Origin of the sequence: Clostridium sp. C105KSO13 (genome assembly GCF_001517425.1) — a bacterium.
GTDB lineage: Bacteria > Bacillota > Clostridia > Lachnospirales > Lachnospiraceae > Muricomes.
This window is the reverse complement of record NZ_FBWL01000163.1, coordinates 1-57,671: the sequence shown is the minus strand read 5'-3', so window position 1 is coordinate 57,671 and position 57,671 is coordinate 1. Positions and strand designations below refer to the sequence as shown.

Genomic DNA, 57,671 nt, shown 5'->3' with positions numbered 1-57,671 from the left:
AATTTTTGCAACAAGCAGCATTCCGGTAATCCCCAGTGCTGTTGCGAATCCCTGCTTTTTCAGATAGTAATAAGAATCATGGAATTTTACCCGTCCATTATAGGAGCTGGTACTGTACAAGAGAACCAGCCCTATACTTACCAGAAGTAACACAACGATCAGCAGTGTGTAATCATACCGCCTCTTTTTAGCCGGACGCTCCAATATAAATTCACTCCTTATACTTAACGTTTTACAGCCAGGCAGCTCGATTCCACCCCAAGGGTACCGTCCTAGCTTAACTGTAACACCAAATCTTTGAATTTATCTCCGCGTTCTTCATAGTTCCGGAACATTCCCCAGCTTGCACAGGCAGGGGACAAGAGTACAGCGTCACCCGGCACTGCATATTTCACACAGGTTTCTACCGCCTCTTCAAATGTATCTACAAGAACAGTATCTGTAAAGCCCAGCTTTCTGGCTGTTTCGTCAATCTTTTCCCTTGTGGCGCCCAAAAGCACCAGTTTTTTTACTTTACCGTCAAATGCCCGAATCCATTCTTCGTAAGAAGACTCCTTGTCATATCCGCCTCCGATGAGCAGAGTGGGACGGTTCATTGCCTGAATTCCCCTGATAGCCGCATCCGGGTTGGTACCCTTGGAGTCATTATAATATGCCACTCCGTTTTTCTCGGCTACAAACTCAATCCGGTGCTTTACGCCCTGAAATTCTTTCAATGTCTTTGTTATAATTTCCATGGGAACCTGATAAGCTGCCGCCATCACAGCTGCCGCCATTACATTCTCATGGTTATGTGTTCCAAGGATTTTCAGTTCGTCTACATGGCAGACTACTTCCGGCACACCTGTAATATTGCAGATAATATTGCCGTCATCCAGATAAATTCCCTTTTCTATTTTACGCCGGCTGCTAAAATATAGAACCTGGGCACCGACTTTTTCTCCAAATTTTCTTGTCACCTCGTCCTCGTAGTTCAAAACACAGACATCTTCGGCGGTCTGATTTCTGGCTATATTCTGTTTTGCCGCTATATAGGCTTCCATAGTATGATGCCGGTTCAAATGGTCCGGAGTGATATTCAAAATAGCGCTCACCCTGGGCCGGAAGGTATGTATGCTTTCCAACTGGAAACTGCTCATTTCCGCAACAATCACTGAATTTTCTTTTGTCTTGGGAACAACATCGGTGTACGGGTTTCCAATATTCCCCACCACAAAGACACTGTCTTTATAGTTCTTCATAATCTCGCCCAGCAGTGTCGTAGTTGTTGTCTTTCCATTGGTACCGGTAATTGCAAGTATGTCACCTTTTCCCTGAACATAGGCAAGTTCCGTCTCCCCCCAGATGGGTACGCCTTTATCCCTTATCAGGTTTACAGCAGGAATATCCAATGGTACACCGGGGCTCATGATTGTCAGATCCAGGCTGTCCACTATTTCTGCCGGCAGATTACCCAATATCACCTGTAAACTTCCTTTTCTTCCCTCCAGGATTTCATCCTTTATCTTCTGTGTATCCAGCGAAGTATTCCCGTCATATAGAATTACCTCCGCTCCCTGGTGAAGCAGCAGACGGCCGGCGGACACCCCGCTGATACCGGAGCCGAACACCAGTACCTTTTTTTCTCTTAAATCCATTCTTTTACACCCCCATCAGCGCAATCAGGCAGAGAATCGCTGTTGTAACGGAAAACACCGCAACAACCTTCGTCTCAGACCACCCGCTTAATTCAAAATGATGATGAATGGGTGCCATTTTAAAGAAACGCTTCCCGCCTGTCTTCTTAAAATAAGTAACCTGTATGATAACGGAAGCAACTTCCACCAGATAAATCATACCTACAATAATGATAAACAGCGGCATCTGCAGCATATACGCCGTTCCGGCTACAAAACCTCCCAGAGCCAGTGATCCTGTGTCTCCCATGAAAACACTGGCCGGATACACATTAAATAAAAGGAATCCAAGCAGGGCACCAACGACCGCACAGGTGATTGGCTCTATCCCACTTCTGGTCCCTATGGCAACCACTGTAAAAAATGTCGCCACCAATACCGTCACACTGGAAGCCAGGCCATCCAGACCATCGGTAAAATTAGTACCGTTTACAGTCCCGATGACAGCAACAAATAAAAGCGGAACTGCCAGCCAGCCGATATCCCAGTATTTCCCGCCGGAAAAAGGGACTAAAAGAGTCAGCGGAATGCGTGATACTTGTATAATATAATAGGCGAAAACAGCCGTCACAACAAGCTGCAGTGCCATCTTCTGCTTCGGATAAAGACCGTCCGAGCGCTTCATCACAACCTTCAGATAATCATCCAGAAACCCAATCAGTCCAAAGCCGATTGTAAGGAATAAAACGGGAATGATATTCGGATAGCTTTTTACATAAAGCAGAGAGGTGATTACCACACTTCCCAGGATGATTACACCTCCCATTGTAGGCGTTCCTGTCTTTTTCAAATGGGACTGCACCCCATCTGTCCTCTCCGTCTGTCCCATCTTCAACTTTCTGAGAAACGGTATTACGACCGGTCCCATCAATAAGCTCAACGCAAATGAAATCAGCACCGGAATCACTACATGATAACTCATACATACACCTCTTCATCTCTTTTGTTAAACGAACACATATCAGCCGTACCTTTATTTTCCGGCGGACACTTCATTTAGTATATCATATCTTCATACACATTTGTAGTTCTGATTTTAACAAAATCTCACTCCTGTTGTGCTTCCTGCTGCTCATCATCATTCACAATCTCTGCCTTTTCTATTCCAAGATAGGGGAGTACATTATCAAAAATATTTCTCATCACAGGCGCAGCTATTGTTCCTCCGTAATACACCCCCTTGGGATTATGTATCGCAATCATTCCCAGCACCTGCGGGTTCTCTGCCGGCGCAAAGCCAATAAAGGAGGAAATATACTTATTTGCACTTCTGGGCAGTGTCTGTGAGGTAGCCGTCTTTCCTCCGATTGAATACCCTTCGATATAAGCATTTTTTCCAGTTCCCTCCGATATAACACCTTCCAGAAGCATCCGCATAGTGGCAGAAGTTTCTTCGGACACAATTCCATCTCTTTCTTTATATTTCAGTTCTTCCACTACATTTCCTTCTCTATCCAGAACCTCCATTCCCAGATGAGGTGTCACCCGTTTTCCTCCATTTATCAGGGAGCTGACCGTTGTGGCCATCTGGATCGGGGTAATCTGGAAAGACTGACCAAAGGACATCGTTGCCAGTTCTACCAGACCGATATCCTCTTTCTTGTGCATAATTGTTCCTGCTTCACCAGGTAAATCTACATTTGTCAGGCCAAAAAGCCCGAACTGATCAAAGTAGTCATAAAACCTGTCGGCTCCAAGCCGAAGTCCAATATCAATAAAAACAGGGTTGCAGGAATTCTGTATCCCCTGGACAAAGGTTTCAGAGCCATGCCCCCCCACCTTATGACACCTTATCTTCCGGTCCTCTACAATCCGGTATCCGGGACAGGAAAATGTGTCATCTAATTTTACGACTCCCTCCTCCAGGGAAGCGGAGGTAGTAATAATCTTAAAGGTGGAACCGGGCTCATAGGTGTCATTTATACAGCCGTTCCGCCACATCTGGTTTAACTGATCCTGCAGCTGTTCATCAGTCAATGTATCTCCATCCACCCCTGTATTTAGTATATACGGCTCGTTCAAATTAAATTCCGGCACATTGACCATTGCCAGAATTTCTCCGTTCTGCGGATTCATCAGCAGTATGGATACACTGTCCGCCTGCTTTTCCTCCATAGACTTCAGTGCCGCCTGCTCACAGAAAGACTGAATATTATAATCCAGACTGATTTTAAGTGTCTGTCCAGCCACAGGCTCAATTCTATCCTCTGCTTTTGCCTCCAGTTCCACTCCTCTTGCATCGGTAGTCGTCAAAATCTTCCCGTTAATTCCTTTTAAATAATCCTCATACTTAACCTCAAGGCCGATAATCCCCTGATTATCGCCTCCCGTAAATCCCAGTACTTTGGATGCCAGCTCATTGTGCGGATAATAACGTTTAAAATCTTCATCCACTTTTACACCTGCCAGGTTGTAATTGCGGATTCTGTCCCCGGTTTCCTTTTCCACATTTGTTTTTATTCTTTCTATAGAAGAAACCTTCTCCACACGTTTCCTGACTGCTGCTTCATTCATGTCCAGTTCTTTTACCAAAGTTTGGATAATAAGCTCCGGATCTTCAATCTGGTTGTGTATGACGGAAATGGTGCAGACTGTCTTGTTAGTAGCAAGCACGGTATTATTTCTATCAACAATTTCGCCCCTTGCCGCCTTAATATCCCGTTCCCGCTCATGAAGCGACTCTGCTTGTTTCTGATAATACTCTGCGTCAAATATCATGAGATATGCCAGACGCCCGATCAGTGCCAGAAGAATGGCAAAAGCACACGTAAAGACAATGAGTACTTTTCTCTTGTTATATGTTTTGTTCTTCATAAATAAAAACCTTACAAAAGATATTTTTATAACATATTACATCTTAAGTAAGGTTATGCGTATTCTCTATTCAGTCGGCTGTCCTTCAGCCCAGTCAGCTAAGTCCGGTTTGTAATTATCATCCATGTAAGAACCATCCTGATTTGTATAGGTATCCTCATACTCGGAATCAAAAGCTTCATAATCTGTTCCCTGAGAAGCCGTATCTGCCGCATCCTGAGCAGCGTTACTGTTCTCTGTAGTCGTAATATTCAAATATGGGAAAATCTGGGACATGATTTTTTGAGATAATCCCAGTACATAAGCACTGTTATCCTGCCTCTCAACATTAGGCTCGTCTACTACCACATAAACTACCACCTCCGGATTTTCCTGAGGAGCATATCCGATAAAGGACAGCAGGTATTTGCCCTGATCTCGTGGAAGCTTTTCGGCAGTTCCCGTTTTTGCTCCGATATCATAGCCGGGTACCTGCGCACTTTTCCCGGTTCCGGATGTCATGACCGCTTTCATGTATTGTTTCACCATTGTGGATGTCTCGGCCGATACTGTCTTTCTTAAAAGCACCGGATTCTTTGTCTCTACAACACTTCCGCTTGCGTCCTGAATCTGCTTTACTGTATGGGGTTCGTAATAGCTGCCCCCGTTTATCAAAGAAGAAAAAGCCGCAGCCATCTGTGTCATTGTCACATTGAAGCCTTGCCCGAAAGAATTGATTGCCAAATCAGTAATTCCCATATTTTCACTTGTGTATATGAGAGACGATGTGGCAGCTTCACCGGGCAAGTCAATCCCAGTATATTCTCCAAACCCAAAAACATGCTGATATTTTACAAAATCCTCTACTCCGATACTTTTGGCCATCTGCATGAGGGCTACGTTGCAGGAGTTTGCTACCGACTGCTCGATGGTTTCTACTCCGTGCCCTGTCTTGAGATGACAAGAAATGTCCCAGTCCCCCACATGAAGAAAACCATTGCAGACATATTCTTCGTTACCGGTCAGTGCTCCGGACTCCAGGCCTGCTGCAACCGTAAACGGCTTTATCGTCGAGCCGGGTTCATAGGCATCGCTGACAGCAAAATTCCGCCATAAGTTGTTCATTACATCCAGCTTTTCCTCATCAGACATAGCTGCTAACTGCTCCTTGGTATAGATGCCGGACAAATCCCTTGGATTATTCAGATTGAAGTTCGGGTAAGAGGCTTCCGTCAGGATTTCTCCTGTGTTGGGATTCATAATGATGACGGCCGTATTTTTGCTTCCCGGCTCCCCCTCTCTCACCTCCCCGGTATGTTCCTCGTTAAATTCTCTGATACACTGCTCCACAATACTCTGCAAAGTCACGTCAATGGTGGATACCACAGTATTCCCGTTCTTTGCCGGCTTTACCGTGCGCTTTGCCAGAGAAGCATCATCTAAATAGCCATATTCGCGCCCATCTGTTCCCGTTAATATGTCATTGTAGGCACTTTCAATACCAATTGCGCCCTGATTTTCTGAGGATACAAAACCTATGACATCACTTGCAAGTGTATCGTATGGATAGTGCCTTTTATAATCATCCTCCAGCCATATTCCTTTTACATTCGGATGGTTTTCTGTGTCCTCTTCTATCGCCTTGAATTTCCGTGCTTTATCATAGGCAACTCCTTTTGCCAGTATCTGATACCGGCTGTCAGGGGCTTCTTTGATTACCTTTCTTACGTCTTCTTCTTTTATCCCGAGGATATCAACCAACGCTTTTATCGTCGGCTCTTCATAGTCCTCATTGGATTTCAGAGCAACTACATCCAGTATGACATTGTATACTCTTTCGCTTGCGGCGATCTTTGTACCGGTGCGGTCCACAATGTCTCCACGTTTATATGGAATCACGCGGCTGTCATACTCCTGCTGGTCAAGAACAATCTTTGTATACCTGCTGCCCTTCGATGCGTTAATATAAGTAATTCTCCCAATAAGAACAATAAAAGCCAGTATAATTGCCATAAACAGCATTACCAGCTTTTGTTGCATCTTCTTAGAAAACCGTTTTGTTAAAAATTTAAATCTGTTCTTTTTATTCCGCTTTGCCATGTTTTATATCCTTAATCTCCTATATTCTGAGACTTGGCAAGAACACCATCAGAAGGTATATCGCTGTACTGTCTGACATAATCACTGGTGGGGCTGTTATACTCTATGACAATCCCCTGCGCAGCGTATACCATTCCCAGCTCATTCATTGCTTTACTGCGTATTTCCTCCATATTCACAGAATCTGCCACAGCACTATATGCCGTGTCATTTTGCTCTGTTAATTCCGTCAACTCTTCCTGCAGTGCAGAAACATTTTCAGATCTATCTGTCATATCTGACTGTATCTTCAGGTATGACACACATATCATAACTGCGCAGACTGCGGCAATCATCTGGAATATCACATATGCCCGGCTCATGCTCAGTGCACGTCTGCGGTTCTTGCGGACCTGACTGCTTGTCCTGACAGGCCGCTTCGGCTGTTTCGGCGGTCGTCCCACTGGCACAGCTTCCGGCTGGCGTACTGTATTGCCATAAATATATTCCTGTCTTTGACTGCTATTCGTATTTCTCACTTGTCTGGTTGTTGACATCCTTCTTCTTGCCGCCATATTGTCTGCCCCTTTCTTAATACTGGTTCCGTCAGGCTCTCCCCTTCCTGCCGGATATATTTGATATACTCCTTTTTTCCCTAATCCCGTTCAAATACTCTCAGCTTCGCACTTTTTGAACGGCTGTTTTCTATCAGTTCCTCTTCACCAGGTAAAATTGGTTTCTTTGTAATCACCCTTCCCTTTGATACTTTCCCGCATACACATACAGGAAAATCCGGCGGGCAGGTACACGGATCTTCATTTTTTCTGAACGTACTTTTTACAATTCTGTCCTCCAGTGAATGGAAGGTGATGATACAAATCCTTCCTCCCGGATTCAGTAAATCGATCATGTCATCCAGTGTGTCCCTCAGCACATCCAGCTCATGATTCAGCTCTATGCGAATCGCCTGGTATGTCTTCTTGGACGGGTGTCCTGAAGTTCTCCTAAACTTCATCGGAACAGCCTGTCTTATGATTTCATTTAGCTGTCCTGTTGTTTCAATGGGGCTTTTTTCGCGTGCCCTTACGATATATTTGGCAATGTTTTTTGCAAATCTGTCTTCCCCATAATCCCGAATCACGCGATAAAGGTCTGATTCGCTGTAGTCGTTTATAATGTCTCTCGCCGTCATCTGCTGTCTTTGATCCATTCTCATGTCCAAAGGAGCATCGGTTCGATAGGAAAAGCCTCTCTCTGCTGTGTCCAGCTGATACGAAGATACCCCCAGATCCAGTACAATTCCATCCACCTTCTCCATGCCTAATTCCCGGAGCCTCGGCTTTATATCACAATAATTGCTCCTGATTATTGTAACTTTCTCCCCAAAGCCGAGTAATCGGACGCCAGCCGCTTCAATAGCTGCCCCATCCTGGTCTATTCCTATAAAACTCCCCTTGCTGCTTAAACGCCTGCACACCTCAAAGGCATGTCCGCCTCCGCCGAGTGTAGCGTCGACATAAATCCCATCCGGCTTCACAGCCAGAAAGTCTACTGTCTCATTCAGTAAAACTGATGTGTGCTTGAATGCCATAAATGCCTCCATGTGTTATGAGTCGTCATTATGGTCAGATGCGGATACCGATTGATTCCATACGTTCGGCAATCGCATCGAGATTCTCTTCGCTGACCTGACTTCTTTCTTCCCAAAGTGCTTTATCCCAGATTTCAACGCGGTCCTGTACTCCTACAAGAACAACATCCTTCTCCAGTCCGGCTGCTTTTCTTAGTGTGGGGGGGACCAAAACTCTCCCCTGCTTATCAAAGCTGCCTTCCGATGCGCTTCCAAAGAAATAACGTTTGAATATTCTGGCATCTTTATTCATCCGTGGCAGTGTTTCCAGTTCAGCGACGAAATTGTTCCATTCATCCATAGAGTACACAAAAAGACAGCCTTCCAAGCCGTTACAGATTACGAAACTTTCTCCCAAATCATCTCGCAACCGGGCTGGAATGATTAATCGGCCTTTTCCATCAATTGTGTGATTAAACTCCCCTAACAGCATCCGGAACCCCTTCTTCTAAGTGAGCCTCCACATTGCTCCCACTTTACACCACTGGCTACCACTTCCTACCACTTGACACCATTGTAAACCACACTCACCCCATTTTCAAGTGTTTTTTTTAATTTTTACCACAAAAGGGCATTCGCTTTACTGGTATTTACGCAAAAAAAATAGTGCAGTCTTGAAAAGACTACACAGTTCTTACCCTTTTATCTATTCTATCCTTTACTCAGCTGACTCATATAATCATTCACTGCATCGTAGTTGACTTCTGCAACCGGCCGGTCCTCCTTTGCTTCCTGCTTCTGATGTGCAGAAAAGCCAAGCCATCCCACCACTGCAAATGCTGCCAGTACCAGGGCGGCCCTTTCCAGAGCATTCTTAATCCGCTGTTTTTTCATAATTTTCTTCCGATTGGCTTTTTCTTTTTTATAACGGTCTACTTTTTCCTGACTCATACTCTGCTCTCCCTTTGTGTCAAACTATACCTAATGGTAACACACATCGTTCTATATCACAACTATGATTCCACCGTCATTTGCATACATGGAACTGATGCCCGCTGTATCCACAATGAAACTGGATTTTACTTTTACTTTCCGAACAATTGACTCCTGCACTGCCAGTGCCCTCTCTTTGCAATTGCAGTGTGCGATTGCCAGTATTTTATCCTCTGGATTTTTCAGATCATCCAGAATTTGTCCTGTCATCTTCACCAGTGCTTTCTTCATGCCTCTTGCCTGACCCAGCTGGCAGATAACGCCTTCCGGCTTCGCTCCCATCACGGGCTTAATGTTCAGGGCACTGGCCACAATTGCTTTAATCCCGGTGAGTCTTCCGTTCTTACGAAGCGTATCCAATGTCTCCAGTACAAAGTAAGTGTTCTGGACCTCTATATATTCTTCCACTGCCGCAATAATCTCCGCGAAGGTCATACCTGCCTCTTCGCATTCTTGAATCTTTAATGCAATCACTGTCTCTCCAACAGATGCAGAACGTGAATTGAATACATAAATATCCTTTTCTCCATATTCTTCTTCATACAGCTTCTTTCCCAGTTCGGCACTGTTATATGAACCACTTAACTCGGAAGATAATGTAACTGCATAAACCCGTTCTGCTTCGCAGTGGTATCTTTCCATATATTCCTGGGGTGACGGACATGAGGACTTAGGGCTCGTCTGGCTTGCCGCCACACGTTTCAAAAAGTCAGCCTGATCAAATGACATATCATCCACAATCCGGACACCATCTATCTCCATCGTCAGGGGCGCTGTTTCAAATATATTGCTCTCCTTCATCTCATCAGTTAATTCACCGCAGCTGTCAACAATTACTTTATAACTCATGTTATATCCTCCCGCACCATACATCATGCATTTCGCTCCTATAATACATAGTTTCGAATACTACATATAATATAGCACACTTTATATTGTATGAAAAGATGTTTTTTCACTTAATGATCATCCAGCTGGATTTTTCGCGATATCCCCAGAGCAATTCCCATTTCTGTCATAAGAAACAAGATAGATGTCCCTCCGTAACTGATAAAAGGAAGCGTAACTCCTGTTGTGGGAATCAGGTTTGTCACAACTGCTATGTTCAAAATTACCTGAAGCGCAATATGTGCAAATATGCCGGAGGCTACAAGGGAGCCGAACATATCCGGTGCATTCCTGGCAATAAACATCAGACGATATAGAAGTAGTCCAAACAGCACCAGAATCATAATTGCACCAAACACACCAAGTTCCTCACAGACAATAGAAAGAATCATGTCATTTTGCACTTCCGGAATTACACCCAGCTTCTGTGTACTGTTGCCCAGCCCTTTTCCGAAAAAGCCGCCGGAGCCTATGGCATATAGTCCCTGCATCACCTGGAACCCGCCGGCGTCCGCATGATTTTCCGGGTCGAGCCAGGTAATCACCCGGCGAAGGCGAAAGTTATCACTTGTTGTAATGGTAGAAGCAAACAAAGAAACACCAACCACCACCACTGCCGTTCCCCCCACCAGAATAGCAATAAAAGGTTTGGTTTTCGGATGGACGATAAATAACAGCACACAGGTGATTGCCATAACAATAATAGCCGTACTTAGATTATCGGTCAGGAAAAGGACTCCTGCAGCAGCCGCCGCACCGAACACCAGAACTCTGATGAGGCTGTCCCGTGTATGAATCTTCTTTCCAAGCCTGCACAGTTCATACGAAATAAACAGGATAACGGCTATTTTTGTAATCTCTGAAGGCTGTAGTGTCATATTCCCTGGGAGCTGTATCCATCTTCTCGCACCGTTTATCTCCGTTCCAAGGGGCGTCTGCACAAGGGCCATCATAATCATGGAAAATATGTAAAATTCAAATGAAAACGCTCCAAGAATATGATAATCAATTTTCGACACAATAAGCATGAACCCAAAACTTGCAATACTGAAAATCGCCTGTCGGGAAAAATAATGCATGTCATCTCCGTCGAAATCTATTTGGGCACTATATGCACTTGTGCTGTACAAAATAACGAGTCCAAAGCACATCAAAAAGATAATAACCAGCAGCAGATCGTAATCGAAATATTTAGTTTTTTCCGACCACTGCTGCCGGTTTTTTCTTTTTGTTCCAACAGAAGACCTCGACTTACTGCCTCCCATACCCTCTCCCCTTTTCTTGAAATTATCGTAACTATCTTTCATTCATTGTCGGATGTATCGGCTTTCCATGTTCAAAAAAACGGTCGTACCATACAAGGAAAATATACACCGTCCAGATTTTACGGCTGTTATCCGTCTTTTCGTTGGTATTTTTACCCTTTTTATGGTCATCCAGCATTTTGACAAGCAGATCTGTGTTGAAGAACTTTCTCGCCGCTTCGGAGGTAAACATTTCTTTAACGATATTGTAATACTTGTCTTCCTTTAACCATACCCGAGTCGGTATCGGAAACCCCAGCTTCTTCTTCTCAGCCGTCTTACTTTGGATAACCTTCTCCGCAGCGCCGCGAAGTGCCACCTTTGTCTTCGGTGCGCGGACTTTATAATCCAGGGGAAGCGTCTGGGCCAGCTCCAGTACCTTCTTATCCAGGAAAGGTACTCTGACCTCCAGTGAATTTGCCATCCCCATCTTGTCCCCTTTCATCAGGATATCATGGACAAGCCAGAGATGTAAATCCACATACTGCATCTTTGTGACCGGGTCCTTGCCTTTTACCCTGTCATAGAGCGGACGGGTCACTTTCTGAATTCCCGGTTCAGAACCCTTTTTCAATAGTTTGTTTGCTTCTCGCTCTGTGAAAATATTCGTTGCATTGGCAAAATATCGCTGCTCCAATGTCTTCCCGTGACGCATAAGGAAGCCTCTTCCCTTCATCCCACGGGGAAGACAGTATTCTGCAAACTTTCCCAAAAACCGCCTAAAAAACATTGGCAGTTTATTAAAGCCGGTATGCTCCAAAGGCTCGCAATAAATATTGTAACCACCAAACAGTTCATCCGATCCCTCTCCCGAGAGAACGACTTTCACCTTTTTAGAGGCCTCCTTGCTCAAAAAGTAAAGAGCGATAGCTGCCGGGTCGGCAACAGGCTCGTCCATATAATACTGAATGTCGGATAACTTATCCCAGTACTCCTCAGGGGTAATAACCTTCGCATCATTCTGCATGTTGATGCTGGCGGCAAATTCTTTTGCATCCTGAATCTCACTGTATTTTCCTTCGTCAAATCCAACCGTGAAAGTTCTGTCCACCTGACCTAAGTAAGTCAGATAACTGGAATCCACGCCGCTTGACAGATAAGATGCAACTTCCACATCACTGATTTTATGTTTTTCTACAGATTCCTCCATAGTTTTTTGCACATCTTCTACAATTTCTTCAAAAGATTTCTCGCTGTCCCCGGTAAAATTTGGCTCAAAATAACGGGTTATTTTCATTTCTTCATTTTCATAGACAAAGAAATGTCCCGGCTGCAGGCAGAATACTCCTTTAAAAAACGTCTCATTTGTAGGGACAAATTGAAAGGAAAGGTAGTTTCCAAGAGCAGATTCATTGAAAACCTTATCAAACTTAGGGTGCTCCATAAAAGACTTAATCTCCGAGCCAAACATTAAAGTGCCGTTCATTTGCGCATAGTAAAAAGGCTTTATTCCAAAAATGTCTCTTGCACCAAAAAGCCTCTTTTCCTCACGATCCCAGATTACAAAAGCATACATACCCCGCAGCCTGTCCACAAGTGTCTCGCCCCACTCTTCATAGCCGTGGAGAAGCGTCTCGGAATCCGTGTTTGATGTAAATATATGGCCTGCTTCCACCAGTTCTTCCCTCAGTTCCTGATAATTGTAAATCTCACCATTAAAAACAAGAACCTTACTTCGATCCTCATTATAAAGAGGCTGATCTCCTTCTTCCGAAAGATCAATAATGCTCAGACGCCTGAACCCTAAAGCTGCGTCCTCATCCACGAATCTGCCTTCACTGTCAGGTCCACGGTGTATAATGGTATTCATCATATCCGTCAATACCTGCTCTCTATCTTCAACATCTCCCACAAAACCTGCAAATCCACACATAAAATGTCTTCTCCTTTAAATCATGCATACTAAACTTGTTCCCTATTATATCTTTTTTCATATATAAAGACAAGATTTACTTTTAATAAATGCGTGGCAATCCTCCCCCATACAGGATATCTATAATCCTCCTGCCATGCAGTGCCGTTGTCATATAAACTCCGTTCCCTTCCGCGATATCACCGATAATCCGGGCATTTTTTCCATTTTTACGCTTCCTGCTTTTTTCTGCTGTTTCGCACGATGCAGGAGAGCACGAAGTTTATGATGAAGTATACTAGTGCGACAAATCCGAAGATGATGAAAACACGCATGGACTGATTGACTGTGCTGTCTATCTGTGCAGACATAATCCATTTGCTGTTGTTGAAGAATTCTTCGATTGCTACCTGGGCCAAAAATGAGGTATCTTTGATTACGGTGATGACCTGCGACAGCATGGCCGGCACAATTGCCTTATAGCACTGCGGCAGTATGATAAACACCATGGTCTGGAAGAAATTAAACCCCTGGGAATATGCAGCCTCAAACTGTCCTGCGTGAACAGAGTTTAAACCGCCTCGGACAATCTCTGCCATCACCGCACTGGTGAACAGCGTAAATGCCAGGATTCCGGAATACATCGGCGCATCAAAAGGCTCCGGCATTCTTACCATAAAACGGATTGCCAATACCCAGAGAAGGTTTGGTGTGTTCCGGAAAATCTCTATATATACCACGCTGAACCCTTTGAGAAACCTGTTCCCGTATGTGCGGAACAGTGCAAGAATTGTACCAAAAATGATGCTCAGTATGACGGAAATCAAAGCTACATAAAGTGTCACTCCAAGCCCCCGGAACATATAGAATATATTGCTTCGGGTAAATACAGACTCAAACGCGTTCATGAATTCATTCATTTAGCTGCCCCCTTTCCTATACCGTAGGCCGAAAGCAAGGCCGTGTAGTCTTTAGGTTTCGGTGTCGCTCCAAACTTCTGCTCCAGATAACCTGATAACCTGGAAAGTGGAAAGCAGATGATAAAGTATAAGATACCAACTACCACGTAAGCCGGTCCGTAAGCCAATGTGCTTGATGCAAATGAATCCGCCTGATACATAAGATCGCCTCCCGCAATGATTGCCAAAATAGATGTGTTTTTAATCAGGTTTGCAGCCACATTCGTGAGCGGCGGAAGCATCACTTTTAATGCCTGGGGCAATATAATATACAACATAGTCTGAACATAGCTAAACCCCTGGGAGTCGGCCGCGTCACGCTGCCCTTTAGGTGTTGCCTCGATGCCTGTTCTCACGACCTCAGCCATATACGCTCCGTGGTAAATGCCCACTCCTATGATACCAATGGTTTTTACCGGAATAAAAACACCTACATAGGGAAGCGCATTATAAAGGAAGAAAACCTGTACCAGCAGCGGTGTATTCTGAAAGAACTCCACATAGACTCTTGCAATTCCTCTCAATACCTTTCTATGGCTGGTGGATATTACTCCGAAGATTGCTCCCAATACTAAAGACAGCAGAAGTCCAAGCAGAACGATATATAAGGTTGTCCCAAATCCCTGAATGAAGAGATCTATATTTCGAAATAACTTTTCCCATTTTTGTGCTGAAAATGCGCTCATTGAGTCAATCCCCACCTCTCCATTATTTTCTCAAGCTCTCCGTCTTTCTTCATCTCAGATATAGCTTCATCGGCCTTTGCAGCCAGTTTTGTATTTCTCTTTGCAATTGTAATGCCATATTCCTGCGGTGCGAACTCATCCGGCAGCAGCATCATCGAATTATTTAAGTACCCGCTCAGTATGGAACCATCCACTGAGAAACAATCCACACGCCCCGAATCCAGAGCCGCCTTAATCTCCGGATAGCTGGAATATTCGCTGAATTTCAGTGAAATACCGGCCTCATCTGCAGCTTCCTGCAAAGACTGCTCTGTCGTTGCAGATTGAGACACACCTATTGTCTTCCCGTCCATACTCTTGAAATCAGTAAAACCAGCTGATTTTTTAACCATCAGCTTTACATGGTCTGTATAATATGGCTGTGTAAAGTTATAAGTTTCTTTTCTCTCGTCTGTAATGGTAAAGGTAGCGGCTACCATATCCAGCTCTCCAGTCTCCAGCAGAGGACCTCTGGTCTTCGCAGTCACCGCCTCAAATTCTATCTTTACATTATCTCCATAAATTCTTTTACAAACCTCTCTCGCGACATCGATTTCAAAACCTTCAAATTCCCGTGTGTCGACATTCATCAGCCCGAAATTCGGAACATCATTCTTGCAGCCGACTTTCACCACGTCCTTGTTAAGTACAGTTTCTTCATCCGGTGCTCCGCACCCTGTCAGCGTAACGGCAGCAAGCAAGCCTGCTGCTAAGAGAGAGGATACTATGCGTTTATATCTCATATCTCGTCTGCTCCTCCTCATCATAACGTTTTCCTTTAAATGCTTATCGGATAATCTTGCTTAGGAATGCCTTGGTTCTTTCATTTTCAGGATTCTCAAAGAAATGTTCCGGGGTTCCCTCCTCCAGGATCTGCCCCCCATCCACGAAAAGAACTCTGTCAGCCGCTTGTTTTGCAAACCCCATCTCGTGGGTTACAATAACCATTGTAAAATTCTTTTCATGGGACAGATTGATAATAACATCCAAAACTTCCTGCACCATCTCTGGATCAAGTGCAGAGGTCGGCTCATCAAACAAAATCACCCGGTTCTTCATAGTAAGGGCACGGGCAATTGCTATTCTCTGCTGCTGACCGCCGGAAAGATTCTGAGGGTAGGCTCCGGCCTTATCCTCCAGCCCTACTTTTTCCAGATAATGCAGAGCCGTCTCCATTGCTTCACTTTTATTCACCTTTTTAAGCTTTGTTGGCCCTAAAATCAGATTGTCCAGAACTGTCATATGTGGATACAGATTGAATTGCTGAAACACCATGGCACTGTGAATTCTATTGACAAATGCCCGGTTCTTTCTCGTCAGCTCATGAGTGTGAATATAAACTTTTCCGGAAGTAGGTTCCTCCAGACCGTTCATCAGGCGCACCAGCGTACTTTTACCTGAACCGGAAGGCCCGATGATCACCACCTTCTCCCCTTCCTTAACATGAAGGTTGATTCCCTTTAATACTTCATTGCTGCCAAAACTCTTGTGTACATCTTCTAATCTAATCAAATTTCTTCCTCCTCCCTTTGTGTTACAAAAATCATCAAATTTTCTTTCAATTAATAAAGACTCTTAATAAAGACTCTTTCTCAATAAGACAAAAGCGCCACCTCGTGATAAATAGACTCGGTAAGCGCTATTATTATCTGTAATTCATCAAAATTTAAGACTATTTTACAAAAAATTGTGTGGTTTGTCAACGAAAAAACTTTAGTTAAGCCATCTTCTTTAACTCTTCGACATCCTTTTGCAGGGCTTTTAATTCGCCGGCTGAGATTCTGATAGTTTAAGGTTCGATTTCTTTTTATGCATAGATGCCTCTTCCACTTTTCTATGCAAACCTGCCTGACCTGAGACCTTGCAAAATATTTTATTTTGAAGTGAAAAGATACACAAACTTGTATTTGGATATTGATGAATGCAGTAAGATATTTAATAAGAATGAATAACGATTATTACACTTTTGGTATTCCGCATCAGGAGACAACGCAGACATTATAGCCAACATACACGCCAGCATCTAAAAGGTAATAATTACAGAATACTTATTGAAATTAAGTATGTCCTTATAAATAAGAAGATAATCGGGGTGACAAGATTTGAACTTGCGACCTCACGGCCCCCAGCCGTGCGCTCTAACCAAACTGAGCCACACCCCGATCTCACTTTTTCCATTATATATGACTTTCACCAAAATGTAAAGAGGAACCTTTCATATTTTTTTTCATACTATATACCGTAAATGAAATTAGAAGGAGAAGTTTGAAAGTGGCGAATTATCAAAACAACATGCGTTATGACAGGCAAATGAATTTTCAAAATGGCTGTCGGCCTATGCCTGCTTATAACAATAACCCTTGCTCCAACATTGCCCCTGCAGGGCGACCAGATAATCAGCGCCGTCCGGGATGCGGCGAATGCCCCACTGTAGAAAGTGCGCGAAAATTAGCGCCGGGACAATGCGAAAAACGTTACGACCCGATAGCGGATGCACCGCTCGCAATAGCCATGGCCTATGTACCCTGGCAGAAATGGCGGGATGTAATGAAACCTCATGAAGCAATAAGAAGAGGTACTATTTTTAAAGAACTCAGCTTACCATTTCACGGGAGAGGAGGCTGTAATCGATGAATAACCCTCCAAGCAGAAAAGAATTATTCGATCATATCAACGCGGTAAGCTTTGCAGTAGACGATGTGAAACTCTTTTTGGATACTCATCCATGTGATGAAGATGCATTGGCCTACTTTCGTGAGTACAGCCGTATGAGAAACGATGCTTTGAAAGAATATGCCGCACGTTTTGGTCCTTTGACCGTGGATACTGCTGTTTATTCTTGTACCGATAAATGGAACTGGATCGATGATCCATGGCCGTGGCAGGAAGGGGGATGCTAATTTATGTGGGGCTATGAAAAACGACTGCAATATCCAGTAAATATTAAACAGACCGATCCCAAACTCGCGAAGATAATCATTACCCAGTTTGGTGGCCCAGATGGAGAGCTTGCTGCTTCCATGCGCTATCTTTCCCAAAGATATACCATGCCGTATAAGCAAGTCGCAGGTATCCTGACGGACATAGGCACAGAGGAACTTGCGCACATGGAAATGATTTGTTCCATTGTCCATCAATTGACGAGAAACCTGACACCGGAGGAGATTGAGCAATCCGGATTCGGAACATATTACGTGGATCACACACTCGCTCTCTGGCCGCAGGCAGCTTCCGGAGCACCGTGGTCAGCTACTGTGTTCCAGTCTAAAGGGGATCCCATCACTGACTTACATGAAGATATGGCAGCAGAACAAAAAGCCAGAACAACTTATGACAATATTCTGAGGTTGGCAAAAGATCCTGATGTCTGCGATCCAATTCGTTTTCTTAGAGAACGTGAGATCGTTCACTATCAGCGTTTCGGTGAAAGTCTCCGTATTGTACAGGATAATCTGGACAGTAAAAACTTCTATGCAATCAATCCAGAATTTGATGTTCGGCAGAATTGTAACTGCAAATAATATAGAAGATATTATAGTTAACATTCAAGAAGGGACTTCACATATGCGGGGCCCCTTCTTTTTTAAAGTTTGTCTTTGAAGTTCTTTTCAGTTACAAAAACATATTCTCTTAATTTCATATATTATTCATACACTTTCTAATGGGAAATATGCCTCTTGCATTTTAACTTAAGAATATTCTGAAAATGGTGTTCAAAAGGGTCTGACCCCCTTATGACCATTGAGTTATCAAAAAGCGCCCATATAACATATTTTTAAAATATTTCACCTCCACTAAAAAGGTTCATGCTGCAGACTAATATTTATCGGCTGAAGCACAAACCTTCTGTTATACTCTCACATATGCGGATATGTGACCGCATACTTTATTGAATAATTTTTGTCTATTTTGATCTTCTCTTTCTCCTTATACCAAGCACAGCCAAAATAGCGCCTGCGCTGATTAGAAGAATAACTCCATACATAATCGGAGTGCCTGAATCTCCTGTTTTTGGTGTTTTTGATGCATTTGTCTTTGTTGTACCTTTTCCGCCTGTATTTGGCTTCTTAGATGAATCCGGCTTTCCAGGTTCAGATTTATAAGTGTTTGTAAACTTCTGATCTCCGGTATATACTGCATTTGCCGTCCATTTCCCATCCTGATCTTCAACTGTCACAGTAACTTCGATTACATGCTTATCGTAGGTCATGCGCGCCTGATTTCCTATAACTTCCTGAATCGTGTATGTGTATGTACCTGCTTCATCATATTGGATTTCATCAAAGTTTACTACACCTTGAGCATCATTTTTCTTGGTCTGTATTACGTTTCCATCTTTATCTTTCAGCTCAAAGCTAAATTCTCCTGACGTCAGTTTCTTTCCTTTCAGGATTTTCTGGGCCTGTAAAACAATGCTGCCGTCTGCAGGTTTATAGGCATTCGTAAAGGTCTCTTCTCCTTCGTATGCTGCCGTTGCAACCAGCTTGGCGTCCTTATCTTCTACTGTAACTGTTACTTTGATCGCATGTGTATCATAGGTGACACCCGCCAGGTTTCCTGATACTTCCTGGATTGTATATTCGTAAGTACCTGTTTTGCTATACTCAACCGGATCAAAGTAAATCATGCCTTGAGCATCGTTAGTTTTTGTCTGAAGAACTTTGCCATCTTCGTCTTTCAATTCAAAACTAAAGTCGCCGCTATTCAGGTCTTTTCCTTCAAGAACTTTCTTTGACTGTAATACAACGCTGCCCTGTGCAGGCTTATAAATGTTTGTAAAGGTCTGATCTCCATCATATGCCGGAGTAGCCACAAGCTGTGCATCTTTGTCTTCCACAGTCACTGTGACGTCAATTACATGGCTGTCATATGTAACTCCTGCAAGATTTCCTTTTACTTCTTCAATCGTATACTTATAAGTCCCGGCTTCTGTGTACTCCATCGAGTCAAAGTAAACTTTACCCTGGGCATCGTTTGTCTTTGTCTGAAGAATCTTTCCATCTTCGTCTTTCAGTTCAAAACTAAAATCTCCCGCATTCAGATCTTTCCCCGTCAGAACTTTCTGTGCTTCTAATACAACACTTCCGGCTGCCGGTTTATAACTGTTGGTAAAGGTCTGGCTGCCTTCGTATACTGGCTCTGCCACAAGTTTTGCATTTTTATCTTCCACAGTTACCGTGACATTTATCACATGACTGTCATAGCTAACTCCCGCAACACCACTTTTTACTTCTTCAATGGTATACTTGTAGGTTCCGGATTCTGTGTACACAATTGGGTCAAAGTAAACTTTACTCTGGGCATCGTTTGTCTTTGTCTGAAGAATCTTTCCATCTTTGTCTTTCAGTTCAAAACTAAAATCTCCCGCATTCAGATCTTTCCCTGTCAGAACTTTCTGTGCTTCTAATACAACACTTCCGGCTGCCGGTTTATAACTGTTGGTAAAGGTCTGGCTGCCTTCATTATATACCGGAGTAGCCGTAAGCTTTCCACCTTTGTCTTCAACAGTAACCGTCACACTGATTTCACTACTGTCATATGTAACTCCGGCTTCGTCTCCCGACACTTCCTGAATTGTATAATGATACTCTCCCGGCTCATCATATTTTATTTCGTCAAATACAATATTACCTTCCAGATCATTTTTCTTTGTCTGGATTGTTTTTCCCTTTTCATCTTTCAATTCAAAGGAGAACAAACCATCTTCCAGATTCTTTCCTTCCAGAATTTTATGTGCTTTCAGCGCTACCGATGTGGAAGCGTATTCGCCTTCCTTATAATTTTCAATAGTAATAAGATTGGCATTATCGCCTGTTTTTCCATCAATTGATATAATTGTTGAATCATCTGTTTTTTCGACTACAATCGTATGGTCACTCTTATCAAGGTTGTATCCATCCGGAACAGCCGTTTCTCTAAGTATAAAACTTCCGGCAGGTAAAGCTCTGAGTTTTAATTTTCCGTCTGTTCCTGTAGTTCCTTTTCTGATCACAGTTGTTTCATCTGCTGCAAAAATGGTAAATTCGACACCTGCAAGCGGAGACTTTGTAGTGCCATCAATCTTGGTGATCTCAACCCAGCCACTCTTTCTCATAGTAGCATTGCCATCTTTGTCACTGATCTGATAAGAACTATTGGTATTCTCGCTCTCTTTATCGCCGCCATAAAGTTTCACTTGGTTCGTCACTTTCCCGGGCTCACCTGTTACATCCGTCAGATAGCTGAAACGATATGCTTTGGTATGATCCGGAATATTGAATGTGAGTACTCGTGTTTCATTATCATAAGAAATATTCTCTCCAATAACAGGTGTTACTTCTTCGCCTTCTGTATAATTGCCGTCTGCATTCAGGTTCAATTCTGTAATCTTAATATTTCCAACCAGAACCAGATTTCCATTCGCATCGGTTCGCAGATCAAGCCCAATTGGCAATGTATCCTCAATCTTCGTAAATGTGTTATCAAGTTCATAAGGTTTATAATCTACCGTCCAATTTACGACACCCTCTTCAACGAATGCTGCCTCTTTCGACAATAATGAACTTTTAACTTCAACCTCACGCTTAGATTCAATTCCAGTATCCCAATTCTCTGAAGTCATCTTTACAGTATTTTTCACCGTATTGTCACTATTTTTCCCGAAATATTTTTCCAAGGTTTCGGCATTTGGCTTTGCTTTAATAAGGACAACATAAGGCTTATCCAAATTTGTAAATGTTAAGGAAATACTATCCTTATTTTCTGTCATAGCGGAGGTCAGACCAGCAACTGTAACTGGTGTCGGTGGTTCGTTTGCTATTACTGTGCTTTCCCATTCACTTTTTGCAGCTCCCTCAAATATTAAGAAATCATTTCCAGGAGTAATTTCAGATAACTCCCAGCCTTCCGGTAACGTATCAGTAAGTGTGACAGTTCCCAGCAACTTTGTCAAATCTAATCCATCCGCATTTACACTAAAACGGAAGATAGCTGATTTATCCTGATAATCAAAGCCGTCCTTATTCCAATCATCCAGAAGATCATTCACTCCAGATGACGGATCTGCTGTATGACCACGTTTAATCATTTCCTTCTTCAACATAAAACTTGGATAGGAAACGTTTGCATCAGCTTTATTTAAGTTCGCATCTTTACTATAAAGGGAAGCAGTATTCTTAACATCCTTCCATGTATTTGATACAAAAATATCTGGATTCGTGACAATAGATTCAAAATCAAAAGTAGCTTTCTCGGTAGTAAACCCGGTAACTACTAATAGATCACCTACTCGTTCTTCACCCTTCATAACGGGAAGTACCTTTGATGTAAGTCCCTCTCCTGAGAACGAATCATCTTTATATTTCTGATTGAACTGAGACGTCAAACCTTTGATGACATCAGCACGGATACCATCCACAGACAGATCCGCTACTTTAGAACTCCCTTCTTTTCCATATAACAGCAGATCATAGACTGTTGCATTTGGTATGGTCTGACCTTTCGGATCAACATTAACCGTCCATTGAATCGTCTGGTTGTCTTTGTCGGAAATTTTACCGCTCTTGGAAATTGCATTATATCCAATTCCCACATTGACACTGCCAGACCCAATCTTTCCATGGTTATCCCATTCAATAGACGCAGTATTCTCATAGTTTGTCACACCTGCCGTATAATCTTCATCTGGCACTTTTGTCACAATCGTCAAAAGGACTTTCGTATCCAATATCCGATCACCCCCAGATGTTTTGTTTCCGATTTTATATACACCATTCTCATCTGGTTGAATACCTATTTCACCATCCCAACCGCTTCCGTTCCAATACTGCACTGTTGCCTGTTTCAGTGTTAAGCCTTCTGGTAAGGCATCTGTCAGTGTTGGATTTTTTAAAGTAGCTTCCATATCATTAGCTGTGATCGTCCACGTAATTGTACGGTCTTTAGGATTGTAAACTCCACTACTGCCGTCCTGGTCGCTCTTTCCTTTTTTCTCAATCCACTTTGGCTTGAATGAAATAGATCCATTACCTTCAGTTACATAGTTACCCTCATTATAAAGTTCAGCTTTATTTCCAATATTCTGTTCTCTGCTCCCGTAATATTTATCGTCCGGTATGGTTGTTTTGAACTTAACAATCTGTTCTCCGCTTGATGGCACTGGGAATGTATAGCTCAAATTCTCATCCTTTAAATTTATATGAGAATCATCTACGCTTTTATCGTTGACAATAAATGAGCCTGGCACATATTCTCCGACATCCTGTAAGTTATCTTTTAATTCATATCCAGCAAGGTCAACAAAGTCTTTTCCTTGTTTCCCAGAAACTTTAACTGTCCATTCAACTGTTTTATCAGACAGACTTACTTCACCTGATTTGCTCATTGAATATTCTGTTTTAACCGGCGGCTTTTCAAGATGGAATTCACGTTCGAATATTTCAATAGTCACTCCACCTGAACCAGAAGTACCCCCTTCCTTTATAATACCAAATGACGCACGAAAGTCAGCGCTTACTGATTCGTATTCTTCAAAAACTTCTTTGTCACCGTTAAAATCAACTCTTGCTATTACTCCATCATCAGTGTTTATGAATGTAACTTCACCAACTTTAAGTTTATTTGGCCCCACTAAATCAATAGTATCATTTGGAACAGGTAATTTGATTGCATTACTCAGAAGTATCTCTGCGTAATCTCCGTGCTCAACGTATGTTTCCGGCTTTTCTTCATCGCCCTGAACCGGAACTTTAAAGGAAGCAGAAAGTTTCACTTCTTTGTTGTCCAGAAGAACATCGCCATCCTGTAGTGTTTTGCCGTCCTGTTCCACTGTAGAAGTCAAAAACTTCTTCAACAGCTCTGTTACATCTTTACCTCCTGCTCTCACATCTGCAGCCTTAATAGCCTGCTCTTCCTCTTGTGCAGGTACAGTGACTGTATAGGATTTGTCCAGAATTGATACACTGTGTTCACCGGCAGTTCCGGCATCCCCGCTGGCATCGTATGTAAGGTTTAAGTCAAACTCACCTGACACACTTTTCTGTGCTTGATCAAAGGCTGTATCTTCCCCATCAAAAACCACTTTTGCAGTGATTCCTCCTGTGCTGTTGTCTTTTGTAAAGTTGACATGCCCGATTGTTGACCCGTCTGTCGTTGTCAGATCAGTACCTGTCTCTGCAGCCAGATTGAAACCATTGGCCACAGGAAAAGCCGCCGTGTCCCCTTTTTTGATCAAAGCTCCCGGAGAAGCGTCCTCTCCACCCACCGGTATGCCAAATGAGACAGCTGCTGAAACAGTTTCTGTGCCGGATATGGTGCTGCCTTCGGCAATTGCAGCTTCATTCTGACTGACAACAGCTGTGATGTCGGTGAGTACAGAAGTTTTATCCGTTCCCGAATCTTCGGCATTGACTATATTCATGGGCAGAATACTAAACAGCATCAACAATGTCATTATCCAGCTAATAACTGCTCGTCTTTTTCTATTTTTCATTATCTTCTTTCTCCCTTCTCTTATTATTTTCAGTATCTTATTACAGTAAGTTTATGCAACATGTTCTTGTAATTGCACAAAATACTCTTGCATAAATTGTATGCGTTTAAATTTCCTTTCGCTTGAAAAGATAAGTTAGTAATAGTTCTTATTTCTTTTCATTTCCAGTAGTAATAGTTACTATTTTTTCCGTGATTGGTAAATTTTAGCGTTATATTTTCTTTTAACAGAAAGCGAAAAAGCAACAATTTGTTGTATAATTAGTGAAGTGATTTACCTTGAGATGAGAGGGAGGAATAGGTAATATGAAGACTGGCAAATTACTAGAAAAATTGATTTGCATTGCAAAGATGCCTAAGACTGATTTTGCACTTAATATGCATATGACACCAAGCGGATTGAGCAAAATCCTGACGGGAAAAAGGCTGCCAATTCTAAAAGAGAAAAAAGCTTTCAGTAAGCAGGCGGCCCTTTACCTGGCTGAAACTATATATGATTACAACTGCTATATGAAACTAGAGGAAACCTTCCCGGTTATTTACGATTTCAGTTCAAAATATGAATTCGAAATATTTCTTGCCTCTGCCATAGAATATTCTATAGACAGAGACTTTATTGAAGGGAACAGTGAGAATAAAGATTACCCTGATACAGAAACTAGTTTTATAGGGAAAAAGGCCGTTTTAAATATGGTCTGCATCCTTCTGTCCGATCAAATTACAAATGCTGTCGATGAGACCCTGCCGATTTACAGTACTCTGCCGCTGTTTCATCCGTCATATTCCGACACCTTTGTACGGCTTAAAACTATAGCCTTAAAAAACTGGAAAATTCTCTCCACAAATCATATTTTTAACTATTCCCTGCTAGATACTATCTTTGATAAGTATGGTATGACACTTCTTTCATCCATTCCAAAACTTTATGAGTTTGCTAACGTGGATTTATGGGTGACAGAAGAAAAAATGGAGTCTTACTTTGTGCTGCTGAAAAATCACATTCTATTAGCTTTCAATGTTATGTCCGATGGCACGCCTCTTCTGACAGCCATCCGGCACAAAAGCTATCTCAGTACATTTTTCACTAATCTTATGAAGAAAAAAATCAGAAAAATCAGCTACAACAGAAGTGAAGCTTCTGCTCTTTTGGAAAAGAATCCTGGAATCATTGATAAGTTCCTCTCAAAAGGTGTAGATGCAGTATACAATTTTATTTCTCTGGGATACTTACTTGAAAGACATGAGCTGGATGTATTAGATGGAAAAGACATTATAAAAGATTCTATCTGTAAACTATTTAATTATATTCTGACAAAAGAGACACCCTTTACTGTAACCCTTGATGCAATGACAGGCTTTTTTGCCACCGGAAAAGCCATTGCCCCACTCCTCGGAGCTGTTAGTTTTTCACAGGAAGACCGTCTGCCCTACCTGGAGCGCTTCAGCCTGTATCTGGATCAGGAGAAGGCTGATAAGTTACAACTTGTAAACTGTGACATGCCCCACATTGCCGTTATTTGTTCTCCAAGAATCAATATTGTTTATTACATAGACAGCACATATCAATCTGAAAGATTTTATTATTTTGAAACAGATAAGATAAACAAGATGTTGAAAAGTAAGATAGCGGACGGCAGTTTAAAAACTTTGGATTTCAATGAAGAGGTATGGAATTACTACGTAGATGAATTAAAAACCGGCGTTCATCCAACCGGTTTTTAGAGGAACAGGTGCCCTGAAATTCATTTGTACGTATCAGAGCACCTGTTATCCTATTATTTCATTAATTTTTGTATGGTTGTGCACAACTCATCCACCGCGTCCTCTTTACCATCCCGGATATCCTCCACAACGCAGGTGCGGATATGGTTCGCAAGCAACTCTTTATTAAAGGCATTCAATGCCGATTGGATAGCAGATACCTGCACCAGTATATCAACACAGTACCTGTCATTTTCCACCATGCTCTTAATCCCCCGCACCTGGCCTTCTATCCGGTTCAGACGGTGAATCAGGCAAGTGTATTCATCTTTATCTCGATGTTTTGTCTTTGGGCAGCATTGATTCTCTTCCAATTTCATCGCCTCCTTGTTAAAGGGGGTCTGACCCTTTTGCGGCTCATATTCAGAATACTCTGAATATGGAGGCCAAAAGGGTCAGACCCCTTTTTATTTTGCTTTTGTACCTAAAACAACTTTGTAAGTTTGTTCTTTATAGTTTCCATTATTTCCTGGCTCCTGTACGGTAAGTGTTACAGTATCGCCCTTTGCATAGTACTTAAGCTGCTCCTGAAGAGTAGACATATTGTCGATTGTAGTTCCGTTTAAAGCTGTAATTATGCCACCTTTTGTAAGGCCTGCTTTTTCTGCACCGCTTCCGCGGGTAACGCCGTTAATGTACACGCCAAGAGGCATGCTGAATCTTTCCGAATATTCTGAAGTTACATCAAATCCTTCAATTCCAAGATATCCTCTGTCTTTCTCGCCGACTTTTGTTTTGGTCTCCTGATTCATCAAATTAGTGATGATGTCGGATACAGCACTGATTGGGATTGCATAGCCTACACCTTCAACAGAACTTCCTACAAGTTTGGAGGAGTTGATTCCGATTACTTCTCCACTTGCATTCACCAATGCACCTCCACTGTTGCCGGGATTAATAGCTGCATCTGTCTGAATCAGTTTTACATCGCTGGAAACTGTCTCGCCGGTGGTCTGATCAACAACCTGTGCACCTTCACGGTCTGTAGCACTGATAACGCCTGTTGTGACTGACTGCCCATATCCAAGTGCATTACCTATAGCAATGGCAGGTTCTCCTACTTTTAATTTTGTAGAATCTCCCATGGTGGCAACTGAGATAGAGTCCATCGTATCACCGGAAATGTCTTTCAGAGGAACTGCTATTACAGCAACGTCGTGTGCCGGATCTGTTCCTTTAATATTTGCTCCTACGCTTTTATTGTCATTAAATGTGACGGTCAGTGTCTCACTGCCTGCTACCACATGGTTATTGGTTATAATCAGCAGCTCAGAGTCATTCTGTTCAACAATGATTCCCGTTCCCGCACTCTCACTTTCCTGCTGGGAAACCCCTCCGAAGAAATCCTGTACCTGCTGAACACTCATGTTTGTAATAGACACAATCGATGGCATTACAGTATCTACTACATCGGATACATCAGAAGTTATCACACTGGAGGATGTTGTCAATTTAGAATTATTCACGGGTGCTGCAGTCTTGGCTGCGGCCGGGGAGGATGAAGAAGCTTCGTTAAGCCCCAGGACCTTATTCCCTACTATGTTTGAAGTTAAAAATGTTGCACTTGAAACCACTCCAAATAACAACGCAAATCCGGTCACTGCAACAGCCTTCGGCATTTTCTTTTTTGGAGGCCTGTTTCCGTTTGATTGATTTGACTGGCTATTATATTGAGTATTTCCCGGTTGTCCGTCAGGATTATAGTAATTATATTGATTTTCCATAAAGCTTCCTTCTTTCTCTTGTATTTTATATTGCTATAATAGCCGTTCTTTGTGATGGAAATGTGTTTAAACATTTAATAAACATTGAAATAGCCATGTTAAGTACCGGCCCCAGCGGTAACATCCCGTCCCTAGACTCAAAGTAACCTCGTCAAGTGTCAGGATGTATTTCGCACTAATCTCGAGATAACCTCGCTAAATGCTCTACTCAACCGTTACAGATTTTGCCAGGTTCCTTGGTTTATCCACGTCGCAGCCTCTGCCTACAGCTATATAGTATGCAAATAACTGCAGTGGTATGATTGCCAGTGAGTTAGTGAAATAATTGTTTGTCTTCGGTATATAAATGACATAGTCGGCAGCTCGTTCCACTTCGCTGTTTCCTTCGTTTGTCACTGCAAGTACAAAGGCCCCCCGGGTACTCACTTCCCGCATGTTGCTGATCATTTTCTGATACAGTTCTTCCTGGGTCAGCACCGCTGCCACCAGAGTTCCCTCTTCTATCAACGAGATAGTTCCGTGCTTGAGCTCGCCTGCCGCATATGCCTCCGAATGAATATAGGATATTTCTTTCAGCTTCAGGGAACCTTCCATAGAAATTGCATAGTCGATCCCTCTGCCGATGAAGAATACATCTCTTGCAGCCAGGTATCTGTTTGCGAATTTCTGAATCTTGTTTTTATTATTCAGAAGCAGTTCCACCTGATCCGGAATCCGTTTTAAGTCTTCTATATAAGATTTCAGTTCTTCAGCTGTGATTTTTTCGCGTACTCTGGCAAATTTCATTGCAAGTAGATACAAGGCAGTGAGCTGGCAGGAATATGCTTTTGTGGTAGCTACCGCAATCTCCGGTCCTGCCCAAGTGTACATAACATTATCCGCTTCTCTAGCTATGGAACTTCCCACCACATTCACAATTCCCAGTACCCTGGCTCCTTTTGCCTTAGCCTCTCTAAGAGCAGCAAGTGAATCAGCAGTCTCTCCGGACTGGCTTATGATGATAACCAAAGTTCCATCTTCAATGATAGGATTGCGGTATCTGAATTCTGATGCCAGATCCACTTCTACCGGAATTCTTGCCATCCCCTCAAAAATGTATTTGCTCGTCATACCTGTGTGGGAGGCAGAACCGCAGGCAATAATCATAATTTTGCAGATGTTTTTTATTTCTTCCTCGGTCATATTCAACTCATCGATGACAATATCTCCGCCCTTGATGCGGGGAGAAAATGTATCTGCAATAGCTTTTGGCTGCTCATACATTTCTTTCAGCATAAAGTGCTCATAGCCGCCCTTTTCTGCTGCATCTACATCCCAGTCAATGTGGGTGGCTTCTTTCTGAATCGATTCCTCATCTACGTTAAAGAATTCCAACGTGTCATCTGTCAGCCTGACAATTTCTTCATTCTCAATAAAGTAAACATCTCTTGTATATTTCAGTACTGCAGGGACATCCGATGCAATGATACTTCCACTCTCCGCTTTTCCTACAATAAGGGGGCTGTCTTTCCTCACCGCATACAGCTCATCGGGGTGATCCTTGAACATAATCCCCAGCGCATAAGAGCCTTCCATCCGATGCATGATTTTTATGATGGTCTGCAGAGGGTTTCCGGAATAATAATAGTCCAGCAGGTGGGCTATAACTTCTGTATCCGTATCAGATATAAACTCATAGCCTTTGCCAATCAGCTTTTTTTTCAGCTTCAGGTAATTCTCGATAATTCCATTGTGTACTACGGCAATACTCTCATCCTTATTAAACTGAGGGTGCGCATTGATATCAGAAGGCTCACCGTGAGTTGCCCACCTTGTATGCCCGATTCCTGCAGTTCCCGGCAATGTGGCACCATCATGTGTCAGTTCATTCAGCACCTTGAGCCGCCCTTTGGATTTCTTCATCTCAATTTCTTTTCCATCGTACACGGCAATTCCCGCAGAGTCATATCCTCTGTATTCCAGCTTCGACAGACCCTCCAGCAAGATCGGAGCCGCCGGTTCTTCGCCTACATATCCAACTATTCCACACATAATAATATGTACTCCCTTCATATAGCTATTTAGCTATTATATGGTCCCAAAGTTAAGCTTTTTCATGCAGGCATGAAACGCATAACCTTTTGACCCTCGTATCAATATATTGTAACAAATTTTTAACATGTTGTAAATTCTATAAAAGCTATCTTTTTTAGCTGTAACAGCAAAAAGAGTGCTGTCAATTGAACTGCAGCACCCTTGCCTTTGGTCTAAATATCTATAAAATCTATCGAATAATCATCGTCCTGCTTGTTATTTGGTCTGCGTGCTGGTTTTCGCGCAGGTTTTCGTGAAGGCTTCTCATCCAAAAACGCGTCTTCTTCAAAATCATCGTCTACATCCTCAAAATCATCCTCGTCAAAGTCACCTTCTGCTTCATAATCTTCTTCATCGTCATAATATTCGTCTTCTTCGAAGTCGCCTGTATCATCGTACTCGTCTTCAAAGTCATCATCTTCAAAGTCATCATCTTCGAAGTCGTCCTCATCAAAGTTATCATCATCGAGGTCATCATCCAGGCCAACAAGCCGTTTTCGTAACTTGTTTCCTCCTGCCGGCGGCATATTGTTGTCATCACCGTCATCATCGATACCATATTCGTCATACAGCTCGTCCAGTTCCTGATTGCGGTGGGATAGTTTCACTCCCATTACAATAATAATAATCAAAAGCAGAAGAATGCCCCCCCAAATGGCACACATAATCACAATCAAATGCTTTTCCAAAAAATTCATAACCTTGTTCATGGCAGCATTGGTGTTTTTTTCTTCCTCAACTGCCTGAGCTGTATATCTCTGGTATGTTCCTTCGGTTGAATCATACTGGTAATATCCCTTATTTCCTTCACTGCTCAGCGCATACACAAGGTAATATTCCTGATCAGACATGTCCTGCCATACAGTAAAAACCTTACCTGCCATATCTGATGTAGTCTCCTTATATTGGGAAGGAAGACCCTCTGTGTCCTTATGATTCATCAGATAGATGGAGACATCTGCATTCACATCCACCACTGCAGTCGGGGAAAATGAGCCGTCATCTGTACTGTAGAGGAAGTAATCAGAATTGCCATCACTGTCCTCAAGGTAAAACATGTACTGGCCGCTGGATTCCTGCTGCATTGCCTTAGTGGTTGTTCCGTCCAGTTCCATGGGGGTAGCTTTGAATCCCTTTGGGATAGCTGCCTCCGAAAAGTTCTCATTGACTGTATATTTTTCCCCGTCCACTTCTACCTGGAGACCTCCGGATGAGGCTTTGCTGTCATCTTCTGTGTCGGTTACGGCATTTCCTCCCTGAATGGTTACTGTGGATGTCCCTGCGGACAGATTTAAAGCTTCATCATTGTATAAATACGCTGTCGACGCTGTCACCTGCAGTGTAGCCGTGCCTTCCTTCAATGCCGTAAACTCCAGCTCGTAGGAAACCTCTGCGGCTGTACCGTCTCCTTTTGCAGATAACTGCAGAGTACCGTCCCCTCCGGCTGCATTTGTACCGCTCACGAACTTCAAGACCGAAGTGTCATATGTGACTGTCATATCAACATCCCCGATTGGAGAAGTCCCCGACTCAGCTTTCACTTTAACCGTGACTTTGTCCCCTGCCTTCGCTGACGGATCAGAAAATTGTATGGTTCCGTCGGCTGCAAACGCTGAAATCGAAAAGCATGACACGGTCAAACATAACATCAGTAGTATACTGCCTATCTTTTTTCCTATCTTCTTCATCTTACTCCACCTCTTTTGACTGTTGATTATCCTTCAATATCTTTTCCCTGTGTATCTGTGGCATCCGCTGCACCGCCGGTATCTCCGGACCCCGATGTGTCTGCGCCCCCATCAGTCGTCCCCGTGGTATCGCCGCTATCCTGCGGATTAGAGTCAGCGCTGCCGCTCCCCGTAGTTCCATTGTCCGGGCTGCCGTAATCGATAGTTCCATAATCCGCGGAACTCTCTCCACCCTCAGTTCCATAATCCTCAGTTCCGTAATCAATATAGCCTGTACTGTCGCCGCTGCTTACACCCCATGTATCTTCATACGAAGCCGCCTCTTCAACTGACGCTGTATTCATCGAATATGCCTGTATTTGAGAGCTGATTGAAGTGACCGCAGAGGAGGGACTGTATGTGTCCCCGGCAAAAAAGAACTTGTGCAGCTGTGTCACATTGTCTTCCAGAGTATCCGGAATTACAGTGCTTCCGACACCGGACAGGGTTGCCGTAGTCTTGTCAAAGGGAAAACCTGACATTTCTGTCAGTTTATAGTCAAAAACATCCTTTGCATAGGCCAAAATCTCCGTTAGTGTGAAATTCGTGGCTACTTTTGGAAATACTTTATCAATGATCTTATTTATTGTTGATAAGTCCGCAGACTGTGCTTTCTTAACAACTTGCTCCAGCACATCCCTCTGTCTCTCCGCTCTTCTAAAATCAGTTCCGTCATTTGGGTCTCCGTCAAAGACCTGATATCTGATTCGAGAATAAGAAACGGCCTGCACTCCGTTTAAGAGCTGCTTCCCTGTGTGGTCCAGTAATTTCAATTCCTTGCCGGTAACCTTGGATGTCTCATTGCCATATCCATTTACAAGCTGAACTTCCTCAGGTGTCTTCAAATCAACTTCAATTCCGCCCAGTGCGTCAATGACATCCACCAAAGCATTAAAATTCACCGTTACATAATGTTGTATATCCATATCCAGATTCTTGTTCAGCATCCCTACAGCGCCTTCCGCATCATCTGTGGAATATGCCGCATTTGCTTTGTTATAGCCGCCGTCCGGTTGTTCCAGCAATGTATCACGATATACGGAGCAAAGTCTTACTTCCTTTGTCTCACGGTTCAGACTGACAATGATAATTGTATCACTGCGGTCTCCCGAAGTGAGTGTTCCGTCACGAGAATCAAGGCCAAACAGCGCAATGTTCAAGTATCCTGTCTCATTATGTTTAACTTCTGAAGAAATATTCAATTTTGTTGTGTCCAACTGTGTAGTCTCCAGCTTGCCCAGCTTTGATGCAGCGAATGCCACGCCTGCTGTTGTCAGTAAAATAAAAGCTCCGCCAACCACAGCCAGTACCACTTTCCATGGAGTCATTTTTCTGCGGGCTCTTTGAGCTCGCCTGTGCCTTCTATGCTTTTTCATAGCCATTGTAATCCCTTTCTAACAATTATTGATTACATAATACACTTTATCATACAATACTATTGCACGAACTTCAATCACAAGATGACTGAACCGTAATGAATTGCAAATATATTATTAAGCTTTTGCCCAATATCTGGGATTGGAAGAACACTTCACCACAAGTTTCGACGGCAGTCTTTTATAATTTGTCCCCAGGAGGTATCCTGCATACTTAAAGCCACTGTTCACAGCCAGTTTTATAACCAGCCAGGGTTTTCTTACGCTGATGAGATATGCCGCGGTCTTTTTTACGAGCCGGATACCTTCTTTTTCAGATGGAATACCTTCAAATATTTCTGGGTGATCAGCCTGGGATACCGCCAGGTCAAAATTTCTTTTAAACTGTTGTATACATGTATAATTGTGGGAGTGCACTACCTTTGCCTCTGCCGCATATACACATTGATATCCCAGCTTCATTATACTGGCTGCCATAATCATATCTTCATTAAATATGGCACGCTTTACAAATCCGCCCGCCTCTTCATAACAGGATCTTCGATAAGCTGCACATACATTGGAGCAGAAAAAAGCTTTAATTCCCAAAGCTTTCACTGAATCCATATTTTTCACGCAACTTGCCTGGGGGTAGTTGAATTCTCTTGTATATCTCTCAACCACATCACTTGTTTCATCCGGCAGCTGTCTTGCATAAGTACACCCTACACTGTCATCAGCAAAGGGGGCAATTAAATTTTCGATCAGTCGTTTATCCCCGGGTACGGCATCCTGGGTCATGCATACTATGACTTCCGAGTCTGACAGCCCTGCAGCCATACGTCTGGTACCGCCGTGGTCAAACTGACTTTTATTTATTTCCTTCACCACAATGCGTCTGTCAAACCCTACAATATCCCAGGGGAACGTCTCTGTTTTTGTATTGACTACAATAATCTTCTGTACCGAAAATGTCTGATGCAGCAGACTCCTTATTAATTGTTCAAACTTTTCATCCGGCTTATAAGTCGGTATGATAACGTCTACCTTCTTAATATTCATTTATCTCCCCCTAGTATCCATAATCCCCATAGCCTGTACCATCGTCAAAATAGCCGCTGTCATCTGTGTAACTGCTTTCATCCGTATAACCGGTGTCATCTGTATATCCACTGTCATCCGAATAGTCCCCACCGCTGTCTGTACTGCCCTGGTCATCTGCAGGCGGTGCTTCATAGTCATCACCGTCTATACCTGTAAGGTATACTATATCCTCGTTAATCTCCTGTACTTTGGCCGAAGGCTGATAATCATCTTTGTCAAACAGAAATTTGTGAAGCTGCTTTGCATTATCTGCAAATCCGATAGCCACAACATAAGAGCCCTGAAGCCCTGATACATTTTCTGAAGTCGTAACATCAAAGGGAAATCCCTTCATTTCCCCAAGCTCATATTTTGTCCCATTAGCCGCCATTCCCATGAAATCTGAGGTGGAAAGGTTCGTTGAGACCTGGGGCAGCACCCGGTCAATAATTCTATTTAAGGTAGGAAGACTTGCTTTTTTTGCCTTTTCAACGACCTGCTGCAGCACAAGTCTCTGTCGCTCTGCTCTCCTGTAATCAGTCCCGTCATTGGGGTCTCCGTCAAAAACCTGGTATCTGATTCGGGCATAAGAAACTGCCTGAATTCCATCAAGTGTCTGCTTTCCCGTCTGCGTCAGCTGGGTCGTGCTGCGTCCGACTACCTCAGAGGTCTCAGTGCCATATCCATTCACATACTCTACTTCCTTAGGAGTCTTCAGATCAACTTCGATTCCGCCCAGAAGATCTATTACATCCGCCAGCGCATTGAAATTTATAGATACATATTTCTGGATATCCAAATCAAAGTTACGGTTCAAAAGAGCAATGGCCTTCTCCGGTCCGCCGTAGGAATAAGCTGCATTTGCCTTCTCATAGGATCCGTCACCCTGCTGGGTCAAAGTATCTCTGAATACAGATACTACTTTTACAGCCTTAGTCTTATTATTTATGCTCACGATCATAATAGTATCGCTTCTCACGCCCTCTTCCGCGTCCCAATCCTCCCCTCTGGAGTCTAGTCCGAAAAGTGCGATATTCGTATAGTTCCCTGTGTCCTGATAGATCTCCAGGTTTTTCTTATTGAGCTTCTGAAAATCAAGTTTGTCCAGTTTGGACATCCCATATGCGGCTGTACCCAGAATTATAAGAATAAGGATTTCCAGTACGAGAAGGAGAATTCTTTTTCTCATTTTTTTCTTGTGCAGCAAGACACGCTGCTGCCTTGTCAATCTACCTTTGGATTTCTTTCTTGACATATTTAATACCCCTTATTACTGTCTGCTTTAATAAGCATTTTTATTGACGAAGCCTTTGAAAAAAGTCAGAAACAATATCTTAAAGTCAAAACCAATTGTCCAATTCTCAATATAGTACAAGTCAAACTCGATACGCTTCCTTATGGAAGTATCCCCCCTGTATCCGTTGACCTGAGCCCATCCGGTAAGACCCGGACGCACCTGGTGCTTTATCATATACCTTGGAATTTCTTCTTTAAATTTTTCGACAAACAAAGGCCGTTCCGGTCTTGGCCCTACCAGACTCATGTTCCCTTTAAGCACATTCCAAAGCTGTGGTAATTCATCAATACTTGTTTTTCTTATGAATTTTCCTACTTTCGTAACCCGCGGGTCATCTTTGGTTGTCCATCTATTCTTCTCATTGCCTGCATCCTGTACAACCATGGATCGAAACTTGTACATGGCAAAGGAACTGTTCTGAAGTCCCACTCTCTCCTGCTTGAATATAAGCGGCCCGGTCGAAGTCAGCTTGATTGCTAAGGCTGTGAGCAGCATGACCGGGGAAAATAAAACCAGCGCAAAGACAGCTCCAAAGATATCCACTGCCCTCTTTGCAGCCTTATTGACTGTGTTGTTCAGCGGAACATGACGGATATTTACAACCGGCAGTCCAAGTAAATCTTCTGTATAGGGTTTGGTAGGAATCATGTTATTGTAATCAGGGATAAACTGGGTATGAACACCGGATTTCTCGCACATGTTTACAATATATTCAAGCTTATGATATTCCTCAAGTCCCAAGGTGATAGCAATCTCATCTACAGTATTCTGCGGAAGAATAATCATTAGATTGTCAATGCTGCCGATTACCTTCACTCCTTTGTATTCCATGCCTCTTGGATGATGGTCATCCAGAATTCCTCTAATAGAATATCCCCATTCCGGGTTCGCCGTGATTCTGTCAATATACTGCTCCGCTGCCCGGCTGTATCCAACCAGAATCAAGTACTTCTGATTGTGTCCGTTTTTCCTGATATTCCGCAGAAACATACGTATCAGATTTCGAACCAGTATTTCAAGAAAGACATTGACAAGAAAAAATATGAACAGCATCATTCGGGCAAAATTCTGTTCCTTTGTCAAATACAGCACCAGAATAAAGCCTAACAGACCGATTACATTTGCCTGTGTAATGTGCCATGCTTCCAGTCTTCTCCCCTGTACCCTTTTTGGTGTATATAATTGAAAAACCCCATATAGCACCAAATAGCCGGGAACTACATAGGTTAATGCCCGCAGATAAGTTTCCAACGGAAGATACCATTCATCCAGGACAAAAAGCCCGCTCCTGAAACGAAGATACCATGCCAAAATATATGATATAATAATAATCAACCCGTCTGCCACGACCTGTATTCGGTTGAAATATTTCTGATTATCTTTAATCACCGATTCCACCCTGCTTTTCTTGATTTATCTGTTATATGATACAATACTTTTCCAAAAAGGACAAGTACAATCTCTCCAGTATTTAACATACCCTTAACATATTTGTAACTTTGTTTTTGGTTTGTTTGTGTTTTAGGAAGAATTAATAGCATCCTGCTTCATTCTCTGCTATAATAAAGAAATCTCAGCTACTGATTCGGAGGATATTTATCAATGGATGTTACAATTATTATTCCCAATTACAACGGAAAGCACTTTATGAAGCCTTGTCTTGATTCGTTGGAAAATCAGACTTTTTCCGATTTTAAAATTTTAGTCATAGATAACGGCTCAACTGACGACAGCCTTTCTTATATGGAGGAAAATTATCCTCAAATCGAAGTCATTGACCTGGGGGAAAATTATGGTTTCAGCAGAGCGGTGAATGAGGGAATACGCCTCGCCCGCACACCCTATGTAATTTTGTTGAATAATGATACAACTGTTGATTCCCACTATGTGGAAGAAATGATAAAAGCAATCAGCCGGTCCCCCCGGATTTTTTCCGTGAGCAGTAAGATGATACAGATGTACCACCCTGCGTTCATTGACAGCGCCGGTGACCTTTATACGGTTATCGGCTGGGGAATATGCCGCGGCAGCGGACGTTCTGTCGCAAATTATATAAAGTCCTCTCCCATTTTTACAGCCTGTGCGGGAGCCGCTATTTACAGGCGCTCTGTATTTAAAAAAATTGGATATTTTGATGAAAGCCATTTTGCCTATCTGGAAGATATCGATGTAGGATACCGTGCTAAAATCTACGGCTACCAAAATATATATTGTCCCACAGCGCTTGTTTATCATGTGGGTAGTGGTACAAGCGGCTCCAAATACAATTCCTTTAAGGTAAAATTATCTGCACGCAACAGTGTATATTTGAATTACAAAAATATGCCCATACTCCAGTTGATTTTGAACTTTATTCCGCTGACTGCAGGTTACTGTATTAAATATCTCTTTTTCTGCAGAAAAGGATTTTCAAAGGATTACAGAGATGGGCTTGCAGAGGGATTTAAGACTTTAAAAAAGCAAAAGAAGGTACCGTTTAACTTACGGCACCTTCCTAATTACTGCCATATTGAGATAGAATTAATCGTCAATACTTTCTCCTATGCGAAGGACTGGTTCACAAGAAAGCTTATGCAGAAATAATAGTTCTCATTTCCTTTATTCGCCTATAAGTGCAAGATATCTTTTCAATGCATCCTGCCATTTTGGCAAAAGTGTAAATCCATTTTCTTCCAGCTTACCTCTGTTCATTCTACTGTTGTACGGCCTCTTCGCTTTGGCAGGGAACTGTTCGCTTGTCACAGGTGTTACCTTGACATCCATTTCTGCCTGTTTGAAAATCTCACAGGCAAATTCATACCATGTACACATTCCTTCATTTGTAGCATGGTAACGTCCGTAATGTTCTGTCTCAATCATATCTACCAGGAGTCTTGCCAGGTCCGGCGTATAAGTGGGAGAACCAATCTGGTCATTTACCACACTCACCTCACCCTTTGTCTTTCCCAGGTTGAACATCGTCTTCACAAAGTTCTTTCCGTTCAGGCCAAACACCCATGCAATCCGAACAATGAAGAATTTTTCCACATTTTCTTCCACTGCCAGCTCACCTTCATATTTGGTCTGTCCATATACATTCAGAGGGTGTCTTTCATCATCCGGCTCCCAGGGACGTTCTCCCTGACCGTCAAATACATAGTCTGTACTGATATACATCATTTTCAGCTTGTGCTCTTTGCAGACCTTTGCAATATTTTCTGTGCCTGCTGCATTGATCTTCCGGCACAGTTCCACGTTATCTTCTGCTGCATCCACCGCGGTATAAGCAGCACAGTGAACCACTGCTTCCACATTAGCCTGTGAAATCACCTCTTCCACTTTTTTCGGATCCGTAATATCCATCTCTTCTACATCGGTACCGATGCCGACATGGCCGTGTTTTTCCAGCTCAGTCATGACATCGCTGCCCAGCTGTCCCTTTGCTCCTGTAACCAAAACTCTCATGCTATCGACCTCCTGTTTTTCTCATGTTTACGTTCAGACTGAAATCATTTTTATCCAATGTCAGATTCGGACTGTAGAAGGGATCTCCCTCCTCAAGAAAACTGCTCCATCTGTCACTGAAACGTTCCATCTCAGAATTAAACCTCATTACCTTTTCTTCCGTATCCTCATAACCTCTTGATTTTGACTCATAATGCTTCAGTTCCGCATATGGATTATAAACAATCAAATATCCTGCTCTGCGGATTTTCAAACACAAATCAATATCATTGAAAGCCACTGCATATCCTTCGTCAAAACCACCGACCTCTTCAAATACCGTTCGTTTCACCATCATGCACGCAGCCGTAACCGCACTGTAATCCTGTGCCATCATAATTCTGCCAAAGTATCCCGGGTCATCATAAGAATAGCCCACAAAGGCATGGCCGGCGATTCCCCCCAGCCCCACAATGACACCAGCATGCTGAATCGTCCCATCCTCATAATATAGTCTGGCACCGACTGCACCCACGTCCTTGCGCATACAATATCCCAGCAATTCCTCAATACAATCAGCATGTAGAATTTCCGTGTCGTTATTCAAGAATAAAATGTACTCGCCCTTTGCCTCTTTTACTCCCAGATTGTTAATTGCAGGGTAATTAAAGCCTTCTTCTTTCCAAAACACAACCTTAGCTTTCGGCTCATTTTTCACAAGTTCCTCATAATAAGCAAAGGTTTCTTTCTCCGTACTGTTATTTTCTACAATAATGTATTCCATATTCTCATATTCATTCTTTTCCTGAAGGGAGCGAATACACTTATCCAGATCACCAATGTGATCTTTGTTTGGAATGACAACAGAAACCATCGGTTTTTCTGTAAGAATATATTTTGTGCGGTATATGCCATCCACATTAGTGGCAGATACCTCTGCCAGGATTCCTAAACGTTTGTAGTGGGCCTCAATCGCCCTTTTTCCGGCCTCGAAAGCATATCTCTTGCTCTTAGGATTCTCTGCCGTAGAATCTTTGTGAGCACGCCAGTGGTATAATACCATTGGGATGTGTTTAATATTTTTCGTCTTTTCTATACAGCGCAGTACAAAATCATAGTCCTGTGCCCCGTCAAATTTTTGATCCAGCATCCCTGCCTTTTCATAAATCTCCCGTTTTACAACAAAAAGATGGCAGATATAATTTACACTCCTCAACATGTCTATATTAAAATCCGGCTTAAAATGAGGCATGAAGTGTTCCCTGCCGTTCATATCCACCTTATCTTCGTCTGTATATAAAATGTCGATATCTTTATCCTTGTTTAATTCATAGACACATTCATACAACGCGTGGGGAGCAAGCAGGTCATCGTGATCTGCAAATGCGATATAATCTCCTGTTGCAATTTCCAGTGCTGCATTTGTGTTATCAGATATCTGCAGTGGCTTCTCATGAGAAACTACTTTTATCCTTTTATCCGCTCCTACATATTTCTTTAGCAGTTCCTGAATGGTCGAATCTGCACCGCTTCCGTCCGACAGGCATAACTCCCAATTTGAGTACGTCTGGTTCAGGACAGACTCCATCATCTCTGCCAGGTATTTCTCCGGCGTCTTATACAAGGGAACAACAATAGAAATCTTTGGCATATATTCAAACTTTACCCTGCGCTGATCCTCCAGATCGCTTTTCGAAGGCGTCTGCATCTTGAGCCACAACTTGTAGCTTATATTCTCACGCTTCGCAGCCTTTCCCCATAGCTTTCTGACTGTCTCGGCAGGACCGTATTGGTGATAATATACTTTTGTCTTCCGATATCCATTTTTAAGCTTTTCCAGTTTCTTTTCTGCGGGTGAAGGTATCAGGGTTACTGTATGGTCTGTCTCTTTTGATCCGGATTTCAATTCCACCTTAACCCTTTTGGGAACTGTCCCCTTATAGACTGCTGTAAAACCTACCACATCTGTATCGGATGCTTCCGGATATGACAGCAGGACATCCGGCCTTTTCTTCCGTTTTAAATCTACTGGGTACTCCTTACCCGAAGGATCCCGAAAGCTTATTTTAACATTTCCATCATTAATATACCATCCGGATATGCGGAATCCGTTGCCGCTGACACTGCCTTTATCTATAAACCTTGGTATTCTTTGTTCAATTTTTACCAGTTTTGTGGTTGGCACTATGCAGGATGTGTCATCTTTCCCCTGACAGGTATTTATAACATACAGCTTTTTACTTTCTTTCCAGTTGGAGGGCAGCTCTGCCCATAAATAATATTTCTTCGTTATAAGCATTCCATCTTTACTCTTCAGTTCACCTATAACAGCATCTCTCTCCTCTGCCGTAAAAGATAATTTCCTTTGATCCAGAAGAATAGATATATGGTTATCATTCATCTGATTTTCCCAGAACCAGCCCATAATCAATATTTTGTTTTTTTCTTTTGTGTGAAATCTACATGCTGTTACTACAAATTTATTTTTCATCGTAACTCCTACTTAAATAACTTATACAGTACTTTTATGAACACAACTATAAATGCTATAAATCCTAACAATACAATAAAGGTTTCTGTATCGAACCTGTGGCTTATAAGCCGGACGACCAGTGTCCCTTCCGTTTCATTTTCTCTGATGGTCAAAGTACCCTCTTTATTTTCTGTGGTATCAACGTAGAAGCTGATTCCTTCATTTACATTTGTGCCGGTTTCTTTTAAAGTAAGGGTGTATTCTCTGCCTTTTGCATTACTAATTTCAGGAAATGTATACTTATTAAATTTGTTGCTTTTAATTTCCGTCCCCTGTACTGTTTCTGTAGTGGCTTCGCCGGTCTCATTATCAGTGATTGTATACTCCAGCACTACATTTTCCGGCGGACCGACAACCATTGACTTTAAATTAATTCCATTCAGAACTTCCTCCTTAGAGGAAAAGGTCTGTGAAATTGTCTCTCCTTCCAGCAGAACGCCAGTCTGGACATAGCTTTCCAGCTCGGAATGCCTGTCATACAGATATACATTTTTTTCTATATGAGAATATAAGAAGGCCAGACCTGCGACTACTATAACCATCACCATTGATTTTATTGCTTTTTTCATTCTTCCAGTTCCTCACTCAAGATTCTGCATATATCTTACATATATCTTCTGCATTACCGAACATCTTCAAATGTCCTTTTTCAAGCCATACAATTCTATCGCAGATGCTCTCCACCTGCTCCAGGCTGTGAGATACAAACAATATTGTGGTTCCCTTGTCCCTCATTCTCTGAATACGGGCTTCACATTTTTCCTGAAAGCGGAAGTCCCCTACAGACAATACCTCATCAACTATAAGAATATCCGGGGTTCCTATTGTCGCAATAGCAAATGCCAGTCTTGAAACCATTCCCGAGGAAAAGTTTTTGACCGGGACATGCATAAATTCTGCCAGCTCTGAAAATTCCACAATATCTTCATATTCTTTTTCCATCTGTGCTCGATTATATCCCAAAAGTGCACCATTTAAGAAAACATTTTCTCTGGCTGTCAAATCCATGTCGAATCCGGCTCCCAGCTCAATAAGCGGTGCTATATTTCCATGTACAGTTACTGTTCCTTCCGTTGGCTTAAGCACCCCTGCTATTACTTTAAGCATAGTACTCTTTCCGCTTCCATTGAGACCGATCAACCCCAGCGACTGTCCTTTTTTCACCTCAAAGGATACATCTCTCAAAGCCCAGAATTCATCAAAGCTGACCTGACGTTTAATACTCTTTATTACATATTCCTTAAAACTGTCAAACTTTTCAGAAGACAGATTAAATCTCATTGATACATTTTCAACCTTTACGATTGTATCACTATTCATATCACGTCTCCTATATATTTAAAATAAATTCATCCTGCTTTTTATAAAATACATAAACCCCTAATATCAGTGCAATCACCATTTCCACAATTCCAGTCAATAAGGAGGGCCATGACGGCAATGCAGCATTCAGCATCATATCCCTGAACATAATCAGATAATTTGTAAGTGGATTCAGCAGGACTACCAGTTTAATCTTCCCCGGCAAAATGGACATCGGATAAATAACCGGAGTCAAGTACATAAGCCCTGTGGTAAACACAGAGTATAAATGCATAATGTCCCTAAACTTTACTGTCAGAGCTGCCAGAATCAATCCTACTCCCAGAGAAAACCCAACCACCATAACCAGAGGAATAAAGGACAAAAACGCAGTCCAGTGCAATTCTACACGTGTTGCTATCATAACAAGCAGCAAAGCAGTATAGGCTGCCATTAAATTAATAAAGCTTGATACAACTCTGGATAAGACAAATAAATATTTAGGAACATATACTTTTTTAATCAACGATGCACTGCTGATGATGGATGTCATGGAATTGGTGGTGGCATCGTTAAAAAAGTTAAAAATAACCTGTCCACTTAATACATACAGGGGGAAATTCTCCACCTCAAATTTAAATATATTGGAGAATACGATGGACAAGATAATCATCATAAACAGAGGATTTAACAATGTCCACAAAACGCCCAGGACAGAGCGCCTGTACTTTATTTTGATGTCCCGGGCAACAAGTTCAGATAATAAAGGCTGAAACTTCAAAAAATTGTTTATATATTTTGACACAATATCCCTCCGCAGCCTTCTATTTCGTCCGTGCTTTGATTCCGGGCCATTTCTGATCTTTTTCAGAAATAATCAGATCTTCTGCTGTCATATTCTCAGGCATTGGCCATTCCACACCGATATCTGGATCATTCCAGGCGATTCCGCCTTCATCGTTTGGATGGTAAAAATCTGCGCACTTATACGCAAATTCAGCATTTTCAGAGAGAACGATAAATCCGTGTGCAAAGTTTTTCGGTATAAAAAACTGCTTTTTATTTTCAGCAGAAAGTTTGACACCATACCACTTTCCATAAGTCTTCGACCCTTTCCTCAAGTCAACTGCCACATCAAACACTTCTCCGCTCACGACACGGACCAATTTATCTTGAGGATAGTTTATCTGGAAATGCAGACCTCTGAGCACGCCTTTTTTTGAACTGGACTGATTGTCCTGAACAAAATTCATGTCAATCCCGGCTTCTTTAAAGTCATTTTGATTATAGGTTTCCATAAAATACCCGCGTTCATCTCCAAACACAGAAGGTGTAATAACCTTCAGACCCTCTATTTCACAGGTTTCTACTGTAATCTTACTCATTGTTAGTTCCTTCTTTCTGTTATTGCTGATCAATATACTTCCCGTCCAGAACATCCTTAAGATAGCTTCCGTACTGGTTTTTCTTATACAATCTGCAGGCACATTCAAGCTTCTCTTTATCAATCCAGCCATTGTTAAAAGCGATTTCCTCCAGACATGCAATCTTACGATTCTGATGCGTCTCCACAGTCTTCACAAAAGTCGTAGCATCTACCAGCGATTCATGTGTACCGGTGTCAAGCCAGGTAAAGCCCTGCCCAAGCAGAGTTACGTCCAGCTTTCCGTTTTCCAGATATATTCTGTTTAAATCTGTAATTTCCAGTTCTCCTCTGGCGCTTGGTTTCATCTGCTTAGCATATTCTACAACATGGCTGTCATAAAAGTATAGACCAGTTACTGCATAATTAGACTTTGGATCTGCAGGTTTTTCTTCAAGTGACACTGCTTTTCCTTCCTCGTCAAATTCCACGACGCCAAAGCGTTCCGGATCATCCACATAATATCCGAACACAGTAGCGCCCTCTTCTTTTTTGGCCGCTGCTTTCAGTCTCTTGCGCAGTCCGTGTCCCTGGAAGATATTGTCTCCTAGAATCATAGCGCAGCTGTCTCCATTAATAAATTCTTCTCCTAACAAAAATGCCTGTGCGAGACCGTCCGGTGACGGCTGTACTTTATACTGCAAATGAATTCCGAACTGACTGCCATCCTTTAAAAGCTCCTCGAAGCGTGGGGTATCCTCCGGGGTAGAAATAATCAAGATCTCCCGGATTCCCGCTTCCATCAAAATACTTAAGGGATAATAAATCATCGGTTTATCATAAATAGGAAGCAACTGTTTACTTGTCACCTGTGTCAATGGATATAACCTGGTCCCTGAACCGCCTGCTAAAATAATACCTTTCATTTTTCTACCTCCATCTTTCGCTTTGGCAGCTTAAGTTTTACGCCGCCCTTCGCATAACGCAAACCAGCAGTATCTCGCGATACTGCCTGTCTGGATTTTATTACTTATACATCTCTTCGTAGTATTTCTGATAGTCGCCGCTGGTTACGTTCTTCATCCACTCTTCATGTTCAAAGAACCATTTAATTGTAAGTCTGATACCATCTTTAAACATTGTCTCAGGATACCATCCTATCTCTTCTTTAATCTTATCCGGCGCAATGGCATAGCGTCTGTCATGCCCTTTGCGGTCTTCCACGTAAGTGATCAGTTTCTCAGAAACAAGAGCTTTTCTCGGATCATTATCAGGCAGCATCTCCTGCAAAGTATCCAGGATAATATGAATAATCTCAATGTTCTGCTTCTCATTGTGCCCACCGATATTATAAGTTTCGAAAAGCCGTCCCTTTTCCTGCACCATGTCGATGCCTTTTGCATGGTCTTCCACATACAGCCAGTCACGGACATTCTTTCCATCTCCGTAAACCGGGAGGTTCTTACCCTGCAGTGCATTATTGATAATCAAGGGAATCAGTTTCTCCGGAAACTGATAGGGACCGTAATTGTTGCTGCAGTTTGTAATATTTGCCGGAAATCTATAAGTATCCATGTAGGACTTCACCAACATGTCGGAGGAAGCTTTGCTTGCGGAATACGGGCTGTGGGGATCATAAGGAGTCGTCTCATAAAAATACTCGTCTTCCTTTTCCAGCGAACCGTACACCTCATCTGTAGAGACATGTAAAAACTTCTTGTCTGCCTTAAACGAGCCGTCCTCCAATTCCCAGGCCGCTTTTGCTGCATTGAGCATGACCAGAGTTCCCAGCACATTCGTCTTCACAAAAACATCCGGGTTCCTGATACTTCTGTCAACATGACTTTCCGCCGCGAAATGCACCACTCTGTCAATTTCGTTTTCGTCAAAAATCCGATTGATAGCATCTGCATCACAAATATCAGCTTTTATAAAAGTGTAGTTCCTTCTGTCTTCTATATCTTTTAGATTTTCCAGATTCCCTGCATATGTCAGCTTGTCTACATTAATAATGCGAATCTCATTATCATATTTCTTAAACATATAATGAATATAATTTGATCCTATGAACCCGGCTCCGCCGGTTACTAAATACGTTCTCATGTTTACCTCCACTAAATAATCTTAGCCTAGTATAGCATTGCAGAAACAAAATAGCAAGAATAAAGGTTTGCTCATGCTTCCCCAAAGTTATAAACGATACCACACATAATATACCTGATCTTCTGTTAATCCGTACAATTCATAGCCCATCTCTATAAGTCGCTCAGCACAGTTGTCACTTTGTACTACAATACAGTTTACTCCCGCCTCATCTGCTGCCTCTTCAAAAACCACTGTGTTTTCCTCATTCGGATCAGCTGCAAAACGCGCATAGGTTTGTTGATCATAGTTCTCCAGAGCTGAACCGTTATTTACGGGGTAACGGGCCGACGCAGATACGGAAACAATATCCGGTGCATAAGTCCTGAGCATCACCGCCAAAGCATGGGTTGTCTGATCTATGTTTACCCATTCGGGGGAGGCAACATATAATTGTTGATTTGAATCTTTGGATAACTGCTCCAGCTTTTTACCTAGGGAAATTGTTGAATTAGGAATAAAATGAGGATTGCCAATGGCTACGCTGAGATTTTCCCTGATATTTGTTTCCTTCATGGGATCCCCCGGCATCAACGTATCCCCGCTGTATTTAAATCCCAATATACACACTGTGGATAAAACCACTCCAAGTGCTGCATAACCTGCTTTTACAACCGTGGCGTTTAACTTTAGCTTTAACAACAGTGCACATAAATAAATAGAATTCAGCAAGACAAAGGTATATACCCATGTTGTAAACGCCCTTCTTGAAACAAACACATAGACAGAGCTCACTTCAAAAACATCATTCACCTGCGGAAGAAGCATTAGTGCAGCAATCAAGATCATAATGCAATTCAGACGGTTTACCACTTTCTCTTTCAATAAGAAACTGCAAAGGAAAATAAATATACAGGCGATAATGACCGGTGAGTGCAGTATACCCAGTACATCTTCGTACACCTGTTCCTGAGTTGCAGAGACCCCAGGTAATATGAATGCCATTATGACATAGAAGCCCAGGAACACTGCCACAAATATTTTTCCTCTTTTTTCATAGTCAAGAACCAGACTGACAATAAAATAAGAGCATGCAGTAATAAGTATCAACGGAACCGCAATTGTAGATTTGGACATCAATATAATAGAAATGACCGAAACACCCTGTACCATTTTCCAGCTCAGCTTATCAGCACCCACATAGTAAAATAGAAGAAGTAAAATCCCCATGGTTTTCGTCAGACTCGCTCCCAAGAACATACCTGTATTGAACTGAAACATATCCCGCAGCGGCAGAAGAGACGTTTCTGTTAGAAAAATATAGTAACATCCAAACAGGAGCGCGATTATAGCAGGATATTGGCTCATAGATGTTTTTATAGTGATTTTCAGTTTCTCAAATATGTTTTCTGCAAATGCTTTCACCAGATTTAAAAAGAAAAAATAATAGAATATGGATTGGAACAAGCGCAGATACAGCGTAGGTTTCACTCCAAGCATTTTCACATATACAGAGGCTTCTAACTCCCATGTTCCCAGAATATAACTGTCAAATCCGGCATTTGCAACTCCTACAGAAAAATTGGTTGCATACCCGATATGAGTATAAGGCAGGGTTGCCACTTTCGTAATATAATACCCGTCGTCCAAATGGTTGCCCAGCCAGAACCCTTTATAATAGAAAAAGAGCATTCCCGTCAGAACCGCCAGAATACCATAAATAATCCAATTGTCCTTTACATACTGTCCGATACCGTTTCGGAAGAGACCTACAGGATTCTTTTTTTGTTTGTATATGATATATATGACCATCACCATCCAGATTGCCGCAATATAGCCGGCAAAGGCTGCCCATGGCAAATTTGCAATCTGTATAATCATTCCACCTGCCGCAGTCAAAATACTATAAATAAGATATCCTGTTATCAATCCATAGGATTCGCTTTTTTTCCCTTTTGCAACCACCCTGCCAAATATATGCAAGAGCAGTGTAAATACAAACCAAAACACACCACATACTATGTATTCCTTCATATCCTCTACCTGCTCTTTTCTTCTTTATCTATTTTTCTGTCTATGGCAATCTGCTGCGCCAATGCCTCAATCTTATGCTCCAGCTGTGATATCTGTAATGTCATAAAGAACATCTTTACAATCAGCACAAAAATAATTACTAAGAACACCATATTAATAGGTGCCTGGAATCCCAGAAAATCAGAAATGAAATATAATGTCTTCGGGAATATACCCATAAAAACTAAAATCACCGAAAAAACAATCCAGAATAGCATATATTCAATTTTCAGTTTTGCCTGACGAATTTTCTTTAGCATAAACATAAGCATCAGTACCGCGCTGATAACTAACAGAATCCTGATTAAAACTGACATATTTTCTTATCCCCTTTTCCTGAAATTTTGTACTAAAAATATAGAAATCAGCATCTTCATCATATATTTTGCTGAACCTGTCAGATTTAGATAGCTTTCACCAAATTGTCTTTCTTCCATCTTCACCTGCACCTCTGAAATTCTTGCTCCGTTTTTCAGAAGATATGAAACTGTATCCGGTTCCGGCCCATAGTTCAGATTCTGTGCAAACTCTTTAATCATAGGCCTGGAAAACATACGCATTCCGGATGTGGGATCTGATACCCTTATGCCTGTGGTCATTTTAATAGCCACTGTCAGTATTTTACTGCCTAACATTCTCAGAGATTTACTTTTTCTGTGATTTAAAAAGCGGGAACCGATAACTACATCGTAGCCTTCTTTTATTCTATCCAGCATGGCCTGAATAAATTCCGGTCTGTGCTGTCCATCCGCGTCAAACTGGATGGCATAAGAATACCCTTTTATATAAGCATATTTTAATCCGGCTTGAAAAGCGCCGGCAAGTCCCAGATTCGTAGGCAGATCCAGGAGTTCATAGCCTTTGCTTCTGCATATTTCCGCGGTCCGGTCTCTGGAACCGTCATTGACAACAATATAATCATACTGCCCGTAGTTATCTCGAATATACGTCACTACACTTTCAATATTATCCTCTTCGTTATACGCAGGTATGACAATCAGTAATTCACTTTGCATATGATCTTCCTCTCCTGGTTCTTTCATTTACAGCAGCTTATTCACTCTCTCTGCCACAATATCCCATGTGAAATTATCCTTTAGCCTGCTATAAGACAATTTAACAGCCTTTTCTCTTTTTGCAGGGCTGTTCATAGCATTTGCCAAAGCCTTTGTCAGTATTCCCACATCATTGTCCGGAATGACCGTCCCATACTCGTCAGTAGGAAAGGTCTCCCTTGCACCGCCCCTCTCTGTCGTCACAACATAGCACCTGCAGACGATAGCTTCCAGAATCGAGGTGGAAAACCCTTCTGAAAATGACGGAAGACAAAAAATATCAGTTTCTGATAATAAGACTAACACTTTCTCAAAAGATTGCCTTCCCAGAGGTATCAAATGTGTACTTTTGTGTGCTGAGGCAAATTCCTCCAAGGGTCCGTCCCCGGCCAGAAACAGGTACGTATTCTCGTACCTCTCCTGAATTTTCTCAAATGCACTGATTAGCTGGGGCACTCCCTTTTCAGGGAGCAGCCTTCCCGTAAAGGTGATGACGAGCGCATTCTCGTCAATCCCATAGGCAGCCCTGTATTTCTTCTCATTTTTTTTAAGTATCTCTTCAATGGTCTCCACATCCACTGAATTATACAAAATTCCTTTTGCCTTAATATGAAAATGCTTCAGCCAGTCTATGCAGGCTTTGGAAACTCCATAATAATCCTTGCAGAACATCTGCCCTATCTTCGTTATCACATGTTCATAGGCTCCGCCAAGAGCATCAAATATCGGGTTTCCTACAGTCAGGTGACTGCTGCCATGATCGATGGTAATCACCTGGATATTGCAAGTTTTAGCAAACCACTGTCCATAGACAGAATGAATGTAAAAGCGAGTGTTTACAATAACAAAATCAAACTTTTCCTGCTTGAGTCTGTGATGCAGTTTCTTAAAATCCCCGTTGCATTTCAAAACAGGATACCTGCCGTCCAGCAGATTAAAAGCAGGCAGACGATATATGGAAATATCATTCATTCTCTCATATTCCGGGAGGTTCTGCAAGTTAGACGTCACCACTGTCACTGTATTGCCCAATTCAATTAGCTTCTTTGCCAAGTTGTAGGTATAGCGCTCAACGCCCCCCATATGGGGAAGATACTGAGCCGAGAATATACAATAAGCTTTTCTCATGAGGTTCACCTTTCTTGCTACCTGTCAAACAATTCCTTGTACTGCACAATAGAATAATCCTGAATTTCTTTGAAATTCTGTGCTTCATCCCAACTATGCCAGTTTCCCTCTCTGTCCATAACTCCGTTTACATTAATCACAGGATATGCTTTGTATAAACTTTCCAGATACTTTTGATAGTCATTAAGTGGAAGGCCGGCTGCTTCCATAAGTAATACCTGTAAATAATTTATACTCACATTATCAAAATGCTGTCCTTCCATCTCATAGTTTGAATAAAGGATATAGGGCGTCTGATATTTCTTTGCCAGATTTACAATATCTGAATCCTCAGTCCGCTGCTGGATTTCGTTGAAGAACTCATCTTCAACTGAAGGCTGATGATCTCCAAACATACAGATCAGTACCGGATCATCTTTTTGGGAAAAGTAAGTTACCAGCTCTTTAAACGCATTGTCTGATTCCCGAATTAAACTAAGATATTGCTCTGTCAAAGGATAATCTCCCTCTAAATCTGTAATATGTACAGTACTCTCATATGATCCATCGGCGTAACCTCCGTGATTCTGCATTGTGACATTGAATAGAAATACATTATCGTTCTCTTGTTTTGCCTTCTCATATCTGGAAATCACGTCTTTATAATCACCGCTGTCGGACACTGCGCCGCGAAGCATTTCCGGGTTTTCCCAGTCTTCAATATAATATGCTTCGTCAAATCCCAGAGCCTGATAGACATTTTTTCTGTTCCAGCCATTGGAACTCATCGGGTGCATAAAGATACTGTAGTACCCCTGTGAAAAAAGCTGGTCCCGAAGACTTGGTGTATTGTTTTTCACATAATTTTGGTAAGGCATAATGCCAGCAGGAAAAAATACATTGGAAAATCCCGTCATAAACTCAAATTCTGTATTTGCAGTCAACCCCCCAAACACAGGCACACTGGCATATCCACGAATCACATTGTCCTGCAGGCTGTTAAAGTAGTCCAAATATTCTGTATCCGTATCAAAATTGCCTGCCTGTCTCAAATCCGAAAAGCTTTCATTCATAATCACTATAATATCCGGCTTCTTTCCATTTAAGTCCGTATGAATATTTAACCCGCTGTCATCCTGTCCGGCTCCCTCCTCTTTCAATGCCTGAGCTTTGGCGGAAGAATAGGATGGTGGTTTCTCTATGTTCAGACTGGGAATTCCCGCTGCAAAATCAAGAAGGCCTCCGTGTTTTTTTGCACTTTCGGTCAACTCCCACTTGTAAGGTTTCACCCCATTAACTTCCATAAACTCGTCATTCCAGAAAACATTATATACAATTGTAAGATAGCAAAGCGTTACGGCCGTCGCCTGAAATCTCCTTTTTACACTTTTTTGCCGGTAGTCACACCGCAGTCCTAAAAGGGTCACCGCAAATGCGGTTAAAATAACCCAGGCTCTCTGATATGTTAATACAAGAGAATATCCACCTGACACATTAAGTGCAGTCTTCCATGCATAAATATCTGCCGTGCGGATTCCATTGCCTCTAAATTCCGTGATAAAACTATTTGCTAAAGCATAAATTGTAAAGGAACTCATTCCAAGACAAATTGAAATCCGTATCCGGTTTGTCAGAAGATACAGAACAAGGAATACAAGAAAATAAAGAGCATAATTCAACACTACCATCAAGAAGGCCATTGTTCGGATTGGATTGCCTGCAGCCTCCTCTGTATTCAAAAGGCACAGGGCCGGAGCGGATGCAAGCAACAGCCAACAGAACATCCTGTCATAGCGTTCAGGAAGTTTTATCCTCACAAATAATGTTACACACATAAAACAATTCAAGAGAAGCATAAATAAAACGTTCCCTTGAAAGGAAGAAAAATTCCTTGGAAGTAATTTCCAAGATATCAAAAATAAAAGAAACAGGCATCCGGAAACAATTCCCCATTTCTTATCCAAGTCTATATATTTTTTATACAAATATTTTATCTTATCCAGACACCTGTATATATATCTCACTGCCATCTTATCTTTCCATATCACTTTCATAATATAATAATTAACTTAACATTCCTATACTAACACTTTTTCGACATATTTTCCACCCCTTTTGTTTCTTGAGTTTCCGCAAAATGTAATTTCAAAAAAGATAACTTCTTCTATAGTACCAATCTATCCTATTTTTGGAAAAAATGAAAGGACAGTATTGTGAATAGAGGCACTGAAATAAGCCCCGCCGGAACCCATTTTTTAATCGCATGAAGATAGGATACAGCTGCCTTTGCAGGAACTCCTTTGTCAAGATGCCTGGAAATTTTATTTGTAAAAGTTAAGATTTTTCGTTTCAGTGTGTAGGTATTTGATGTATAATTAGCCATAGGGAATCTCCTTCTTTTTTGTTTAGTAAGATTTTTCTTTGATAGCTTAATTTTACATCAAAAAGGAATCAGATTCCTTATATTTGGGGCATTTTTTGAAAGTTGTTTATAAAGACATGGTTTAATTCAGGTCTATGTGGATAAAACTGCGGAAACTCAAGAAGATTTATCACTTATTGTTTTCCAGTCTGATACATGCTATACTTTTTCATTAGAGGTTGAATCAATATTCTAGAAAGGATTGTTTTCAATGATTGATAGTTTAGAAACTATACTGGCGGGTGTTCTCCGCCATGTTTTAAAGATACTGTCCGTCGGCAGATTTCATAGGAAAAGAGTTGTGTTTTTCAGTTACTTTGGGGCGCAGTATTCCTGTAACCCCAAGTATATTTCGTTATATCTGCAGGAGCACATGCCAGACTTTGAAATTGTGTGGGCATTTGTCCACCCGGATGAATTTAAGAGGTTGGGAAGCAAGGGTATAAAAGTCACCAGATATAACTCCCTTTCTTTTCTCCGGATTTGTATGACTTCAAGATACATTATTACAAATTCCGAGATTCCTGCCTGGTTTCCCCTCACCCGTCAGCAGACACTCATAAATACCTGGCATGGAGGCGGAGCTTACAAAAAGGTTGGAGCTGCATATCAGAAGGAAACTGCCGGGAAACAGAAACGAGCTGCAATTGCCCGAAAGAATCCGTGTATATATCTCTCAAGTTCAAATGCTTTCACCGAAATGACACTACGGCAGAGTTTTCATCATACAGGAAAAGTCCTCCCATATGGTATGCCGAGAAACGATATGCTGGTCAGGCAGAACAGAGATGATTTATATGAGAAGATTAAAAGTTACTATCACATTCCGGCAGAAAATTATATACTTCTGTATGCCCCTACTTATCGGGAATCTAAGAAGGCATCCGAGTACCTCTTTGACTGTAGCCGGATAAGAGAGGCCTTGGTGCAGCGTTTCGACGGGAATTGGTCGATTCTCTTTCGGATGCATTATTTTGTTATGGAACAGCTGGACAGTTCCAAAGAATATATTGATGCATCCGAATATCCCGATATGCAGGAATTATTATATGCATCCGATGTCCTAATTACCGACTACTCCTCTTCCATGTGGGATTTTGCGCTGATGGGCAAACCCTGCTTTTTGTTTGCAACGGACCTGAATCACTATGATCTGTCCAGAGGATTCTATACAGACATCCATACCTGGCCTTATCCACTGGCGGAGAGTACGGAAGAGCTGATTGGCAACATCCGGAATTTTGACAGCACCATTTACGCAGCAAACGTGCGAAAGCATTTTGAGGATCTGGGAAACCGGGAATCGGGGCATTCCGCGAAGAAGGTCTGTGAATATATGGCAGAAAACTTATAAATAAAATGAAGAAGATTAAAGCAGCTATCTAATATCTCAACAACTGCTTCAATCTTCTTATTTGTTTACACATCAAATATTCATATCCGGTATAGCAAAAAACCGCTTTTATTTTTTCTTTCTCAAAAGTTTCAAAGCAATACTGTTTATCTTAAATAATATTAAATATAACTCTATCAAATTGTGTTTTAATAGCCTCTTCTGCGCCTTTTGGAATGTACTCAGTGTTTTATAGTCAGGACCTTTTAATACTCCCCTGATTGGTTCCAGTCCCAGCATCAGACGAAGACGCCTACATTTCTTTCCAAAACTCTCCTGATTCTTCTCATGCATAAAATCTGTACGCATACAGGTTCCTATAGTACCCATTGCCCCTTTTGCAAAGACCTCCTCAAACAGCAGAGATTTATGGTACAATCTGATAAACTCTTGCTGTTTTTGGAGTACAATCATAAAGATTTTATAAGCATCCGGCCTGTATCTTTTGGAAACGGACTCGGGACTATATCTGTAGTAATACAGTGGTTGGTCGTAATAGGATATTTTTTCCGCCTTTTCAAACAGATTCAGGTAAAAGATAATATCTTGAGAACGTACCAGCTTCGGTTCAAAAAGAATTCCTGATCTTTTCAGGAAATCGTGATTGATTAATTTACACCAGGTTCCTCCCATCATATTCTCCGGAGGCTGGAATGAAAAACTTGGATGGGAGCGCACCATTGTTTTTAACTCAGCTTCATCCTTTAATTCATCATCAAATATATCAATATCCTTTTTAAAAAACTGATTTCTAGCTGTGATACCGCCTGCTTTCATCGCATAATTCGTAAATATCAGAATATCTGAATTCAGTTTTAGGGCTCTGTTCAGAATTTCCTCACACATAGTAAATTCACACCAGTCGTCCGCATCTACGAAAGTGATCCACTCACCCTGGGCTGCTGCCAGCCCAGTGTTCCTTGCCACAGCCACTCCCTGGTTCTCCTGGTGAATCACCTTTATACGTTTGTCCTTTTCTCCATATTCATCACAAATAATGCCCGACGAATCCGTTGAACCATCATTGATTATAATAATTTCAATTTCCTCTAAAGACTGGCATATGAGACTTTCTATGCACTTCCGCAAATATTCTTCTCTTATATTATATACCGGAACAATAATTGATATCTTAGGCATTTTTTTCCCTTTGCTTTTCATTGACTTCTTCATACTTCACATAAAGCTCTTTTAATTTTTCCAGAGAGTCTATATAATGGGTCAACATGAAAATCATTTTTTCTCTTTTCTTTGCTTTTAATACATCAGTGGCAGCATCTTCCATATGGAATATCTTAATTTCAGGATCATAGACCATTTTTTTGCTATTTGAAATCATATGTTTATACAAAATCTCTTCTTCCCAGAACAAAAACGTACTTTCATCCAGTCCATCAAAGCTTTTCATATATTCCTTTGAAAAAATGAGAAAGCATCCATGCAGCTTTATATTCTCTTGTCTTTTTAAGTACGCCAGCTCCGGCTGTTTCGGTTTTCCAACCAACGCACCTTTAACCGCTGCCAACATATAATAAAGGGGTGCGTAGTAATATTTATACCGCCTTAAATCTTTCTTGTAATGATGTATTTTTCTTTCAATATCCCCTGCATTAGTAAATTCTGATTTCTGTGGGTTCACATCGCATCGTCCATCTTTTGTCATAATCATTGGACCCAAAACAGCAAAATGACTTTCAGCATACTCTTTATCTACTTTTTTTATCAGGGATTTCTCAGTCAGAAACACGTCATTATTCATCAAAACAATATATTCAGGATCCCATAACTTTTTTGCATAACGAAAGCCCACATTGTTCCCCCCCGCAAAACCTTCATTTTTCTGATTAAGAATCACGGTTAAGTCCGGCTCCCCCTGATGGCTTTTTTTTAACGTTGCCCCTGTATGATTACTGGAAGCATTGTCTACAATTACAATATGATAATCCGCAGTATCCAGATTGGCTCTGATATATTCCACAGATTGTTCCGTCTCTTTTATTGCCATGTAATGTAATATAACAAATACTATTTTCACATTTATCCGTTCCTTCCTGTTGGTATCTTCAAATACATAGACAATCATAACAGTAAAAAGAAATAGCATCCACACCTGAAAAAGTTTAGATGCTATTCTTTATAGTTTCAATACACTAAGGCCAATCAGAAATTCCAATTTCTAATACCTTTATAAGTGAATTATATACTAGGGTACTTAATTTATCAAGCACCCTTTTTAAAAAAATAGCAAGCTATAGTGTATCGTAGTTAAAGAACTTTATGAAACATTATTTGGTAAACTTGTTACATTAGACTTTTCTTGAGTTTCCGCAAAATGTAATTTCAAAAGAGATAACTTCTCCTAAAGTACCAATCTGTCCTATTTTTGAAAAAAATGAAAGGACAGTATTGTGAATAGAGGCACTGAAATAAGCCCCGCCGGAACCGGACTTTAGGAGAATTATTCTTTTATCTATCTAAGCGACCAGCTTAAAGCAAAGTTGACGGTATGCCGGACGTTTTGTCCGGAACCAGAGTCTGACGCCCTCTTTCGCATACGACAGTATGCCTGAGATGCCTTTTGCCAATCGGTAATAGCAGAAGAAAACTTTTTCCTTGATGGGATCTGCCGTTTTTATGATTGAAACCTTGAGTGCATTTGTCTCTTCTTCCATTGAGATCAAGGCCAGAAACGCCATGCATAAGGTGATATAAAAGTTAAGTGCATTGATTGCACAAAGCTTCCGTACGCGGAAGTTTTCAAACTGGAACATCTGTTTTTTACAACGGAAATATTCTTCAATTTTCCATCTGGAAAAGTAGGTTCGTGCTACACGGATAACATCTTCTTTTGATTCAATTTTTTTATTGGTGGCAAGCATCATTGGATGTTCGGTGATGCCATAAACCAGCACAAGATAAATATCTTTTCTTGATGCAGTAATCTGTACCTTCACATGGGAGAGGTATGCATCATGGTCTTTTCCTTTGTAGAAAACACTGGTTTTCACCTTGCCTTTACGGCGGTTGCGAAGCTGGGTTGCAGGAGTCCATTTGTTATGGTAAAGAAGCTTGCGGTTGGACTTAAGGCGGATGACGTAGTCCTGTCCAAGTTCATCAAGCTTGAGAAACATCTTGTTGTCGTCATACCCACGATCCATGGCAAAGGTTGCTTTTCCAAAGAGAGCAGCGCCCTGCTGGATCGCTTCAAAAGTGATGGTATTTGTGGATTTATAACCTTTTTCAGAAGAGGAATGGATTCTGGAAAAGATACTGACTGGATGATTACTTTTTGTAAGGACGCAGGCTTCTGTGACATGATACCCTTTCTTGTAAACGTTTTTAGTGGATGTGCTTTCGGAACCATCCCGAACAATTCCAAGAGCCTCAAATTTATAACCATCTGGTTTTACAACGTCACTGTCATCAATGTGAATAACAGGTTCCGCCGGAACCCATTTTTTAACCGCATGAAGATAGGATACAGCTGCCTTTGCAGGAACTCCTTTGTCAAGATGTCTGGAAAGGCGGTCAACAATATTTATCTTCTTAGAATCCTCGTGGAGTTGGTCAACGACATCTGTTAGCAGACAA

General features: G+C 41.9%; 48 protein-coding genes and 1 tRNA gene (1 of these 49 running past the window's edge). 6 read left to right on the top strand and 43 right to left on the bottom strand.

Annotated elements, in window-relative coordinates:
• From BN3456_RS08000 to BN3456_RS07920, 17 genes are all read right to left on the bottom strand, one after another.
• Positions 1 to 204, bottom strand: partial view of an FtsW/RodA/SpoVE family cell cycle protein gene (locus BN3456_RS08000; protein WP_089983612.1) — the 5' portion only. It extends 882 nt beyond the left edge of the window; the window shows 204 of its 1,086 coding nt (coding positions 1-204); it begins with the start codon at positions 202 to 204; the stop codon falls past the left edge of the window.
• A gap of 68 nt (positions 205 to 272) precedes the next feature.
• A complete protein-coding gene (gene murD / locus BN3456_RS07995) occupies positions 273 to 1,637 on the bottom strand; it encodes a UDP-N-acetylmuramoyl-L-alanine--D-glutamate ligase (RefSeq protein WP_089983611.1) in 1,365 nt (454 codons plus the stop codon).
• Positions 1,638 to 1,641: 4 nt separating this feature from the next.
• Positions 1,642 to 2,598, bottom strand: a complete 957-nt coding sequence (gene mraY / locus BN3456_RS07990; RefSeq protein WP_089983610.1) for a phospho-N-acetylmuramoyl-pentapeptide-transferase — start codon at positions 2,596 to 2,598, stop codon at positions 1,642 to 1,644.
• Positions 2,599 to 2,723: 125 nt separating this feature from the next.
• Complete coding sequence (locus BN3456_RS07985; protein ID WP_089983609.1) at positions 2,724 to 4,490, bottom strand: peptidoglycan D,D-transpeptidase FtsI family protein; 1,767 nt, start codon at positions 4,488 to 4,490, stop codon at positions 2,724 to 2,726.
• Positions 4,491 to 4,556: 66 nt separating this feature from the next.
• Positions 4,557 to 6,569, bottom strand: coding sequence for a peptidoglycan D,D-transpeptidase FtsI family protein (locus tag BN3456_RS07980; protein WP_089983608.1), 2,013 nt, complete (start codon positions 6,567 to 6,569; stop codon positions 4,557 to 4,559).
• Between the two features lie 11 nt (positions 6,570 to 6,580).
• Entirely contained in the window at positions 6,581 to 7,123 is a 543-nt protein-coding gene (locus tag BN3456_RS07975) for a hypothetical protein (protein ID WP_089983607.1), read from the bottom strand.
• An 80-nt stretch (positions 7,124 to 7,203) separates the two neighbouring features.
• Positions 7,204 to 8,139 carry a 16S rRNA (cytosine(1402)-N(4))-methyltransferase RsmH gene (gene rsmH / locus BN3456_RS07970; RefSeq protein ID WP_089983606.1) on the bottom strand — a complete coding sequence of 312 codons (936 nt, stop codon included), beginning with the start codon at positions 8,137 to 8,139 and terminating at the stop codon, positions 7,204 to 7,206.
• Positions 8,140 to 8,173: 34 nt separating this feature from the next.
• Positions 8,174 to 8,611: a division/cell wall cluster transcriptional repressor MraZ gene (gene mraZ, locus BN3456_RS07965; RefSeq protein WP_089983605.1), complete on the bottom strand. Its 438-nt coding sequence runs from the start codon at positions 8,609 to 8,611 to the stop codon at positions 8,174 to 8,176.
• A 218-nt stretch (positions 8,612 to 8,829) separates the two neighbouring features.
• A complete protein-coding gene (locus BN3456_RS07960) occupies positions 8,830 to 9,069 on the bottom strand; it encodes a hypothetical protein (RefSeq protein ID WP_089983604.1) in 240 nt (79 codons plus the stop codon).
• A 51-nt stretch (positions 9,070 to 9,120) separates the two neighbouring features.
• Positions 9,121 to 9,960 carry a DegV family protein gene (locus BN3456_RS07955; RefSeq protein ID WP_089983657.1) on the bottom strand — a complete coding sequence of 280 codons (840 nt, stop codon included), beginning with the start codon at positions 9,958 to 9,960 and terminating at the stop codon, positions 9,121 to 9,123.
• A 110-nt stretch (positions 9,961 to 10,070) separates the two neighbouring features.
• Positions 10,071 to 11,264, bottom strand: a complete 1,194-nt coding sequence (locus BN3456_RS07950; RefSeq protein ID WP_242862840.1) for an FtsW/RodA/SpoVE family cell cycle protein — start codon at positions 11,262 to 11,264, stop codon at positions 10,071 to 10,073.
• Between the two features lie 31 nt (positions 11,265 to 11,295).
• On the bottom strand, positions 11,296 to 13,176 hold the full coding sequence (gene asnB / locus BN3456_RS07945; RefSeq protein WP_089983602.1) for an asparagine synthase (glutamine-hydrolyzing): 1,881 nt from the start codon (positions 13,174 to 13,176) through the stop codon (positions 11,296 to 11,298).
• 209 nt (positions 13,177 to 13,385) lie between these two features.
• Positions 13,386 to 14,075: an amino acid ABC transporter permease gene (locus BN3456_RS07940; protein WP_242862839.1), complete on the bottom strand. Its 690-nt coding sequence runs from the start codon at positions 14,073 to 14,075 to the stop codon at positions 13,386 to 13,388.
• The gene (locus tag BN3456_RS07935) at positions 14,072 to 14,800 is read right to left on the bottom strand and encodes an amino acid ABC transporter permease (RefSeq protein ID WP_089983601.1); all 729 of its coding nucleotides are present in this window, start codon (positions 14,798 to 14,800) and stop codon (positions 14,072 to 14,074) included. The genes BN3456_RS07940 and BN3456_RS07935 overlap by 4 nt, the downstream gene beginning before the upstream one ends.
• The gene (locus BN3456_RS07930) at positions 14,797 to 15,582 is read right to left on the bottom strand and encodes a transporter substrate-binding domain-containing protein (protein ID WP_089983600.1); all 786 of its coding nucleotides are present in this window, start codon (positions 15,580 to 15,582) and stop codon (positions 14,797 to 14,799) included. The genes BN3456_RS07935 and BN3456_RS07930 overlap by 4 nt, the downstream gene beginning before the upstream one ends.
• Positions 15,583 to 15,625: 43 nt before the next feature.
• The gene (locus tag BN3456_RS07925; protein ID WP_089983599.1) at positions 15,626 to 16,351 is read right to left on the bottom strand and encodes an amino acid ABC transporter ATP-binding protein; all 726 of its coding nucleotides are present in this window, start codon (positions 16,349 to 16,351) and stop codon (positions 15,626 to 15,628) included.
• 575 nt (positions 16,352 to 16,926) lie between these two features.
• Positions 16,927 to 17,001, bottom strand: a tRNA-Pro gene (locus BN3456_RS07920).
• 109 nt (positions 17,002 to 17,110) lie between these two features.
• Here BN3456_RS07920 and BN3456_RS07915 point away from each other — a divergent pair.
• From BN3456_RS07915 to BN3456_RS07905, 3 genes are read left to right on the top strand one after another with little or no spacing between them, the layout of a single operon-like run.
• Complete coding sequence (locus tag BN3456_RS07915) at positions 17,111 to 17,473, top strand: spore coat associated protein CotJA (RefSeq protein ID WP_242862838.1); 363 nt, start codon at positions 17,111 to 17,113, stop codon at positions 17,471 to 17,473.
• Positions 17,470 to 17,739 (top strand): spore coat protein CotJB, encoded by a 270-nt coding sequence (locus tag BN3456_RS07910; RefSeq protein WP_089983598.1) that lies wholly within the window; start codon positions 17,470 to 17,472, stop codon positions 17,737 to 17,739. The genes BN3456_RS07915 and BN3456_RS07910 overlap by 4 nt, the downstream gene beginning before the upstream one ends.
• 3 nt (positions 17,740 to 17,742) lie before the next feature.
• Positions 17,743 to 18,360 carry a manganese catalase family protein gene (locus BN3456_RS07905; RefSeq protein ID WP_089983597.1) on the top strand — a complete coding sequence of 206 codons (618 nt, stop codon included), beginning with the start codon at positions 17,743 to 17,745 and terminating at the stop codon, positions 18,358 to 18,360.
• A 383-nt stretch (positions 18,361 to 18,743) separates the two neighbouring features.
• On the opposite strand, the gene BN3456_RS07900 is transcribed toward BN3456_RS07905, so the two are convergent.
• On the bottom strand, positions 18,744 to 24,308 hold the full coding sequence (locus BN3456_RS07900) for a Spy0128 family protein (protein WP_089983596.1): 5,565 nt from the start codon (positions 24,306 to 24,308) through the stop codon (positions 18,744 to 18,746).
• Between the two features lie 305 nt (positions 24,309 to 24,613).
• Here BN3456_RS07900 and BN3456_RS07895 point away from each other — a divergent pair, with 305 nt between their 5' ends.
• Positions 24,614 to 26,029, top strand: coding sequence for a hypothetical protein (locus tag BN3456_RS07895; protein WP_089983595.1), 1,416 nt, complete (start codon positions 24,614 to 24,616; stop codon positions 26,027 to 26,029).
• 53 nt (positions 26,030 to 26,082) lie between these two features.
• Here BN3456_RS07895 and BN3456_RS07890 read toward each other — a convergent pair whose 3' ends face one another.
• The 8 genes from BN3456_RS07890 to BN3456_RS07855 form a co-directional block, all read right to left on the bottom strand.
• The gene (locus tag BN3456_RS07890) at positions 26,083 to 26,382 is read right to left on the bottom strand and encodes a metal-sensing transcriptional repressor (RefSeq protein ID WP_347458020.1); all 300 of its coding nucleotides are present in this window, start codon (positions 26,380 to 26,382) and stop codon (positions 26,083 to 26,085) included.
• A 93-nt stretch (positions 26,383 to 26,475) separates the two neighbouring features.
• On the bottom strand, positions 26,476 to 27,792 hold the full coding sequence (locus tag BN3456_RS07885; RefSeq protein WP_089983593.1) for a S1C family serine protease: 1,317 nt from the start codon (positions 27,790 to 27,792) through the stop codon (positions 26,476 to 26,478).
• 204 nt (positions 27,793 to 27,996) lie between these two features.
• Positions 27,997 to 29,823, bottom strand: a complete 1,827-nt coding sequence (gene glmS, locus BN3456_RS07880) for a glutamine--fructose-6-phosphate transaminase (isomerizing) (RefSeq protein ID WP_089983592.1) — start codon at positions 29,821 to 29,823, stop codon at positions 27,997 to 27,999.
• 215 nt (positions 29,824 to 30,038) lie between these two features.
• Entirely contained in the window at positions 30,039 to 31,553 is a 1,515-nt protein-coding gene (locus tag BN3456_RS07875; RefSeq protein WP_089983591.1) for a cohesin domain-containing protein, read from the bottom strand.
• A gap of 26 nt (positions 31,554 to 31,579) precedes the next feature.
• Positions 31,580 to 32,920 carry an LCP family protein gene (locus BN3456_RS07870; protein WP_242862837.1) on the bottom strand — a complete coding sequence of 447 codons (1,341 nt, stop codon included), beginning with the start codon at positions 32,918 to 32,920 and terminating at the stop codon, positions 31,580 to 31,582.
• A 165-nt stretch (positions 32,921 to 33,085) separates the two neighbouring features.
• Complete coding sequence (locus BN3456_RS07865; protein ID WP_089983590.1) at positions 33,086 to 34,009, bottom strand: glycosyltransferase; 924 nt, start codon at positions 34,007 to 34,009, stop codon at positions 33,086 to 33,088.
• Positions 34,010 to 34,019: 10 nt separating this feature from the next.
• Positions 34,020 to 35,285 carry an LCP family protein gene (locus BN3456_RS07860; RefSeq protein ID WP_089983589.1) on the bottom strand — a complete coding sequence of 422 codons (1,266 nt, stop codon included), beginning with the start codon at positions 35,283 to 35,285 and terminating at the stop codon, positions 34,020 to 34,022.
• A 27-nt stretch (positions 35,286 to 35,312) separates the two neighbouring features.
• Positions 35,313 to 36,716 (bottom strand): undecaprenyl-phosphate glucose phosphotransferase, encoded by a 1,404-nt coding sequence (locus tag BN3456_RS07855; RefSeq protein WP_089983588.1) that lies wholly within the window; start codon positions 36,714 to 36,716, stop codon positions 35,313 to 35,315.
• 213 nt (positions 36,717 to 36,929) lie between these two features.
• On the opposite strand from BN3456_RS07855, the gene BN3456_RS07850 reads away from it, so the two are divergent.
• A complete protein-coding gene (locus BN3456_RS07850) occupies positions 36,930 to 37,910 on the top strand; it encodes a glycosyltransferase family 2 protein (RefSeq protein WP_089983587.1) in 981 nt (326 codons plus the stop codon).
• Between the two features lie 15 nt (positions 37,911 to 37,925).
• Here the strand turns inward: BN3456_RS07850 and rfbD are convergent, their stop codons facing one another.
• The 14 genes from rfbD to BN3456_RS07780 all read right to left on the bottom strand — a co-directional run bounded on the left by rfbD (position 37,926) and on the right by BN3456_RS07780 (position 52,648).
• The gene (gene rfbD, locus BN3456_RS07845) at positions 37,926 to 38,771 is read right to left on the bottom strand and encodes a dTDP-4-dehydrorhamnose reductase (protein ID WP_089983586.1); all 846 of its coding nucleotides are present in this window, start codon (positions 38,769 to 38,771) and stop codon (positions 37,926 to 37,928) included.
• 1 nt (position 38,772) lies between these two features.
• Positions 38,773 to 41,241: a glycosyltransferase family 2 protein gene (locus BN3456_RS07840; RefSeq protein ID WP_089983585.1), complete on the bottom strand. Its 2,469-nt coding sequence runs from the start codon at positions 41,239 to 41,241 to the stop codon at positions 38,773 to 38,775.
• An 8-nt stretch (positions 41,242 to 41,249) separates the two neighbouring features.
• Positions 41,250 to 41,852 (bottom strand): hypothetical protein, encoded by a 603-nt coding sequence (locus tag BN3456_RS07835; protein WP_089983584.1) that lies wholly within the window; start codon positions 41,850 to 41,852, stop codon positions 41,250 to 41,252.
• 16 nt (positions 41,853 to 41,868) lie between these two features.
• Positions 41,869 to 42,603 (bottom strand): ABC transporter ATP-binding protein, encoded by a 735-nt coding sequence (locus BN3456_RS07830; RefSeq protein ID WP_089983583.1) that lies wholly within the window; start codon positions 42,601 to 42,603, stop codon positions 41,869 to 41,871.
• A 10-nt stretch (positions 42,604 to 42,613) separates the two neighbouring features.
• Positions 42,614 to 43,390, bottom strand: coding sequence for an ABC transporter permease (locus tag BN3456_RS07825; protein ID WP_089983582.1), 777 nt, complete (start codon positions 43,388 to 43,390; stop codon positions 42,614 to 42,616).
• Positions 43,391 to 43,409: 19 nt separating this feature from the next.
• A complete protein-coding gene (gene rfbC / locus BN3456_RS07820; protein ID WP_089983581.1) occupies positions 43,410 to 43,970 on the bottom strand; it encodes a dTDP-4-dehydrorhamnose 3,5-epimerase in 561 nt (186 codons plus the stop codon).
• 19 nt (positions 43,971 to 43,989) lie between these two features.
• A complete protein-coding gene (gene rfbA, locus BN3456_RS07815; RefSeq protein ID WP_089983580.1) occupies positions 43,990 to 44,874 on the bottom strand; it encodes a glucose-1-phosphate thymidylyltransferase RfbA in 885 nt (294 codons plus the stop codon).
• A gap of 100 nt (positions 44,875 to 44,974) precedes the next feature.
• Entirely contained in the window at positions 44,975 to 46,051 is a 1,077-nt protein-coding gene (rfbB, locus tag BN3456_RS07810) for a dTDP-glucose 4,6-dehydratase (protein WP_089983579.1), read from the bottom strand.
• Positions 46,052 to 46,138: 87 nt separating this feature from the next.
• The gene (locus BN3456_RS07805; protein ID WP_089983578.1) at positions 46,139 to 48,064 is read right to left on the bottom strand and encodes a hypothetical protein; all 1,926 of its coding nucleotides are present in this window, start codon (positions 48,062 to 48,064) and stop codon (positions 46,139 to 46,141) included.
• 5 nt (positions 48,065 to 48,069) lie between these two features.
• Complete coding sequence (locus BN3456_RS07800) at positions 48,070 to 48,420, bottom strand: DUF2304 domain-containing protein (RefSeq protein ID WP_089983577.1); 351 nt, start codon at positions 48,418 to 48,420, stop codon at positions 48,070 to 48,072.
• Between the two features lie 6 nt (positions 48,421 to 48,426).
• Positions 48,427 to 49,119 (bottom strand): glycosyltransferase family 2 protein, encoded by a 693-nt coding sequence (locus tag BN3456_RS07795; protein ID WP_089983576.1) that lies wholly within the window; start codon positions 49,117 to 49,119, stop codon positions 48,427 to 48,429.
• A gap of 27 nt (positions 49,120 to 49,146) precedes the next feature.
• Positions 49,147 to 50,286 (bottom strand): glycosyltransferase family 4 protein, encoded by a 1,140-nt coding sequence (locus BN3456_RS07790; RefSeq protein WP_089983575.1) that lies wholly within the window; start codon positions 50,284 to 50,286, stop codon positions 49,147 to 49,149.
• Positions 50,287 to 50,303: 17 nt separating this feature from the next.
• Positions 50,304 to 52,100, bottom strand: a complete 1,797-nt coding sequence (locus tag BN3456_RS07785; protein ID WP_176699140.1) for an LTA synthase family protein — start codon at positions 52,098 to 52,100, stop codon at positions 50,304 to 50,306.
• A gap of 347 nt (positions 52,101 to 52,447) precedes the next feature.
• A complete protein-coding gene (locus BN3456_RS07780; RefSeq protein ID WP_089983573.1) occupies positions 52,448 to 52,648 on the bottom strand; it encodes a hypothetical protein in 201 nt (66 codons plus the stop codon).
• Between the two features lie 250 nt (positions 52,649 to 52,898).
• Here BN3456_RS07780 and BN3456_RS07775 point away from each other — a divergent pair, with 250 nt between their 5' ends.
• Entirely contained in the window at positions 52,899 to 54,041 is a 1,143-nt protein-coding gene (locus BN3456_RS07775) for a CDP-glycerol glycerophosphotransferase family protein (RefSeq protein ID WP_089983572.1), read from the top strand.
• A 108-nt stretch (positions 54,042 to 54,149) separates the two neighbouring features.
• On the opposite strand, the gene BN3456_RS07770 is transcribed toward BN3456_RS07775, so the two are convergent.
• The 3 genes from BN3456_RS07770 to BN3456_RS15895 all read right to left on the bottom strand — a co-directional run.
• Positions 54,150 to 55,253 (bottom strand): glycosyltransferase, encoded by a 1,104-nt coding sequence (locus BN3456_RS07770; RefSeq protein ID WP_089983571.1) that lies wholly within the window; start codon positions 55,251 to 55,253, stop codon positions 54,150 to 54,152.
• A complete protein-coding gene (locus BN3456_RS07765) occupies positions 55,213 to 56,115 on the bottom strand; it encodes a glycosyltransferase family 2 protein (RefSeq protein ID WP_176699139.1) in 903 nt (300 codons plus the stop codon). Before BN3456_RS07765 ends, BN3456_RS07770 begins: the two co-directional genes overlap by 41 nt.
• Before the next feature lie 439 nt (positions 56,116 to 56,554).
• On the bottom strand, positions 56,555 to 57,671 hold a 1,117-nt coding region (locus BN3456_RS15895), incomplete at its 5' end, for a transposase (protein ID WP_176699138.1).

What these genes read in the sequence shown, in the direction of transcription:
- murD (WP_089983611.1), bottom strand. Translation starts at nt 1,637, where the DNA reads ATGGATTTAAGAGAAAAAAAGGTACTGGTGTTCGGCTCCGGTATCAGC.
- mraY (WP_089983610.1), bottom strand. Translation starts at nt 2,598, where the DNA reads ATGAGTTATCATGTAGTGATTCCGGTGCTGATTTCATTTGCGTTGAGC.
- BN3456_RS07985 (WP_089983609.1), bottom strand. Translation starts at nt 4,490, where the DNA reads ATGAAGAACAAAACATATAACAAGAGAAAAGTACTCATTGTCTTTACG.
- BN3456_RS07980 (WP_089983608.1), bottom strand. Translation starts at nt 6,569, where the DNA reads ATGGCAAAGCGGAATAAAAAGAACAGATTTAAATTTTTAACAAAACGG.
- BN3456_RS07975 (WP_089983607.1), bottom strand. Translation starts at nt 7,123, where the DNA reads ATGGCGGCAAGAAGAAGGATGTCAACAACCAGACAAGTGAGAAATACG.
- rsmH (WP_089983606.1), bottom strand. Translation starts at nt 8,139, where the DNA reads ATGGCATTCAAGCACACATCAGTTTTACTGAATGAGACAGTAGACTTT.
- mraZ (WP_089983605.1), bottom strand. Translation starts at nt 8,611, where the DNA reads ATGCTGTTAGGGGAGTTTAATCACACAATTGATGGAAAAGGCCGATTA.
- BN3456_RS07960 (WP_089983604.1), bottom strand. Translation starts at nt 9,069, where the DNA reads ATGAGTCAGGAAAAAGTAGACCGTTATAAAAAAGAAAAAGCCAATCGG.
- BN3456_RS07955 (WP_089983657.1), bottom strand. Translation starts at nt 9,960, where the DNA reads ATGAGTTATAAAGTAATTGTTGACAGCTGCGGTGAATTAACTGATGAG.
- BN3456_RS07950 (WP_242862840.1), bottom strand. Translation starts at nt 11,264, where the DNA reads ATGGGAGGCAGTAAGTCGAGGTCTTCTGTTGGAACAAAAAGAAAAAAC.
- asnB (WP_089983602.1), bottom strand. Translation starts at nt 13,176, where the DNA reads ATGTGTGGATTTGCAGGTTTTGTGGGAGATGTTGAAGATAGAGAGCAG.
- BN3456_RS07940 (WP_242862839.1), bottom strand. Translation starts at nt 14,075, where the DNA reads ATGAATGAATTCATGAACGCGTTTGAGTCTGTATTTACCCGAAGCAAT.
- BN3456_RS07935 (WP_089983601.1), bottom strand. Translation starts at nt 14,800, where the DNA reads ATGAGCGCATTTTCAGCACAAAAATGGGAAAAGTTATTTCGAAATATA.
- BN3456_RS07930 (WP_089983600.1), bottom strand. Translation starts at nt 15,582, where the DNA reads ATGAGATATAAACGCATAGTATCCTCTCTCTTAGCAGCAGGCTTGCTT.
- BN3456_RS07910 (WP_089983598.1), top strand. Translation starts at nt 17,470, where the DNA reads ATGAATAACCCTCCAAGCAGAAAAGAATTATTCGATCATATCAACGCG.
- BN3456_RS07905 (WP_089983597.1), top strand. Translation starts at nt 17,743, where the DNA reads ATGTGGGGCTATGAAAAACGACTGCAATATCCAGTAAATATTAAACAG.
- BN3456_RS07900 (WP_089983596.1), bottom strand. Translation starts at nt 24,308, where the DNA reads ATGAAAAATAGAAAAAGACGAGCAGTTATTAGCTGGATAATGACATTG.
- BN3456_RS07895 (WP_089983595.1), top strand. Translation starts at nt 24,614, where the DNA reads ATGAAGACTGGCAAATTACTAGAAAAATTGATTTGCATTGCAAAGATG.
- BN3456_RS07885 (WP_089983593.1), bottom strand. Translation starts at nt 27,792, where the DNA reads ATGGAAAATCAATATAATTACTATAATCCTGACGGACAACCGGGAAAT.
- glmS (WP_089983592.1), bottom strand. Translation starts at nt 29,823, where the DNA reads ATGTGTGGAATAGTTGGATATGTAGGCGAAGAACCGGCGGCTCCGATC.
- BN3456_RS07875 (WP_089983591.1), bottom strand. Translation starts at nt 31,553, where the DNA reads ATGAAGAAGATAGGAAAAAAGATAGGCAGTATACTACTGATGTTATGT.
- BN3456_RS07870 (WP_242862837.1), bottom strand. Translation starts at nt 32,920, where the DNA reads ATGACTCCATGGAAAGTGGTACTGGCTGTGGTTGGCGGAGCTTTTATT.
- BN3456_RS07865 (WP_089983590.1), bottom strand. Translation starts at nt 34,009, where the DNA reads ATGAATATTAAGAAGGTAGACGTTATCATACCGACTTATAAGCCGGAT.
- BN3456_RS07860 (WP_089983589.1), bottom strand. Translation starts at nt 35,285, where the DNA reads ATGTCAAGAAAGAAATCCAAAGGTAGATTGACAAGGCAGCAGCGTGTC.
- BN3456_RS07850 (WP_089983587.1), top strand. Translation starts at nt 36,930, where the DNA reads ATGGATGTTACAATTATTATTCCCAATTACAACGGAAAGCACTTTATG.
- rfbD (WP_089983586.1), bottom strand. Translation starts at nt 38,771, where the DNA reads ATGAGAGTTTTGGTTACAGGAGCAAAGGGACAGCTGGGCAGCGATGTC.
- BN3456_RS07840 (WP_089983585.1), bottom strand. Translation starts at nt 41,241, where the DNA reads ATGAAAAATAAATTTGTAGTAACAGCATGTAGATTTCACACAAAAGAA.
- BN3456_RS07835 (WP_089983584.1), bottom strand. Translation starts at nt 41,852, where the DNA reads ATGAAAAAAGCAATAAAATCAATGGTGATGGTTATAGTAGTCGCAGGT.
- BN3456_RS07830 (WP_089983583.1), bottom strand. Translation starts at nt 42,603, where the DNA reads ATGAATAGTGATACAATCGTAAAGGTTGAAAATGTATCAATGAGATTT.
- rfbC (WP_089983581.1), bottom strand. Translation starts at nt 43,970, where the DNA reads ATGAGTAAGATTACAGTAGAAACCTGTGAAATAGAGGGTCTGAAGGTT.
- rfbA (WP_089983580.1), bottom strand. Translation starts at nt 44,874, where the DNA reads ATGAAAGGTATTATTTTAGCAGGCGGTTCAGGGACCAGGTTATATCCA.
- rfbB (WP_089983579.1), bottom strand. Translation starts at nt 46,051, where the DNA reads ATGAGAACGTATTTAGTAACCGGCGGAGCCGGGTTCATAGGATCAAAT.
- BN3456_RS07805 (WP_089983578.1), bottom strand. Translation starts at nt 48,064, where the DNA reads ATGAAGGAATACATAGTATGTGGTGTGTTTTGGTTTGTATTTACACTG.
- BN3456_RS07800 (WP_089983577.1), bottom strand. Translation starts at nt 48,420, where the DNA reads ATGTCAGTTTTAATCAGGATTCTGTTAGTTATCAGCGCGGTACTGATG.
- BN3456_RS07795 (WP_089983576.1), bottom strand. Translation starts at nt 49,119, where the DNA reads ATGCAAAGTGAATTACTGATTGTCATACCTGCGTATAACGAAGAGGAT.
- BN3456_RS07790 (WP_089983575.1), bottom strand. Translation starts at nt 50,286, where the DNA reads ATGAGAAAAGCTTATTGTATATTCTCGGCTCAGTATCTTCCCCATATG.
- BN3456_RS07785 (WP_176699140.1), bottom strand. Translation starts at nt 52,100, where the DNA reads ATGTGTGTAACATTATTTGTGAGGATAAAACTTCCTGAACGCTATGAC.
- BN3456_RS07780 (WP_089983573.1), bottom strand. Translation starts at nt 52,648, where the DNA reads ATGGCTAATTATACATCAAATACCTACACACTGAAACGAAAAATCTTA.
- BN3456_RS07775 (WP_089983572.1), top strand. Translation starts at nt 52,899, where the DNA reads ATGATTGATAGTTTAGAAACTATACTGGCGGGTGTTCTCCGCCATGTT.
- BN3456_RS07770 (WP_089983571.1), bottom strand. Translation starts at nt 55,253, where the DNA reads ATGAAGAAGTCAATGAAAAGCAAAGGGAAAAAAATGCCTAAGATATCA.